This is a genomic window from Flavobacterium akiainvivens, from assembly GCF_001278115.1.
Lineage (GTDB): Bacteria > Bacteroidota > Bacteroidia > Flavobacteriales > Flavobacteriaceae > Flavobacterium > Flavobacterium akiainvivens.
In genome coordinates this window covers 3,193,552-3,251,222 of sequence record NZ_LIYD01000005.1, presented here as the reverse complement: position 1 = coordinate 3,251,222, position 57,671 = coordinate 3,193,552, and the positions used below count along the sequence as shown (strand labels likewise).

Genomic DNA, 57,671 nt, shown 5'->3' with positions numbered 1-57,671 from the left:
GGTCGCCAGTGCTTGGACCTGAAATCAGGATACGGTCGCCGGTTTTAAGCTCGCCCTGTTCAATAGTAAACTGGCCTATTTCGGCTTTCGGATAGTAATGTTCACCCTTGCCAATCAACGTTTTACGTATGCGGTTGCGCGCGCCTTTAGGCTTTGGAGCAAAGGCAAGGGCCGTGTCGCTCAGCTCGCCCGATTGCTTAAAGGCCAGGTTATCGCTCTTGCCCTTGCGGAAAATCATGTTACCTTTGTTGATGCCTTTACGCAAATTACGCTGCTCATCTTCAGGAAGTTGAACAATTTCAAAACACTCGGCAGAGCAGGTATTTGCCATACTTGCCTTACACTCATCACACTGAATAAACAGCAGGTGGCAGGCCTCATTGGCACAGTTGGTATGGTTATCGCACGGCTTGCCGCACTGGTGGCACTGGGCCAAAATATCATCGGTAATGCGTTCGCCAAGGCGGGCGTCGAATACAAAGTTTTTGCCAATAAACTTGCTTTCAAGGCCTTCCGCCTTAACCTGGCGGGTATATTCTATAATGCCGCCCTCCAGCTGGTATACGTTTTTAAAGCCCTTGTGCTTAAAAAAGGCACTGGCCTTCTCACAGCGGATGCCGCCCGTGCAGTACATCAGCAGGTTTTTATCTTCCTTATGGTCAGACAGTTGCCCTTCAATAATGGGTAGCGATTCCCTAAAGGTTTCAACATCAGGCGTAATAGCATTGCGGAAGTGCCCAATCTCGCTCTCGTAGTGGTTACGGAAGTCAACCACAATGGTGTTGGGGTCTTCCAACATGGCATTGAAGTCCTTGGCACCCAGGTGTATACCCTTGTTTGTAACGTCAAAAGTGGCATCGTCAAGGCCATCGGCCACAATCTTGTGGCGCACCTTAATGGTAAGCTTCAGGAACGACAGGTCGTCGTGCTCAACGGCCACATTAAGGCGGATATCCTTCAAAAACGGGATTGTATCAAGCTGATCCTTAAAGGCATAGAAGTTATCTGCCGGTAACGACAGCTGGGCGTTAATACCCTCGGTAGCCACATAAATACGGCCCAGGACTTCCAGGCGGTTCCAGGCTACAAAAAGGGTGTCGCGAAAAGCTTTTGGGTCTTCAATGTGTGCGTAGGCATAGAAAGACAGCGTAAGGCGCTGTTTGCCAGACTCCTCTATAAGGGCGGCCCTTTCGTCTGCGCTTAAAGTGTTAAACAGTTGCATGCTATTACAGTTTAAGTGAGAAATTAAAATATGTCAACGGCCCCTATTGGCGGAACCGGCCGCAAAGGTATAAAAAAGGGTTTAATTTTTCACTTTCTGCTCAAAAACAGGTGTTTTGCACTCCATTTTAACACCTACACGATTTTAAACGACCATTCACGACCAAATACACGCTCTTTTTTACAGAAAACACGCCTTTTTGGCTTAATTCTTCACAATTGGAGTTTGAGTTACGCTAAAAAAGCAAAAACCGGCGGGAAAGGGTGTATATGGAGTGAAATATTAACTTTAGTCGAAAGTCAAAAGTCTAAGGTCATAAAGTCGGGTTGGATGTCTAAAGTCCGAAGTTGAAAAAATGGCGGGGTGGGGTTTGCCATCCTAAGCCTGTCGAAGCACAATCAACCGTTAACCCAATCTTCCAGTTCAATATTTTTAATCTGCTTAAAATGTTTGGTGTTGTTTGTAACCATAACAAGATTGTGGGTTACGGAAGTTACACCAATAAGCAGGTCAAAATCATCTATGGGAGTACCCGCGCGTTGCAGCCGTGCTTTTTCGTCGGCAAACAAATCGAGCGAATGAAAAATAGGCAACACCTGTACCCCTGTCAAAAAGTTGTTGAGGGCTTTGCGGTTCTTATCAGGGCTGTCGCTTTTGGCAACGCCAAATTTAAGTTCGGCAAGGGTAATTTCAGAAATGTAGCAATCTTCTGCCGAAAGGGTATCAAACTGTTTGTCAAGGTTGTGTTTGCCCTTCATGTAAAAAATGGCAATATTGGTATCTATCAGGTACTTTTTCAAAAGTCTTCAATTTGGCGGGTAGACACCCTGCTGCTCCTGATTTCCTCAATAATTTCCTCGGCAGATTTATCTGATTCAAAAGCGCCAAAGGCTTTTTTAAACGAACCCTTCTTCTTTTTAAGGTCAGACTTAACCGAATTGGATAGCCTTGAAATAAGATCGAGCTTAGCCGAGGCACTAAGGTTGTCCAGCAGCCCAAGGTAGCCCTCTATAATCCCTGTATTTATTTCTGATGCTTTCATAATGACAAATATAGCAAATGTTTTGATGTGTTTTACAGGTATGAATAAGCATTTCCTTCCCTCGGAGGGGTGCCCGCAGGGCGGGGTGGGTTTTTGTCATGCTGAGCCTGTCGAAGCACAATCAACCGTTAACCCAAAAGGTTATACTTCCCGAAATCATAATTGTCAATAAAGTACAACAGCTTATTTTCATCCCCCTCGGGTTTGTTAACATCGGCACCGGCATCAAGCAACGCTTTAAAAACCCGGCGGGCCTGATGTAGCGTTTGGCTTCCAGTGTCAAAATTAGGGTGGTCTATCATTTGGCGTGCATCAAGAAAAGCCCTTAACAGGCAATTGTTGCCATAACTGTCAACGCCATTTGGGTCGGCACCCTTATTCAGCATGAGCTGCAGGGTGGCAAAGCCCCGCTCAAAAGCAGCGGTATCTTTGCGCATGGTTTGCACCTGAAACAGCACCGCCTTAATACAGTCGTGCAGCACCGGCGTGTTCCAGGCATTTACTGCCGAAACATCCATAAAGTTTACATCGGCACCATGGTGTATCAGGATTTCGGCAATACTAAAATCACCTATTTTAAACGCCACCTGTAGCGGCGACTGCCCATCGTCTTTTTTAGGCGGGGCTTTTGCCGTGGCGTTTACCAGTGCCGGCTGTGCCGCAAGCAGGTTGGTTACGGCTTTGCTATCGTTGTGCCTTATGGCCAAGAAAAGTGTTTTAATGTCTTTTGCTGTCATAACCACTAATATACCAACCCTTGCGCAGTATTGTGCTTTATGATGTGTTAATTTTGAACCTTTACGAGGTATTAAGCGGCATGAGTAAGCATTCCCCTCCCCCGGAGGGGTGCCCGTAGGGCGGGGTGGGTTTTAGGCGCAGTTTGTCATTCCGAATGGAGCTTGCGGAGTTGAGGAATCTCTAAACAATACGCTGTGTCACTCCAAGAATATTGTGCTTTATGATCTATCGATTTGAGGGCACTGTGTCATTCCGAACGAAGCCTGCGGAGTTGAGGAATCTCTAAATACTATCATTCAAAAATTTCCACTCGGGGTTAAACCCCTTAATCAAAGCCTCCTTTTTATCCCTGCGCCATTTCTTCAACTGCGTTTCGCGGTCAATAGCAACATTCACATCATCATAGTGCTCATAATACACCAGGTACTTACACTTGTATTTTGCCGTGAAAGCTTTAGAATGCGGTTCAGGGTTTTGATGGTAATACAACCGTTCCTTAAGGTCGTTGGTTATGCCTATGTACAAAACCGTCTTGGCCTTATTGGTCAGCATATAAACATAGTAATTGTGGGTGCCGAATGTTTTGTACATTTTATTTGAGGATTTAGGGTCTTGTCATGTTGAGCGCAGCTTGCGGAGTCGAAACATCTCTTGTAGATTCTCCTTACTTTTTTAGAGATTCCTCAACTCCGCAAGCTCCGTTCGACCCCGAGGATATAGCCGGACTGGCGAAGCAATGAGAAACGGCACTCTTAAATCTGCGGTCTTGTCATGTTGAGCACAGCGCAGCGGAGTCGAAACATCTCTGGTTAGATTTCCTTTACTTTCTTAGAGATTCCTCAACTCCGCAAGCTCCGTTCGGAATGACAAACAGCACTCTATAACCGGTAATCTGTCATGCTGAGCGGAGCTTGCGGAGTCGAAGTAACTCATTCATTAAGTCTTAAGAGTTTTTAATATCTCACTGTGCAAATAATTATGTTATAATATCAAATAGTTCAGTTTTAATACTGTCATCCAATCCCTCATAATCGTGCTTGTCTACTATAACAATTTCTTGTGGAAACCCTTTAATATTTTTCGCTGCTAATTTTAGATAGTTAAGCTTTTCAAGTTGTTTACTTTTAATATTCAATCTGCCGGATATTGAAATCCCTATCTCTCTACAATAACTTTGTAATCTGCTCGCTAGGTTAATGCTATAACCTATATACTCTTCTTTGTTCGAATTTGAATATGTCAAGCGATAAACACTTCCTGCTGAGACGCCAAAACGTATGTTTTTAGGTAGATCTAAAATAGGAATGTCCTCTGACGCTTCACTCACAATCATTTGAAAATTACTTTTAAGCATCCATAATCTATTAACTAAATGAATTTTTTTAGTTTCAGTGAATTCAGTGTAATCAAATATATACAATCCGCCATCGCCTAAAAACTTAGAATGTATAGGTTTGGCAATTTCCTCCATTTCTACTTGCTTATCTTTACTATTCAAAGCCCAACTTGCCTGACCTCCTAAAAAACATTTTTCAACATTTGAAAGAACAAGATTCAAGAATTTAGGCACATACTCATGTACATCCGGCTGACTAAAAAATTTAGAAAATCCCTCTAAGTCAAATAATACAACTATTGCCTGCTTAGGATAAGATGCTGTTGGCTTAAATAAGCCTATTGTAGTTTTCATAATTGTTCTTCTACTATTGTCCTCCCCAAATTTAACAAAATTCCCCTCACCCCTACATCCTCAATTTAAAATCCACTTAACACACCCTTTTAAAATTCTCCCGACCTTTGCACCCATGAAAAAACTACTCTTATCCTTAAGCCTTAGCCTGTTGCTTAGCGTTACCGCACTGGCGCAATTCAACAAAAACATAGTAATAGCCCACCGCGGCGCGTGGAAAACCACCCACCTGCCCGAAAACTCTATAGCCTCACTAAACCACGCCATAGCCCTGGGCTGCCACGCCACCGAGTTTGACGTACACATGACGGCCGACAGCATACTGGTAGTAAACCACGACCACGAGTTTTACGGCCTCGACATAGAAAAAAGCACCTACGCCCAGCTATTGGAAAAAAAACACCCCAACGGAGAGGCCATCCCCACGCTGGAGGCCTACCTGCGCGAGGGCATGAAACAAAAGAAAACCAAGCTTATTGTAGAGGTAAAAACCAGCCAAATCAGTGAGGCACACGCACTGACGGTAGCTGAAAAAGCCCATGCCATAGTAACGCAGCTCAAGGCCGAAAAGTGGGTAGAGTATATCTGCTTCAGCTGGGAAGTAGGCAAGCGCCTGCACCAGCTGGACAAAAAAGCCAAAATTGCCTACCTGGAGGGCGACAAAACCCCTGCCGAGGCCAAGGCCGCAGGCTACACCGGGCTCGACTACCATTTTAGTGTATATAGCAAAAACCCAACGTGGATTGCAGAGGCGCACAAACTCGGCCTGACCGTTAACGCCTGGACGGTTAATACCCGCGCCGATATGCAAACCCTTATAAACCATGACGTAGAATACATTACCACAAACGAACCCGAACTACTGTTTGAAGTTCTAAAAGAAAAGGAGTAAAGCACTATTGTTTTTTTAAACACAAAGACACCACGAACACAAAGAAAAAACGTTGAGCCCTAAAAATCAGGCAAACTAAACACTTCTAAAAACTTTGTGGCCTCCGTGCCTTTGTGTTTTAAAATAATTCTCCACTAAGCTTTGTGTAAACCTCACAACCCTGAAGGGGTCGCGCACATTAGCCGGGGGCAACGCCCTCGGGTATGGAATTGAGAAATCTCAAACTTAGTGGCCTTAGTGAAAACCTTTGTGTCCTTGGTGTCAAAAAAACTGAACACTTCTAAAAACTTTGTGGCCTCTGTGCCCTTTAGTTTGCAAAGTGGATTGATTAATAGTATTCCGAAGTATATTTATTGTTATTAATCATTCCACAAGAAACAGGGTGAATCAATTTGTGTCAAAGGATTCCGAGGCCTATACGAAGATTACGTACCCTGTTTCTTAGAGAGCAAGATCATAATAGAAATTTAGGTTAACGACCTATTATCAAGGACTTAGATAACACTCTCTTTGTGGAATAAAATATTCAATATGAAACAAAAGTACGTAATTGGAATTGATGTTTCCAAATCTAAACTGGACATTGCCATTTTAAACAATCAGCTGGAATTACTCCAGGAGAGGGTAATTCTAAACAACAGGAAAAGTATTAGAGCTTTTATAAAAGCAGTATTAAATACTTACAGGATAACCAGGGGAGAAGTGTTAGTATGTTGTGAAAACACAGGGATTTACAACAGGCCTTTAGAAGTTGTTTGTTCCGAATTGGATGTGCCCTTATGGGTTGAACATGCCCTTAAAATCAAATGGGCCACAACGGATATGAGAGGGAAAGACGATCGTAAAGATGCGTTGCGGATTGCCCAATATGCCATCCGATATAATGATAAGCTTATTCCTTACCGTGAGGCCACAGAAGTTATTAAACAACTTGGTGTCTTAAACAAAGTACGTGAAGCTATGCTGGGACAAAAAACAGCTTTAGAGAACCGCCTGAAAGAAGCTAAGACGCATGATGCTTTTGAATATCAAATACTCTCCAAATCCTTTAAACAGGTATTAAATGCTTTGGTTAAATCTATAAAACAAACAGAGGAAAAGATAGAACAGTTAATTGCAAATGATCCTGAAATAAGCCAGACCAAGGCACTCATAACCACCATACCGGGTATAGGGCCACAATGTGCTGTGAATTTAATAATTGCAACAAATAACTTCACATCCTTCCAGAGCGCCAGGCATCTTGCCTGTTACGCGGGAGTGGTGCCTTTTAAAAATCAATCCGGTACTATAGTAAAAAAGGAACGAGTATCAAAAATGGCCAATAAGAATATTAAAAAACTACTGCACTTGGCTGCAATGGCATCAATAAGGTTCGATGAAGAAATCAAAGAATACTATCAACGTAAAGTATCAGAAGGAAAAAATAAAATGAGTGTATTAAACGCCGTTCGAAATAAACTTGTTCACAGAATAATGTCGGTAGTAAACAGAAAACAAGCCTACCTGTCAAAAAATGAATACCGCTCTCAAAAAACATTGGACTTTACTTGTTTGATAACATAGAAATCTTGGTGTTTAAAAATAATTCTCCACTAAGCTTTGTGTAAACCTCCCGACCCTGAAGCGGTCGCGCGCATTAGCCAGGGGCAACGCCCTCGGGTATGAGTTGAGAAACCTCAAACTTTGTGGCCTTGGTGAAAACCTTTGTGGACTTAGTGTAAAAAAAACTAAACGTACCCCCGACCCTGAAGGGGTCGCGCGCATTAGCCGGGGGCAACGCCCTCGGATATAATACACATTCGGGTATAATACGCGCAACGTGTACCATGAAAAAGGATATATTGTACCTTTGTTTCGCATACGCTAAAAAAAATACACGCAAAGTTGCTGTATTAGAAAAAAGTCGTATATTTACATCAAAATTTACATATACACATGAGTGGAGAAAAAGAAGCCAAACTAAAGGCACTGCAGCTCACGCTGGATAAACTGGACAAAGCATACGGCAAAGGTACCGTAATGAAAATGGGCGACCAGGCCGTTGAAGAGGTAGAAGCCATACCATCGGGCTCGCTGGGTGTAGACCTTGCACTGGGCGTAAACGGCTACCCGCGCGGCAGGATAATAGAAATATACGGCCCTGAATCGTCTGGTAAAACCACGCTAACCCTGCACGCCATTGCCGAGGCCCAAAAAGCCGGTGGCATTGCAGCCTTTATAGATGCTGAGCACGCTTTTGACCGCCATTATGCCGAAAAACTGGGTGTAGACATAGAAAACCTTATCATATCGCAGCCCGATAACGGCGAGCAGGCCCTTGAAATTGCCGAAAACCTTATCCGCTCAGGCGCTATAGATATTGTGGTGATCGACTCGGTTGCGGCACTTACGCCAAAAAGCGAAATTGAAGGCGAAATGGGCGACTCTAAAATGGGCCTCCACGCACGCCTTATGAGCCAGGCACTGCGTAAACTTACCGCTACCATAAGCAAAACAAATTGTACCGTATTCTTTATCAACCAGCTGCGCGAAAAAATTGGCGTTATGTTTGGTAACCCGGAGACTACAACGGGTGGTAACGCCCTTAAGTTTTATGCATCAGTAAGGCTTGATATACGCAAATCGTCTCAAATTAAAGATGGCGACAATGTAATAGGCAACCGTACCAAGGTTAAGATTGTTAAAAACAAAGTAGCGCCACCGTTTAAAACCGCCGAGTTTGACATTATGTATGGCGAAGGCGTGAGCAAAACAGGCGAAATACTTGACCTTGCCGTAGACTTTGAAATCATCAAGAAATCAGGTTCATGGTTTAGCTATGGCGATACCAAACTGGGCCAGGGCCGCGATGCTGTTAAACAGCTTATTAAAGACAACCCTGAACTGGCCGATGAGCTGGAATTAAAAATAAAAGAAGCAATTAAAGAAAGCAGCAATTAATTAAACCTGCCTATACTTTTTTTGATTGAATCTGAAAAGTGTAAATAACAGCTAAAAACCTACAAGCCCGAATGTTTCGGGCTTTTTTTGTACCTTAAACGCAACCTTTGCCATAGTTTTGCATCTAATTCACAAGGAAATAATGAGAAAGATTTTACCATACACGGTTTTTATGAAGAAAATAATAGTTATGGCGGCCGCTTTTGTTGCGTTGGTTTCATGCTCAGCAGATAACGATGTGCATGAGTTTCAACTTGATTTTGTGCCTGTTGTGGCAGTAGAAGCGCCCGAATTTGTTACGCCAGGGCTTACATCTGAGTTTAAATTATACTACAAGCGCCCTAACGACTGCTACTACATTAACGGTTTTGACTATGAGGCAGCAGGCAATGTGCGCACCGTTGCAGTACAGGCCATTGTGCTTCAGGATTCTGACTGCGTGTCGATGGAAACAGCTGCAGCCGAAAGCATTATAATGCCGTTTCAGTGTCCGCCAAACTACAGCCAGGAAAGCTATGTCTTTAGGTTTTATGGTAACCCTGACGGCACTATGAACGGCGCGCCAAACGGCGAATCGTCTTACATACAGATAGAAGTGCCTGTAGCACAGTAATAATACCTAAATGAAAACCGTTGGGGTTAGATCAGCTCATAAAGGATTGTCAGCAAAACAGCATCAAGGCACAGGAACAGCTTTACCGCCTCCTCGCGCCCAAGCTGTTTGCAGTATGCCTTAAATATTCGCGCAACCGCGAAGACGCCGAAGACAACCTGCAAGACGGTTTTTTGCTGTTATTCAGCAAAATAGGCCAGTTTAAGTTTCAGGGTTCGTTTGAAGGCTGGGCCAAGCGCGTTATGGTAAACCATGTGCTGCAAAAATACCGCACAAAAGGTATATTTGAAATTGTGAGCGAAAACATGCCCGAAGAGGCAGAGGTGGAAATAGAAACCGAAGACGTGCCCATGGATTTCCTGGTGCAAATAATACAGGAACTGCCAGACAGGTACCGCATGGTGTTTAGCCTTTATGTAATAGACGGCTATTCGCACAAGGAAATTGCCGATATGATGGGCATTACAGACGGTACCAGCAAAAGCAACCTGGCACGCGCCCGCATGATATTAAAAGAGAAAATAGAAGCCCGCCAGCAGGGCAAAAGCATAAACGCAAAATGAGCGAAAAGAAAAATATAGACCGTCTTTTCCAGGAAAAGTTTAAAGACTTTGAGGCTACCCCGCCGGAGTTTGTGTGGGATAACCTTGAAGAAATCCTGCAGGAAAAGAAAAAACGCCGCGTTATACCACTGTGGTGGCGCGTGGGGGGCATTGCCGCCGCACTGGTAGTGGGCATGCTGTTCCTGTATCCGTTCTTTACCGGCATACAAGGTGATAACGATCCCGGTACAGGTGTGGTATATGACGGCCATCCCAATACCGGCAACACAAACCCAGATGCAGCGCTTCCGCGTGACGGGCAGCTACAGCCCAACCGCAGCGTAAAAAGCCAGGGGCCGGCAGCCGGTCAAAATGCCGTGGCCACAGCGCCAAACAAAGTGGTAAACAGCGAGAATTCTAAATCTCAAATTCCAAATAATAACGGCTCTAAATTCCAAAAATCAAATAGCAAATTACAAACCGCCCAAGGGCGTGAAGAATATGCCAATAGCGTAAAAGGCACCGGTAAAAATGCTAAACAGGGCAATAAAAAACATAACAACCAAAAAGCCGCAACCCACAACACGCAACAGGAGTATGCCGGTAACCGTAATCGTGAATCAGGAAAACAAAACGGTAAAAACGACAATAACAACGCCTTTACACCACAACCTGAGCTGGCTGCCCTAAACAAAAGCCAAAAAACAAATGCTCAGGACAGCCAAAAGCCTGATACAACCCAACAGGTGGCACAATCTAACGGGCGTGAAGGTAACAATGCAAACCGTCAGCCTGTACTTCAAGAAGCACAGCAACAGGGTGTAGTGCAAAATCAAAAAGAGAACCAGGCCACACAGCCTGCAACTAACCCGCAATTGCTAACCACCCCTGAGCAGCCGCTTGCCGACCTGCAACCTTCAACCGAAAATACCAATGACAGCCTTCAGGAGCCCGAAAACGAACTGGAAAAACTTCAGCGCAAGCTTCAGGAAGAAAAAGAAGGACTGGCAGATAACACCAAACCGGGCGACACCAATAAGTGGAATGTAAAGCCGCAAATGGGGCCGCTGTTGTACAGCTCGCTGTCTAACGGTTCGCCAATAGACGGGCAGTTTGCAAACAGCAGCAAAAGCTTTGATAACCAAATGAGCTATGGCGTGGGGGTTAACTATGCCGTTAGTAATAAACTGCGCATACGTTCGGGCGTTAACACCGTTAACCTGAGCTATGCCACACAGGATATACAGTTTTATGCATCGCTAAACCAGGGCACTAACAACGTGGCCCGCACCAGCGCTGCCAATATTGTGGTAGAAAACACCGGCAACAGGCCTATAATACCTACCAATTCACTGGCAAATTCAGATGCCCTGCCCAAAGAAACCTTTAACGGCAGTATGGTACAAAGCACCGGCTATATAGAGGTTCCGGTAGAAATGGAGTATGCCCTGCTCAACAAAAAATTTGGCATTAATGTAATAGGAGGTTTCAGCACCCTGTTCTTAAACGACAACATAGTAAGCGTAGTGAGCGACCAGGGCCTGAGCACTAATGTGGGCGAGGCGCAAAACCTCAACAATGTATCATTCAGTACCAACCTGGGCATAGGGTTTAAATACAGGTTCTTCAAGCAGTTTGAAGCCAGCTTTGAGCCCACCTTTAAATACCAGGTAAACACATATACCCGCGATTCGGGTAACTTCAGGCCTTATTTTATAGGCCTGTACACCGGCATCAGTTTTAGTTTTTAGGCTTTGTTGGTTAAGCCTTAAGTTAAGGTAAAAGCGCTCCTGTAAGGGGCGTTTTTATTTTTTGGGTGCTATTGTTTTGCCAGGAACTGTTCTGCTAAATCCGCGGTTAACCCAAGAGAGCCACTTGTAAGCAGCAGCCTTGCCTTTTGGTTTTCAGGAAGCCCATTAAGGGATTTATCGTCGTCTATAAGTATAAAATCAGGAACCTGTACTGTGTTGTTAAGCCAATGCAGTATTTCTTCTTTCCGGGTTTTCGCATCTTTTAATTGAGGCAATATCTCTATTGATAATGCATTAATGCCCCTGAGTTTAAATATGGCATGCCACTCGTCAATACTATAACTAAACCTGTGAGAGGTTATCAGCATAATACCGGCATTAGTAGTATCTATAATTTTTTGAAGTGCCTCAACAGCTCCCGGCGCAAACACAGGGAAACCATCGTTTAAAAACTCAGGCTGCCTCCATGCTTGTGCAGGTACCATTACGCCGTCTATGTCTAATAAAATTATCATTTTTTATTCGACACCATACTCCTCAAGCTGCCCCAAAATCACCTCCCTTACCTTATCTTTAAGTTCCTTTTTATCATCCTGGGTAAGCCCGGCGGTAGGTATAAAACGGTGCACTTTGGCGCGCATAATACCAGGGCTCCCGCTAAAAAAAGTAAAGCTGAAACGCCTTTTATTATCGGGGAACGTAATGGGCACAATGGGTATCTGGTGGTCTATGGCCAGGCGGAAAGCGCCGTCTTTAAATTCGTCAAGTAAAATAGTCTCGTCTTCAGGTACGCCCCCTTCAGGGAAAATGCACACGCTAAGCCCCAGCTTCAGGCGTTTTTGTGCCTGCTCAAACACCTCAAAGCGGCTGCGCGAGCTACTGCGGTCTACCAGTATAGAGCTTCTTCTGTAAAAAAACCCGAATATGGGAATCTTTGCCAGTTCCTTCTTCCCCACAAATACAAACGGGTTTTTGGTTATGGCCAGCATCAGCATAATGTCGGTCATACTCGTGTGGTTGGCTACCAGCATATAGCTTTTGCCCTTTTGCAGCTCCTGTTCGCGCACTACCCGATAGTAAAAACCCATGCCATAGAGTATGAATTTAGCCCAAAAACGGGCCAGCTTAAAGAATAGCGGATAGGTTTTGTCCCAGCTAAGGGTAAGGATAAGCAGCGGCGAAAGCGCTATAATGGGCACTCCCATTAAAATGTAAAACCAAATGCGCCACAGCGCCCACAAAATGTACTTAAGGGCTTTCATATAATCCAAATGTAGTAATTCGGCACTAATTTTTGGGCAAAACCATTACCTTTACGCAAATTTTGAAAAAGTAACAATGGCAAAAGTACTAACCGGCATACAAAGCACCGGAACCCCACACTTAGGAAACCTATTGGGCGCAATTTTACCCGCCATAGAAATGGCACAAAAACCAGAGAACGAATCGTTTTTGTTTATAGCCGACCTCCACTCTGCCACGCAGATTAAGGATGGGGCTACCCTGCGCCAAAACACCTATAGCGTGGCCGCCACCTGGCTGGCGTGCGGGCTTGATGTTAACAAGGTTATTTTTTACCGCCAGAGCGATGTACCCCAAACGGCTGAGCTGTCGTGGTACCTGAGCTGCTTTTTTCCGTACCAGAGGCTTACCCTGGCACATTCGTTTAAAGATAAGGCCGACACGCTGAGCGATGTTAACGCGGGCCTGTTTACCTACCCCATGCTTATGGCGGCCGATATACTTTTGTATGATGCCGAGTTTGTGCCGGTAGGGAAAGACCAGCTGCAACACCTTGAGTTTACACGCGATGTGGCCGGGCGCTTTAACCACCAGATGGGCGAAACGTTTGTGCTTCCGGAGGCTATTACCAGCGAGGAAACCAAGATTGTTCCGGGCCTTGACGGCGAAAAAATGAGCAAGAGCCGCAACAACACCATAAACCTGTTTGTAGACGATAAAACCCTGCGCAAAACCATAATGGGCATACAAACCGACAGTAAGGCTTTAGAAGACCCTAAAGATCCTGAAACGGATAATGTATTTGCCATATTCAAACTGCTTGCCACACCCGGGCAAACCGAAGAAATGCGTGCCAAATACCTCGCCGGCAACTACGGTTATGGCCATGCCAAACAGGCACTATATGAGCTGGTTGTAGAAAAGTTTGCCGATGTACGCACCAGGTATGCTTACTACATGGAAAACCTGCATGAGGTTGATACCCTGCTTAAAGTAGGCGCCGATAAAGCCGCAACCATAGCCAACAGCACCCTTGCCCGCGTAAGGCAAAAAATGGGCTATGAAGCGCCTTATTCAGTAGGCAGGTAGCAGATGGCAGTGAGCAGTTAAACTGACAATATAGAGAGACGGGTTTTATGCCCGTCTTTTTTTGTGCCGACCCTGAAGGGGTCGCGCACATTAGCCCGGGGCAACGCCCCGGGATATCGGGGATGGTACAACACAATAAAACTATTGTATCTTTGTTAGTATCTTAAAATCCGCCTTATGAAAACACTACTCCTCGCCCTGCTTTTTAATATAGCCTGTTTTGCGCAAAGCAACATTAACGGCACTCTTGTACTTAACGACCCTGCCGACCACGACTTTGTAGTTGCCAATGCATGGGTTATATTACAACAGGACAGCCGTATAGACAGCACGCGGGTAGACAACAACCTGCATTTTGTATTTAAGAATGTAACCCATAAAAAACCAAAATTAAAGATTACGCCAAGGCATTATCCTGTTGATACATCATACGACCTTAATAAACTTAAGGAAGGCGAAAATGAAATGGCCATTAACTACAGCCCTACATGCCCTTTTGGCAAGACAGGCAAAGTGTGCCCCGTATGCCATAAAAGTGATGATGTAATACCCATACGTTACGGACTAATAGCCTCTCTTGAAAAGAAAGGAGATGAGCCTGATAAAACCCCTGCAAAAAGAACATACAAACCCGGCGGCTGTGTGGTGAGCGATTGCCAGCCCGAATGGCATTGCGAACACGATGACAGGGATTTTTAGCTTAGAGGCTAAGTAGCTCAGAAGCTTAGCCGCTTTCTCTACACATGCACCACTTCCTCCTCAATCAGTAACTCCTCGCGCCTAAAGCGAAGCAGCACCTGTGCTACGGCTACCACATCTTTTTCGCAGTAGGTAATAATGCGGTCTATGTCTTTTTCCACATAAAAAACATGGCCCACCTGGCTGCCGTCTATATCGCCTTTGGGCGAGGGTATGCCCAGTATTTTAGTGAGAAGTTTTAATGACGTAAAACTTTTATAATCGCCAAATTTCCATAGCTCCATGGTGTCGAGGTGCGGCACTTCCCACGGCTTTTTGCCAAAAAGGTTTAGCTTGTTGGGTATGGGCAGGTTGTTGATGATCATACGGCGGGCAATAAACGGAAAGTCGAACTCCTTGGCATTGTGCCCGCACATAATGTGCTGCGCCTGGCTAAAATGGTTGTTGAGCAAATTGCTGAAATCCCTGAGCAGGTCTTTCTCCTCCCCAAAAAATGAAGTTACACGAAAGTGGCGGATGTCATTCCTAAACGTAAAATATCCCACCGATATGCACACAATTTTGCCAAACTCTGCCCATATACCGGCACGGTCATAAAATTCCTCAGCAGTAAATTCGTCCTTACGCTGGTACAGGGTCTTGGCGCTGTACAGGTCGCGGGTTTCATCATCCAGCAGGCCAAAATGCTCCTGCTCCGGCACGGTTTCTATATCAAGGAACAATATGTTCTCAAGCCTTATTTTTTCAATCATGAGCCTCTCCCCCTACCCCCTTCTCCAAATGGAGAGGGGCATAGGAGTGTTTAAATTAGTAATCGGTTCTTAATTCCCCCTTTGGGGGTTAGGGGGCCGTCATCTGTAAGCCATTACCCCTACCCTCGGTTGGCGCCATTAGGCCCAGCATTTTATAAGCTTCGTCTACATACACATAAAAGTCGTTGCTGTGCGGGTCGGTAGTGGTTTGCAGGCCCTTGGTGTGGCCCAGGCGCACAATAATCAGCTTATCTTCGGGCACTACAATAACAAACTGACCCAGGTGGCCGCGCATGTAGTACATTTTCTTATTGTTGTAAATGTTTATCCACCAGCCATAGCCATATTGCGGCGATGTGGCAAAACGCGGTGTAACCATTTTTTGCACATCAAGGCTATCCAGTATCTTCGTACCGTTCCACTCGCCGTTGTGCAAAAACAGTTTGCCAAAACGTGCAAAATCGCGGGCGTTACTGCCCAGGCAGCAGTAGGCCTTTTCAAGCCCGTCAGCCTTATCAAGTTGCCAGAGCGCCTCGTGGTCTGCCCCCATAGGCTTCCAGAATTTATCTGATACATAATCACTCAGGGTTTGCCCGGTAGCTTTGGTAAGCACCATGGCCAGCAGCTCTGTAGCACCGCTTACATATTCAAACTTCTGTCCGGGTTCATATACAATAGGCACATCCAGCACGGTTTGCGCCAGGTTATCGCCAAAGTAAGCACGGGTGGTAACGCTAAAGGCGCTGCTGTACTGCTCGCCCCAGTCCATACCGGTAGCCATGCTGCTCAGGTCGCCCACGGTAAGGCGTGCGCCAAAGCCGGTTTTGTATTCGGGGTAAAAATCACTCACCTTTTGGTCAAGGCTTTTAATCTTACCCTCCTCAATAGCCTTAAACAACGCTGCCGAAACCACGCTCTTGGCCATACTAAACGAGTTCGATTTACTATCGGGGCCATAGCCGTCATAATAGCTTTCGTGCCAAATGCTGTCGTTCTTTATAATCAGGTAGGCCACCGTGCCCAGCTCTTTGTGCACGCTTTCCAGCCTTTGGGTGCCGTCTACCGTATTATAATCCTTAGCCTGCGGCCAGGGCTGTGCAGGGCCGTTTTTAACGGTACGGTTTTCAAAATGGGTATAATCGTCAAGGTAGGCCGTGGTTTTGCCGTGCAGGTACACCACACGCACCGCCTTTATAAGGTAGTCTACATCAAAAATATACAGCAGCGCTACAATAACGGCTATAATGCCCACAAGCCACAGCAGGAACTTTTTCATTTGGTAACGGTTTAGTTGCCTTACGAATGTACGCAAAAAAATCTATGGTTAACCAATGGCACAGGTTACGGAATTATTTAAACACATTGGCTATAATTATCCCGAGGGCGTTGCCCCCGGCTAATGCGCGCGACCCCTTCAGGGTCGGTGGAATGCAATCCCCCATCCCTAAAAACAAAAACGCCCGCAGCAGTGCTACGGGCGTTGCGTTGTATATATAAAACCCTTACTTAACAATCCAGCTGCTTGGGTTTAGATAAGACGTGTTTTGCAGGATACAGAACTTTAACACACTCTCCTTAGTTACCGGGTTGGTAGCCACCGTACCTATGCTTTGCATGGCGCTTACCTCCTGGCCCGGCGATACATTTACCGATTCCATATTGTAATACACCGTAAAGTAATCTCCATGGCGAATGTACACGATTTTCTTCTTGGTATCAGGGGTCATTTGTATCTGGCTCACCTCGCCGCCAAAAACGGCGCGCACGGCCTCGCCCGGGTTTGTGGTAATTTCCACCCCGCTGTTGTGCTGCGTGTAGCCCTTAACAAACGGGTGCGGGGTATCGCCATACGGCAATGATATATAGCCGTGTGCCACCGGATAAGACAGCTTGCCTTTATTAGCCTTAAAATTATCTGATATTAGCTTGCCCTCTTTGGTAAGCACAATTTTGTTAGGCGATGCCGTAGAAGCCGCTGCTGTGGTGGTTTTGCTCTCGGTAGTGCTTTTGGCCGTTTTCTTGTTGGCCGCAGCAATAGCCTCGCGAATGGCAGCATCTATTTTTTGCTGTACCTCGCGGCTTTCCTTTTGCTTTTTAACCACTTCGGCGTTAAGCTTTTTCCTGTCTTTTTGTATGGTTTTTACAAGGGATTGTTGCTCTTTCTTGTCTTTTTCAAGAGCATCCTTATCTTTTTCGCTTTGTGCAACCAGCTTTACTTTTTCCTTTTTTTGCCCCTCAAGGGTAGCAATGGTTTTCTCAAGTTCGGCCATCTTGGTGCGAATTTCATCGCCCTGTATTTTGCGGAAACTGGCATACTGCTTCATGTACTGTATGCGCCTGTAAGCCTCCAGGAAGTTTTTAGACGACAGGATAAACATAATACGGCTTTGCTCATTGCGGCTCTTATAAGCCTTTACAAGCGTTTTGCTGTAGTCTTCCTTAAGCACCACAAGCTCGCGTTTCAGCTTGTTTATTTTAAGCTGGTTAAGGTATATCTCATCGGTAAGCAGGCGGGTTTGCCTGTTGGTGGTGCTTATCAGTTTTTCGCTCAGCTTTATTTTGGCCTCGCTTTCAGATATCTGGCTCAGGGCCGATTTTTCTTTCTTGTCTTCTTTATTGATAAGGCTGTTAAGGTCTTTGATTTCCTTTAAAATCTGGGCCTTGCGCTGCTCCAGCTTTTTCTGCTCTGCGGTTTGTGCCATCAGGAGGGCACCCGTTAGCATAAAAAGAATAGTAAGGAGTAGTTTTTTCATTGTGTCAGCGTTATTGTTTGCTATTTGCTATGTCTTAATCTTTTTCTATAAATACCTGTGTAAAGCCGTCGGGCACCTCAAACGGAAAAGTTATTTTCTCATCAAACTTAACCGATTTATACTCCAGGTCAAGGCTTACCCTGTCCTGCTGTTCGGCTTCAATTTTAATTTGTGCAGGCAGCGTGCGGCCGTCAAAATTGCCGTGTGCCGGATAGTTTATTTCAATACTGCGCGGCTGTTGCCCACCCTGTGTAAACGCCTGTTTTTTAATAAGGAAGTTAGCCCCTTCAAACAAAAACTCCTTAACGGTGTTGCCTTCCTTGCCCTGCAGCCTGTACAGCCCATCATGCACCGATGCTTTGTAAGTACCCTTTTTAAGGTTGTCCATAGCCTCGCCCAGCAGCATGTTTTGCACCTTTGTATAATCAAGGTCGGTGCCCAGCCAGCGGCTCAGCATGCGGTAATCGCCGCTAAAATAGGTTTTGCCCAGCTGCTCATAATATACCACCTCTGTTGGGGTAATAAGCCCCTTAGCCATGGTCATGCCAAAGTAGCGCACCATTACAAGTATCTTTTCGTCTTTTTTAATGCGCACCTCTGCGGTAAAGCCCTGGTTTTCGTGGCTGTCTTTATAGCGTGCATCGGCCCGTATAACAAGGGTGTTAAAATCAACCTGTTTGCTGTAGTGCCCATCAATAATTTCGGTAGCGGCCTTGTCTCCGCTTGCAGCGCTTTCGGCTATTACAGCCTGCTTGCTTTTGCATGATACCAGCAAACCCATAGCCGCAATGGCCACATATACTTTCTTCATTTAGCTTTTACTTTTTAAGGCCTTTTCGGCTTTCGCCTGATATTCCTGTTTCTTTTTGGCATCGCCCATGCCGCCATAAGCCTCACCCAGCTGGTAGTTTATAGAGGCTTCCAGATCAGGGTCTTCCACCACAAAATCAAGCCCCATTTCCAGGTATGATTTTGCCGAAGAAAACTGCTTTGTTTTATTGGCGCCCAACCCGGCATAATAATACAGGCGTGCCTGCGTGGGGTAAAGGGCAATATATTCCGGTGCCTTTTCGGCAATCCTGCCATACTGGCCCGATTCTGCAAAGGTATACAGCAGCAGCTCAATACCCTCTATATCGTCGGCCTTTTGCTGAAGCCCCACCTCAAAATACTGTGCCGCCTCGTTAAACTTCCTTTTGTTGAAGAAAAACTTGCCAATTTCCTTTGGTACATTAACCTGCTTATCGTCTTCAAAATAGGTTACGGCCTTAGCCAGGTCTGGCATAAACGCGGGGTTGTTATTGGCAAAAATAAGAAACTCGTTTAGCACGCGGTGCTTAATCTTGCCGTCTACCTTGCGGCTGCCCAGCACCTTAAACATACTCTGGCTGGCCTTAGCCCCATCGTTATTATTTAGGTGAAATTTAAACAGGCTTACCTGTGCATAATCACTTTCCGGAATGTTCTTCTCCAGCCTTCGGGCCACGTCTTCGGCCTTAGCCTCTTCGCCGGCCTGGCTGTACAGGTAAATCAGGTCTATGTAATTGTCTTCGTTCTTAGGGTCTTTTTTAATGGCTGCCTCAAGTGCATCTTTTTGCCCCTTGCTGTCTTTGCTGGTGCTTAAAATTTCGAGCTTGTACATTTCGCGCTTATTGCTCATACCCACGGTTTGCTCCATCTCGTTAATAAGCGCCAGGGCCTTGTCGTGCTGCTGCGTGTACATATACAAAGACACCAGGTCTTCCTGGTAGTACTCCCTGCGCCATTCGGTTAGCTTTTGCACCACCGGTATGCTCTTGTTGTAGTCTTTGGTTTCATAATACACATCATACAGCCCCTGCCAGTACCAGCGGTTAGTGGGCTCAAGGTCGCGCGCCTTCAGGTAAGCCTGCTCTGCCTCGGCATACATTTTTAGCGCAAGGTAGTTTTTACCCAGCTCGCCGTATACCACTGGGTTTTTGGCATCTTTTACCAGGCAGCGCTGCAGGGCAACAATGGCCTTATCATAGTTTTCAATACCCTTTTGCTTGAGCGCTTCATAAAAATTTTCTTCAAATTCATTTTTTGCCAGCGTGAGCGAATCAGGCTCCACCTGCTGGGCGTGCGCTGCCCCGGGCGAGAGTAATACCGCGCCAAAGGCCATGCAAATAAGGGTTGATAACTTCATTCTTACTTATTCTATTACGCTGTAGTCTCCCAGGCTAATGCTGCTAAACTTTCCGTTAAAGGAAGCGTGGTTGCCTATCATGCCATTATCTAATATGGCGTTTTTAATAACCGCGCTGGTTTGCACCAGGCTGTTTTTTATAATGCTGTTTTCTACAAAAGTATTGGCCCCAAGCGATACATAAGGCCCTACTGTGGCATTGCGCAGCGTTACCCCGTTGCCTATAAAGCACGGCGGAATAATGGTGGCGTTTTCTAAAACCACATTTTCGTGCACCAGGTTTTCATTACCATCGGCGTGGATAAAGCCCAGCATGCGGCTGTTGGTTTCTACGGTTACGTTCTTGTTGCCGCAGTCCATCCACTCATCTACTTTTCCGGGAACAAATTTCATGCCCTTTTGCTTCATGTTCTCCAGGGCATCGGTAAGCTGGTATTCGCCACCCTTTGTAATATCGTTATCCAGCAGGTATTGCAGCTCTTCGCGCAGCGTTTCCCCACTTTTAAAATAGTAGATGCCAATGATGGCAAGGTCGCTTACAAAATCTTTTGGCTTTTCAACAAAATCAGTAATCTCGTTGTGGGCGTTAAGCTTAACCACACCAAAGGCGCTTGGGTCTTCTACCTGTTTTACCCAGATAACGCTGTCTGCCGATGTATCTAACGTAAAATCAGCACGGAATAGTGTATCGGCATAGGCCACCACCACCGGGCCGCTCATGCTTTCCTTGGCGCTCATAATGGCGTGGGCAGTGCCCAGGGGCTTATCCTGGTAGTAAATGCTGCCCTTTGCGCCCAGCCTTTCGGCAATGGCTACAAGGTCCTGCTCTACAACCGGGCCAAAATCACGGGCTACTATAAAGGCAATCTCGTCTATTTCTTTGTTAAGCACACCGGCTATGTCTTCTACAAGGCGGTGCACAATGGGTTTGCCCGCAATGGGTATAAGCGGTTTAGGAACCGTTAGCGTGTGTGGGCGCAGGCGCGAACCCCTGCCTGCCATAGGTACAATAATCTTCATTGTATATTAAAGTCTATTCAGTTTTTATTCCGTTGTTTGTGGCAGCTGTTTCAAAAATATCCAGCTTGCCCTGTGCCTCAAGGTCTTTATAATAGCTCACCAGCTGTGATTTTGCGTCATCTGCATAAGGCGACTCTGCATCTGTATACAGCAGGTAGGCCTTAATCATATAGTCTACCCCTTTTTCATAATTTTTGGCCTGGTAATAGTTAAGCCCGGCGCCATAATACCCTTCCGGATTTTCAGGCTGGGCCGCAACCAGTTTTTCATAAGCCGCAGAAGCCCCTGCATAATCGCCCATTAACTGGTAGGCCACACCCATATTTTGCATGGGGAACGTGCCTGTGGGGTCTAACTCCAGCGATTTTTCATAGCACTTAATGGCCTCTTTATAATTTTCCATCCTGCGGTAGTTAAGCCCCAGGTAGTTCCATGCGGTTATAAATTTAGGGTCGCGCTTTACTGCCTTTGTGTAGGCCACCACAGCCATATCATACATTTTCTGGTCGCTGTACTGCCGTGCTTCGTCATAAAAAGCCATCGCCTTCTTGTCTGTCGACATGGCCTCCGGTTTTATAACATCGCCCGCCATTAATCCCTGCACCGCAGCGCAGTTTTTATTGAGGTAGGCCTGTACAGCCTTATCGGGCCCGGTACTAAAGCTAAGGTTGTATTCCTTTTTATCCTTACCGTCTTTCTTGTCTTTATCGGCCTCGCTTTGCACCTGTTGCAGGTCATACATAAGCGTGCGGCTGGTTATGCAGCTGTTTATGGCTTCAATAACCTTGTCTTTGGGCTGTGTGCCGTCTATTTCTTCGGCGCACTGGCAGGCCAGCGTGGCAATGCCCTTAACGCGCTCTTCCTGGGCAAAAAGGCCTGTTGCACACAGCAGGGCAGGCAGTAGTAATACCTTTTTCATGCCTAATCCATATTTATGCCGTTATTTTCGGCAACTTTCTTAAACACATCCAGTTTGCCTGCTTTTTCCATTTCCTGATAGTAAAACCTCAGGTTTTGCAGGGCATCGTTTAAATAAGGCGACTGTACTTCCTGATACAGCCTGTATGCCTTAAACATATTATCTGTTGCCTTCTCAAAATCGCCCGATGCATACCACATCCTTCCGGCACCAAAATAGCCTTCGGGGTTTTTAGCATCGCGCTGTATAATTTTTTCAAAGCATTCTATTGCCTTGTCATACTGTTTTAAATACTCATAGGCCACCGGCAGGTTTTGCAATGGCATGCTGCCGTCGGGGTCTATTTCGAGCGATTTTTCATAACATTTTACCGCCTCCTGGTAGTTGCCGCGCCTGCGGTAGCAAATGCCCAGGTTATCCCACGCAAAGGCAAACTTTTTATCCCGCTTTACAGCCTTGTTAAAGCTTACAATGGCAAGGTCATATTTTTCGGCGGTCATATAATCATTGCCTTCATAATAATACTCCAGCGCCTTTTTGTCTTTAGACATTGAGTATTTGCCCTTAACATCGTTACTGTTTAACAGGCTCCTTACCTGTTCGCAGTTAGTGGACATGTAAGCCTGAATTTCGTCAAAATCCTGGTCAATATAAATTTTTATGCTGGTATTCTCGCCCACTACGGTATCGCCTTTGGCTTCCAGCGCCACTTTTGCCATCTCATCAATAGCGCCCATTTGTGAAGACACTATACTTGCCGTTATACACGAATTTATTTTGGCAACAATACTGTCTTTAACCGCATTTGTACTTATTTCATATGTACAAATGCACGCTTCGCCCGCTATTTTTTCAATCTTCTTTTTGTGTGCCTTTTCGTCTTCTTTGGCATCCTGCGCTATGGCAGTACACGTTACTAAAAGCGCCAGGGCGCACACAGTGTTTTGGAGGAAATTTTTCATTTATAGTAGGTTGTTGGTTACTTTGTACCCGTACTGCCAAAGCCGCCTGCGCCGCGGTCGGTCTCAGTAAGCACCTCTGCCGTTACCCATTCGGCACGCTCGTGCTTTGCTATAATAAGCTGTGCAATGCGCTCGCCGTTTTCTACGGTAAAAGGCTCATCGGATAAATTTACTAAAATTACGCCAATCTCACCCCTGTAATCGGCATCAATCGTTCCGGGGCTGTTCAGTACAGTTATGCCTTTTTTTGCCGCAAGGCCGCTGCGTGGGCGCACCTGGGCCTCATAGCCTATGGGCAGCTCTATAAAAAGCCCGGTTTTAACTATGGCCCTGCCCAGCGGTTTAAGGGTGATGGGCTCCGGCAGTTCGGCGCGGAGGTCCATACCGGCGCTGCTTAGGGTTTCATAGTTTGGCAATGCGTGCGATGATGTATTGATAACTTTAATGGTAACTGACATATTATTTCTTTATGAATTTTAAGAGTGTTTCTTTTTCGAGCCTGAAGATAATCCAGATGTAGCCTGCAAAGGCCAGTATGCCAAAGGCATAGGTATGGCGTAAAAACGGCACATAAAACGATATGCCCCCCAGCACCATGGCAAGGGCGGGATAAAATATCATTTTGCGGATGTTATAGGGTATGGGGTAGTATTTTGCACCCAGCTTGTAAGACACCACCATCATGGTGCCATAAGCCGCCACCGTGGCAATGGCCGAACCTACATAGCCCCACAGGGGTATAAGTGCAAAGTTGAATGCCAGGGTTACCCCCGCGCCCACAAGCGATATATAGGCCCCCATTTTGGTTTTGTCGCTCAGCTTGTACCACACCGACAGGTTGGTGTAAATACCCAGGAAGAAGTTGGCCAGGATAATAACCGGCACCACATCCATAGCCTCCCAAAAGGCTTTATCGCGCAACAGGACCCATTTTAAGAGGTCGGCGAAGACAATTACCCCTAAAAGGATAACCGAGCCCATAATAACGAAATACTGCGTTATGGCGGCATAGGTTTTTGTGGCGTTTTCGCTCTTGGCGTGGCTAAAGAAAAACGGCTCTATACCCAGGCGGAACGCCGTGGTAAAGAGCGTCATGAATATGGCAAGCCTGTAGCACGCCGAATAAACGCCTATTTCGGCCTCGGGTACTTTCATAAATTTAAGCAGCGGGCGGTCAAACGTTTCGTTTATGGCAAAGGCAACACCTGCCACCATTACGGGCAGGGCATAGCGCATCATGCGTTTCCAGAGTTCGGTATTAAAGTGCCATGATATTTTAAAGTAATGCGGCAGCAGCACAATCAGGGTAGCAAGGCTGGCCATAACATTAGCCACAAACACGTAGCCCACCTGAAAATGCGGTATATATAGCGTTGCCATAAAACCGTCAGGGCTGTCAAGCGCCATTTGTGGCAGCCACAGCAAAAAGAAAAGGTTGAGCAGCAGGGTAAGCACCACATTGCCTATTTTAACAGCAGCAAAAAATATGGGGCGGCCTTCGGCACGCAGGCGGCTAAAGGGCACTATGGCCAGTGCATCGAGCACCAGCACCCAAATGGTATAGGTTACATACTGGGTTTCTATGCCCAGGGCTGCGGCCAGGTATTGCCTGCCCAGCAGTGCCACGGCAAGAAATATAAGCGACGACCCCACCAGCGACATGGTGCCGGTGCTCATTACCTGTTTTTTATCGTCAGAATTATAAAAGCGGAAAAAAGCGGTTTCCATGCCATAGGCCAGCACCACGTTAAAAAACACCAGCCACGCAAAAATAATAGACACCTCGCCATACTTAGCCCTGTCCATAACGCCGGGAGTGGTATACAGCGGCGTGAGCAAAAAGCTGAACATGCGCGGCACAACAGTGGCTATGCCGTATATGGCGGTTTGCTGAAATAGTTTTTTATACAGGCTCAAGTCTTGTTTCGCTTATTTAAAGAAAACAAAAATAAGGATATAATTTGAGGGAGGGAAAATAAGTGGCAATAACGCTACCGTTTTAGGATTCTTAGATTTTAGATTCATCAATTTTAATCCAGTTTTCTGTATTGTAGATATATCCTTCCCATGCAAAGCCCTCTTCATATCCAAATATCAACAGGAAATTTTCTGATTTAGAAATATCATGGCTCTGCCTTGAACCTTTAATTATTTCACGCAAATATTTAAGCATCTCATCTATTCCTCCATTTGGATATGTTACCAACACACGCAGTTCACAATTAGTTATAAGCAGGTGTGATACTTCCTGATACAACGCTCTGTTAAAATTGTTTTCATGTTCAAATGCAATCCTGATATTTCTCAGCCAACACCAGCCCTCAGTAATATCCGGAACCAAATCTTCTTCCTTGTAAAGAACAACATCAAGAGAATAGTACTCATTATAGTATAAGAGCCCGAAGCTACCTGCAATTTCTTTTATGATAGAATCATCATTTCCTTTTACATGAGATGTAAAAACTGCATGTTTTCTCCAATCGTTACTGAGCATATCTTTTCTGCTTCCAACGATTTTTTTCCAAACAGAGAAGAAGTTTCTTGAATTTATTTCGCTTGTCATAATGAGGATGTTCAATAATACAATATTAAACAAAAAAAGCCCTCCGTTTCCGGAAGGCTCTCTCACTATGTTTGTTTGTTATTAACCGTTTAGGGCTTCGGCTCCACCTACAATTTCAAGGATTTCGCCGGTAATGGCAGCCTGGCGGGCCTTGTTGTATGTTAGCTTCAGCTGGTTGCGCATGGCGGTGGCGTTGTCGGTAGCTTTGTGCATAGCCGTCATACGGGCGCCGTGCTCGCTGGCAAAAGAATCGCGTATGGCCTTGTAAAGCTGTGTTTTAAGCGACAGCGGTATAAGGCTAAGGATAATTTCTTCTTTTGACGGCTCAAAGATATAGTCTACCGCAGCGTTGCTATCGGCAGTATTATCTTTAGGCACAAGCGGAAGGAACTGCTCTGTAAGCACCTGTTGCGTAGCGGCATTTTTAAAGTGGTTGTACACCAGCTCTATCTTGTCATATTCGCCGGCCACAAATTTATCCATAAGGTTTTGTGCTACTTCTGCCACGTTTTCAAACGTAAGCCTGTCATACAGCGCACTTTCGTTTGCTATAATGTTGCAGGTGCGCTTAAGGGCATCATCGCCTTTTTTACCAATGGCCAAAACATCTACCTGCTTGCCTGCATAAGCGGCCTCAAGGTTTTTGATTTGCTTTATAACGTTGGCATTAAATGCACCGCACAAGCCCCTGTTAGAGGTTATGGCTACAATAAGGACCTTGTTTACCGGGCGCTGCTCGGCAAATGCACCTCCTGTATCACCCTCAAGCGTAGCGCTAAGGTTTTGCAATAGCTCGGTTAGCTTGTTGCTGTAAGGCCTCATTGCTGTAATAGCGTCCTGGGCCTTTTTAAGCTTGGCAGCCGAAACCATTTTCATCGCGCTTGTAATTTGCATGGTCGATGAAACGGAAGCGATCCTGTTACGTATTTCCTTTAAGTTTGCCATTTTATAATTTGAAAATGTATCAATTGACCAATGTAACACTATTGCTACATTGATCAATTGCTAAATTAAATCATTAGTACTTAGCTGAAATTTCAGCAGCGGCTTTTTCAAGCACGTCGGTAATCTCATCTGTAAATTTACCGGCCTTAAGCGCATCAAGGGTGCTCCTGTGTGTAGCGTTAAGGTAAGCAATAAAGTCTTTTTCAAACTCTTTTACCTTGTTAACCGGCACGTTTTTAAGCAGGTTTTTAGAACCGGCATAAATAATAGCCACCTGGTCTTCTACAGTATAAGGGTCGTTAACTGATTGCTTAAGTATTTCTACGTTACGCTTACCTTTCTCGATTACGTTAAGGGTAGCAGCATCAAGGTCTGAACCAAACTTAGCGAAAGCTTCAAGCTCGCGGTACTGAGCCTGGTCAAGCTTAAGTGTACCGGCTACTTTTTTCATTGATTTGATCTGGGCGTTACCACCTACACGCGATACCGAGATACCTACGTTAATTGCAGGGCGCACACCAGAGTTAAACAGGTCAGACTCCAAGAATATCTGTCCGTCAGTAATTGAAATTACGTTAGTTGGGATATACGCAGAAACGTCTCCCGCCTGGGTTTCAATAATAGGAAGTGCAGTAAGTGAACCACCACCTTTAACAATTGGCTTAAGCGACTCCGGAAGGTCGTTCATGTCTTTAGCAATGCTGTCATCGGCAATAACCTTAGCAGCACGCTCAAGAAGCCTTGAGTGAAGGTAGAATACGTCACCAGGGTAAGCCTCACGTCCCGGTGGACGGCGAAGAAGTAGCGATACTTCACGGTAAGCAACAGCCTGCTTAGAAAGGTCATCATAAATGATAAGCGCAGGACGGCCCGTATCACGGAAGTACTCGCCAATTGCAGCACCTGCCATTGGGGCATATACCTGCATAGGAGCAGGGTCTGACGCGTTAGCGGCAACAATTGTAGTATAAGCAAGAGCGCCTTTTTCTTCAAGGGTCTTGGCTATACCTGCAACAGTAGAAGCCTTTTGGCCTACCGCTACATATATACAGTATACCGGTTTGCCGGCATCATAAAATTCTTTCTGGTTAAGGATGGTGTCAATACACACGGTAGTTTTACCGGTTTGACGGTCGCCAATAACAAGCTCACGCTGGCCACGGCCTACCGGTATCATGGCATCTACCGCCTTAATACCTGTTTGTAGCGGCTCAGTTACCGGCTGACGGAAAATAACACCCGGAGCCTTACGCTCAAGTGGCATTTCATAAAGGGTACCTTCAATAGGGCCTTTACCGTCTATAGGGTTACCAAGTGTATCTACCACACGGCCTACAATGCCTTCGCCCACTTTAAGCGATGCAATGCGGTTTTGCCTTTTTACGGTAGAACCTTCTTTAATACCTACAGAAGAGCCAAGCAATACTATACCCACATTGTCTTCTTCAAGGTTTAGTACAATACCTTCTAACCCGTTTTCAAACTCTACAAGCTCGCCATACTGCGCGTTGCTAAGTCCGTAAGCACGGGCAATACCGTCACCTACCTGAAGAACGGTTCCTACCTCTTCAAGAGTAGCACCCGATTCAAAACCGGACAATTGTTTCTTTAATATTGCTGAAATTTCAGCAGCTTTAATTTCTGCCATGTGTATAATTAGATTTAATTATCTTGTTTTATGTTGCTCCCGTTTAGGGGATAATCTTAATTGCTCAATTCACGTTTAAGCGCCAGCAGCCTGTTTGCCACAGAGGCGTTGTACTGCTTATCGCCCACCCTTAGTATAAATCCGCCAATGATGGCCGGGTCTACAATGTTTTTAAGGGTAATTTTTTTGTCCGAAAACTCTTTTACCTTGGCAAGCACCTTAGCTTCAAGCTCTGCATCTATAGGCACAGCGGTTGTAACCGTTGCCACCTCTATGCCGTTTGCCACATCATACTGCGCTTTGTACTGAGCCGCAATGGCAGGCAGTATATCAAAACGCTGGTTTTCGTGCAGCAGGTGGAAAAGGCCCTGTGTAAGGGGCTGTGTGCTTGCAAAAATTTCTTTAAGGGCTACCTCTTTTTTATCGGCCTTCACTTCGGGGCTGCTAATAAAGTTTTGTAGCTCTTTGTGTCCGTTAACGGTTTCGGTTATAAGGGCCATGTCTTCGGCAACCTGTGCGGCAGTGCCTGCGCCCTGTGCCGTTTCCAGTATTGCCTTAGCATATCGTTTTGCTGCTTTGCTCATACCGGTTGTATTAGTTTAGTTTAACATCGTCAAGCATTTTCTCAACAAGGTTGTTTTGCGCCTCCTTGTTAGAAAGTTCTGATTTTAGAAGCTTCTCGGCAATTTCTACCGATAGCGCACTAACCTGGCCTTTAAGCTCAGCCATGGCAGCGTTCTTTTCGCTAATAATAGTAGCTTTAGCCTGGGCTATAATCTTATCGCCTTCAGCCTGTGCAGTAGCAGTAGCATCAGCAATCAGTTTTTCTTTAATTTCGCGGGCTTCTTTCATCATGGCATCCCTTTCGGCACGTGCCTCAGCCAGGATACGCTGGTTATCTGCCTGTAGTGCAGCCATTTCTTTGCGTGCGTTTTCGGCAGCGGCAATAGCATCGGCAATACCCTGCTCCCTTGCATCAAGAGAGGCAAGAATAGGCTTCCATGCAAATTTAGCCAGTAGTAAAATAAGTATTACAAGGATAATAGCCTGCCAGAAGAACAAACCATACGAAAAATCATTTATTAACTTATCCATTATGTTAGGTGTATCTTAAATTAGTTTAATTTTTTAAAACAATAGTAAAACAACACCTGCAACCAACCGTTGCAGGTATTGCTTTTGTAAATTAAGCACCCAGGATTAGGGCACCGAATGCAAGACCTTCAAGAAGTGCACCGATGATGATCATCGCAGTTTGGATTTTACCGGCTGCTTCTGGCTGACGGGCAATAGCGTCCATTGCAGATCCACCAATTTTACCTAAACCAACACCAGCACCGATAACGATAAGACCAGCACCTACTAAATTTGGAATTGTCATGATATATAAATAATTAAATTAATTGTTCTTGTTTAAAAATTAGATTACCGGGATTTCAGGGTCTTCTACACTGTGGTCGTCATGGCCGTGCGCGTGGTCATGGTCATGATGGTGCTCATGCTCCTGAACCGCCATACCTATAAATAGTGACGAAAGCATGGTAAAGATAAACGCCTGCAGGAATGCTACCAGTAATTCTATTATTGAGATGAACAGCGTTAGCGCAAGCGATGTACCAATGGCACCACCTGTTGTTAATTGCTGCTTAGCTACATATATAAGTGCTATAAGGCCCATTACTACTGTGTGGCCCGCCGTGATGTTTGCAAAAAGACGGATTAGCAGTGAGAACGGTTTTGTAAACATACCCAGCACCTCTATTGGAGCAAGTACAATTTTCATTGGCACAGGCACGCCCGGCATCCAGAAAATGTGGCCCCAGTATTCTTTATTGGCACTAAATTGGGTAATGAAGAATGTAAACAATGCAAGACATACTGTAACGGCAATGTTACCGGTTACGTTAATACCCAGCGGCGTAAGGCCCAAAAGGTTCAGTATCCAGATAAGGAAAAATACCGTAAGCAGGTAAGGCATAAACTTTTTGTATTTTGCCTCGCCAATGTTTGGCCTTGCAATTTCGTCCCTTACATATAGTACAAGCGGCTCAAGCACACGGTTAAAACCGGTAGGCAGGCTGTTAGCGCCTTTCTTTTTATAACCTTTAGCCAGGCTTGTAAACAATAAGAATATTATTAGCGATGTAAGCAATAACGATACTACGTTTTTAGTAATCGAAATGTCAAGCGGTTTTTCGTTTGTTGGGTGGTGATGCTCATCAAGGGTAAGTGTACCGGCAGCATCAGTCTTATAAATTTTACCGTGAAACAGCTTGTAGTAGTTACCGTCTACATTAGCAACGGTTTCGCCGTGGTTAAATTCAGAAGCAGAAAACACTTTAAGGCCGTTATCTACAAGGATTACCGGCAAAGAGAAACCATAGTGCTCGCCTGACTCTTCATCTGAAAAGAATACAAACTCGTGCGCATCCTGTAAGTGGTGGCTTATGTGCTCGTTAATTTTTGCTTTCGGGCTTGCTGCTTCGGCAGTGTCGTGCAGCTCACCGTGCGTTTCTAATGCAGGTGCATGGCCATTATCATGCTGGTGCACAGCATCGTGGTTGGGGTTTGCATTAGAAATAAGGGGAAGAACCAGCAGCATGGCTGCAATTGAGTTCTTAAGTGATTGTCCGAAAAACACCATCTTGTTAGATATCTTAATTTTACAGTCCTAAAATTTTGCGCAAAGGTACAGTTTAAATTAATATATCAAGAGTGTATATGGACTTTTTTCAAAAATAATCAGGGGCATTAACGTTTTACTGTTTTTTGTTTAAGAGCTTAGCCGTAAAATAGACCTCAATTAACAAAAAAAGCACGAAAACGAGAAAAAAGTTGATTTTCTCGGCAGATGCATCAATCGTTTTCGATATAATGGGCCTGGCAACAAAATAAGCGCCGACCGCTTTTAGGGTGGTTAAACCAAGAAAAACATACCCTATTTGTGAGGCGCTGTTTTTTTGAACCATCTGTAGCGAAAAAAGTATGATAAGGCTAAAGCCATAATACAGCACATAAAGTACCGGAAGCGAATATACAAAACCGGCATAATGCGCTCCAAGCGCCGTGAAATGGTATAACAGTAAATTAACAATTAAAAAAAGCCCCGCCACAAGGCCTGCCTTAAGGGCACCGGCCAAAAAGTCTTTGTGCATTATATTATTTATTGAGTTGGTTTACCTGCCGTATTACATTGTAAAGCGCTATGCCCACACCCAGCATGGTAAAAATAATGAAGTACAGCCTGTTTTCGTTAGGGTATTTTTCGTCGAGCCAGCCGCCCAGCCACGAAAACCCCACGATTATTATACCCATCTGGAACGGGATATTAATAAGCGCCAGCCACTTGTTGGGCTTTCTTTTATCGTTATCCTGCGGCTTGTTGCTGTTCATTTACGGGTGCAATGGGCTTAACGTTATTTTTCATGGTGCAGGCAGCGGTAAACTCGGCACCCGGCTCTACAGCCAGCTTGCCTGTTATTACCTCGCCGGTAATGCTTGCCTTGGCCTTAACAGTCAGCAGCTCTTCTACCTCTATGCGGCCACTGTAGCTGCCCTCTATATCGGCATTAAGGCATTTAATATCTCCGGTAACACTGCCTGTGGGGCCTATTACTATTTTTCCGGCCGATGTAAAGTTGCCCACCAGCTTGCCGTCTAACCTAAAATCTGCCTGCGATACAATATCGCCGGTTATAGTGGTGCCGTCTACAATACGGTTTGTGCGGGCAAACGGGTCGTTTATTACTTTTTGCGATTTTTCAAACACGCGTTATTCTATTTTATAGGTTGATAAATACTGGTTAAAGTTTTTCCTTATCATAACCACCTTGTAATCTTCGGTAGAGATTATGGTTGGCGTTTCGCCTATTTTATACTCCTTATAATCGGTAAGCACGGTGGCGGCGTCTTCGGCAGCCAGCTTGCTAATAAAGCCGTGCACCACAATAAAGTCTTCGTTTGTGGTATAAATATCGGTAGTAAGTTTTATGTAATTGTTTACCCCTTCTTTAATAAACTTTTCAAGTTTTGCGGTAAGCGGGGCTATGCGCGGGTCGCCGGGTGCAAATTTAAACACCAGCTTGTAGCTAAGGGCTTCCTGGCCAAAGTTTATTTTTTCCAGCAGCGGTATTTGTGTTTTAAGCCACTCTTCGGCACGCTTGCCTTCCTCACTGTTAGGGTAGGTTAGCGCCACATAGTTAAGCTGCTTTTTATATTCTTCAATACCCTGGAGCCTGCCGGTAAGCTGTGCCTTTAGCAGTTCAAACTTAGAGTTGATTTCCTCGCCGGTATAGGTATCTATATATACGTCTGTCTGGGCAGCGGCCTCACGTATTTTGCCGTCTTCATACATTTTGTACACACCGGCATATACGGCCTCGGGGCTGCCTTTATAAATGTCTTCGCTTTGCGGGTTGCGAATCATCTGGGCATAGCGGCTGTCAGGGTACTCATTAAGCACCTGGTTTTTATATTTCTCTGCATTGGCGGCATCGCCAAGAATTTCATATACCTTGTACAGGTTATACTTTGCAGGCAGTATAAGGCGCTCCTCAGGGTTGTTTACCAGCAGCCTTTCCAGCTTATCTACAGATCGCCTGTATTCTTTAAACTTCTCCTTATATATAATACCCAGCTGGTAGTAGGCAAAGTTGCGTTCTTTTGCAAGGCTGTCTAAAATTACCTGCTCTGTAGGCAATTGTGTTATGTAAAAATTAGGGTCGTACCTTGGGTCCAGCACTTCGTCTTTAGAATTGCCCAGGCTGTCGGCATCGGCAATGGCATCGTCATTATCCTGTGCCGCACCACGCAGCTCTGAAGACCAGCGCCAGTTGTCTACCAGCGCCCTGCCACCCCAGCGCTTTTTAAACTCCATTTGCCCATAGGCAACGGCAGATGTGTTATAAAACTGGAAGTTGCTTACCCCACCCCCTGCGCCGGCATCGGTACCGGTGGTTGTGGTAGTACTGCTACCCGGCTGTGTAACGCCGCGCGCTCCTGGCATATTAGACTTAACAGCTGGCATTGCCCCGGTGGTTTGCAAGCCACCTTTAAGGCCTCCTTCCAGGCCCAGGGCATCATTACCCCCCATTACGTTGTTTTGGTTAGCCGCTATATTAGCCTGCTTTTGGGCTTCGGCCTCAGCACGCTTGCGCTTAAGTTCGTCCTGTACCTTTAGTTTTTTAATATAGTCTTCATAATAAGCCAGCCTGCCCTGCTCGTTAAGCGATGTTATGTGCAGTATACTGTCGTTAACCTGGGCTATGGCTTCATACTTAATAACGTCGGCCAGGTTATCGCGTTTTTTCTTGATGGCTTTATACTCGCGGGTGCGGTCGTCAAGGTGCACCAGGGTACTGTCATAATACTTGCCTGCGGCTACATACTGTGCATTTTCAAAGTTAATTTCGCCTATGCTGCGGTAGTTTGTAGCGTTAAGGTAGCGGTCTTTTGGCTTGGCGCGAAGCGATTTGTTGTAATACACCACGGCAGTACTGTCAAGATCCTGCTTATCATAAAACACAGCCACCTGATAGTTTAGCCAGTCCAGGTAGGGGCGGTTTTCGCGATCCTTAAGCAGCTTGCGGTATTTTTCCATAAAGGCAAGGGTATCGCCTTTTTTATAGTCAAACTGGGCGGCCTGGCGGGCGTGTGCCTGTATTATGTAAATGCGCGGAGACTGGCGCTTCATATCTATTACCTTCTGAAAATAAGCAAAAGCGCTGTCAGGCTCTTTCAATTTTTCATGCAGCTGGCCCACAATAAAGCGGTAGCGTGCCTTTTTTTCTTTGTCTTTTGTATAAATAACCGCTTTTTTAAGCAGGTAGGCGGCGCTGTCTATTTTTTCTTCCTTAATATACGCCTGGGCCAGCATGGCATTGGCATCGCTAAAAATTTGCGGCTCCATGGCCTCGCCCTTTTCCTTAATAAGCTTATTGAGGTTTTTTATGGCTACACCGTCGTTATCTATACGGATGTTTACTTTTTCGCGCCACACCTTTGCCTCGTCTATCTGGCTGCTGTTTGGGTATTTAAGCAGTATGTAGTTAAGGGCCTCAAGCGCCGGTATGTAGCGGTTGTCATAATAACGGGCTTTGCCCAGCAACAGGTGCGCCTCATCCATTTGTGGGTTGCGCTCGCTGTTGCCTATATTCATAGAGTGCTTTTGTATGGCCTTAACCGCCTTTTCTTCAGCACGCTGAAAATTGGCATTGGGCTTATCTGTAGGCTGCTGCTGCTCCAGGGTGGGCTGCATACGCTCTACACTAAGCACATCCCAATAATTGTCTACATAAGAGGTTTTAAGGTCTTCAATGCCCGCAGTAAGCGCTAAGTTACCGTTGTAGAGCACATTATATTCGGTATTAACCGCATGGAAGTTGCGGTTAATAAATGTATCTTTTTTAGTAGAGCAGGCCAATATTAAACCTGCCGCACCAATAAGAAGAAAATATTTACAGGTACTGGTTTTCAATGCGAAACAATTTTTATCCTAAACTATTAAAAGATGATTTTAGTATTAGGGATGGGTAAAAATACGCTTCTTTTTGTAATGGGGAATATTTTTAAGACAAAAAAAGATGCCGTTAAGCATCTTTCAATATTTAAATCTTTTTAATTTTTCAATCAAAGCCTATACGTCGTCAAAATCTACATACAGCTCGCCCGATGTGGGGTGTGCCTGGCAGGTAAGGATAAGGCCTTCGGCAATTTCGCCATCGGTTAGTATGGCGTTCTTTTTCATCTGGGCGCTGCCGTTGCTTATGCGGGCCATGCAGCTGCTGCAAATACCGCCCTGGCACGAGTATGGCGCATCTACACCCTGCTTAAGCGCGGCATCAAGAATGGTCATGTCTTTAGGCATCATAAAGGTAACTTCCTCCTCGTCTACCAGTACGGTAACCTTGGTTTGCCCCTCAAGGCTGGCCTCGATTTTCTTTTCGGCTATAGGGGTAGAAAACAGCTCAAACTTAATGTCTTTCTCGGCAACATTGCTTTCACGCAGCACACCGTTAACCATGTGTATCATTTCTTCGGGCCCGCACAGGTAGAATTTGGCAAACTCCTTTTCCTTGTGCTTGTTCTTGATAATGAAGTTTACGGTAGAGCGTTCTATACGGCCAAAGATAGCCTCTTCGGCATGCGCCTTACTGAATACAAACTGCACAAAAAAGCGGCCCAGGTACTGCTCTTCAAGTTCCTTCAAAAAGTCGTGGAAAATGGTTTCCTCGGGTGTTTTGTTGCCATAAGTAAGTACAAACGTGCTTTCAGGCTCGCTTTCCAAAACCGAAAGAATGATAGAAAGTATAGGCGTAATGCCACTGCCTGCTGCAAAGGCGGCATAGTTACGCTGCCTGTCGGGCTTTGGCTCAAAGGTAAATTTACCTTCAGGTATGCCCACCTCCATGGTGTCGCCGGGTTTTAGCTGCTCATTGGCAAAAACCGAAAAACCGCCGTGCTTAACCGCCTTTATGGCCACACGAAGCTCTCCGCTGCCGGGAGCCGAACAAATAGAGTAGGCCTTGCGCACCTCTTTACCCTCAAACTGGGTCTTGATGTTTATATACTGCCCGGCCAAAAAGGTGTATTGCTGGCTAAGGCTTTCAGGAATGGCAAATGCTATAGAAACCGCATGTGGGGTTTCTTTCCTTATGTCTTTTATTATTAGTGGGTAAAACGATGACATTTCTATAAATTTCCTGCAAAAATACATATTCCAATTGCGGAAATGAAATTAGCCAACATAAAATAATACCTAAGAATATTATACATAAGAAATTTATGTATATTTGTGGAAGAAGAATTTGCATCATGAAAAACTCGCAACTCTATAAAGGGAGCCTTAATACCATAATAATGAAGCTGCTGGAAGAAAACGGCCGCATGTATGGTTATGAAATTACCCAAAAGGTAAAATTGATTACCAAAGGCGAACTGAATATTACTGAAGGTGCTTTATACCCCGCGCTGCACAAGCTGGAGGCAGACGGCCACCTTGATGTTGAGGTAGAGCGTGTAGACAACCGCATGCGCAAGTACTACAAACTTACCGAAACCGGCGAGAAAGAAACCGTAAACCGCCTGGCCGAACTCGAGGAATTCATAAAAAATATGCAAAGCCTGGTGAGTGGCGCACCCAAAACCGATTTACAATTTTAAACGATATAATTATGGCTGCAATTACTAAACATGAGGTACAGTTTATAGACAATTATCTTAAAAATTCGGGGATAGTGTATGAGGACATCCGTTATGAAATGGCCGACCACATAGCTTCTGCCCTCGAGGGTATGGAGGGCGATTTTATAGAAAACTTTACCACTTACATGGTAAAACACAAGGCAGAATTGCTGCAAAACAACAAAGCGTTTGCCATTAATGCCAGGACCAGGGCATGGAATACACTGGGCAAAAACCTTATCAAACCCGTATTCTTTATTCTCTTTGCGCTTATTACCTGGGGCTTTATAAGCCTTACAGACACAGCAGGGCCAAAAGTGGGGCAACGTATTATTTACTATGCTTCGGGCATTATAATTATAGGGGTATTTATACACGGTTTCCTTAGCTATGTTGGTATCGGAAAAAACCGCTACTCTGTGCCGGACAAGCTTTTAACATCGGTTTGTATTGTTTTTTACTTCATTACGGTAATGCTTAAACCCGACAGGCTTATAGAGAACAATATTGCCCTGTGCGCTTATTATGCACTGATACTAACAGTATTAAGCGCGGTTTATTATACTTATTTATCACTTACTAAAAAGTATAAAATGCAGTTTATAAAATAAAACTGTAACTTTCGGGGGCAAACGGCTACCTATTAGCCAATAAAACCACCACACATTATGTTTTTACAATTTATCCGCCTGGAGTGGAAAGCCTTTGTACGTTCGCAGGCTTTTGGCACAAACCTGGGCATTAAAATTTTCCTGGGCTTAGTTGCCGTTATTTACAGCCTTATGTTTTTGGCGGGCAGCGCCACCGGTTATTATATAATACAGAAAGAACTGCACCAGGACCCGCTTGTAGTAGTTAGCAAGTACCTTATTTATTACTTTCTTGTAGACCTGGTTATCAAGTCGCTGCTGCAAAAGCTGCCGGTTATAAACATAAGGCCTTTGCTAACCCTGCCCATAAAGCGCAGTACTATTGTAAACTTTGCACTGGGCAAGTCGCTTATATCATTCTTTAATATTATCCACGTGTTTTCTATAGTGCCTTTTAGCGTTGTATTGCTAAAAGAAGGCTATGACCCTGCCGGCGTATTGCTATGGTGGGCAGGCATGTGGCTGCTGGTATATGTAAACAATATGCTCAACGTGCTTATGAGCGATAACGACTTTGTGTTTGTTATCTTCCTGGGCATACTGGGGCTGTTTGGCGGTTTACAGTACTACAGCTATTTTGATGTTACCCTGGTAACGGGCGTGTTCTTCCATGGCATATACACCACTTATTACCTGGTATTAGTGCCCGTTGTACTGTTTGCCGCGCTGTGGTGGTTTGCCCACAAGTTCTTCAGCAAAAAAATGTACCTCGATACCGGCCTTAAAGGCAAGCACCAGCAGGCTCAAACACAGGATTTTGCATGGCTTAACCGCTTTGGCACCATGAGCCCGTTCCTTAAAAACGACCTGAAGCTTATACTGCGCAACAAGCGCTCTAAAACCACTGTGGTAATGAGTGTTATCTTTATCTTTTACGGTATGCTGTTTTACACCGGTATGCTTGAGGTATATGAAGGTGCAGGCTGGCAGGTATTTGCCTCAATATTTGTAAGCGGCGGTTTCCTGTTTACCTTCGGGCAGTTTGTACCCAGCTGGGACAGTGCTTATTACCCACTTATGATGAGCCAGAACATAACCTACCGCGATTACCTGGCCTCTAAATGGTGGCTTATGGTTATAGCCACGGCGGTTAGTGCCGTTATATGTTCGTTTTACCTGTATTTCGGGTGGCATGTATACCTTATGATACTTTCCGGGGCGGTGTTTAATATAGGTGTAAACTCACTTCTGGTGCTGTTTGGCGGCGCGTTTGTAAAAACCCCTATAGACCTTACCAGTGGCAAGCAGGCATTTGGCAACAAGCAGGCGTTTAATATAAAAACCATGCTGTTGTCGCTACCAAAAATGCTGGGGCCTATAGCCTTATACCTTTTGGGCGCAACCTTTATAAACGAAACTGCCGGATACCTGTTTGTAACGGCGGCAGGCCTGCTGGGGCTGGCGTTCCGCAATGTGGCGTTCAGGGCTATAGAACGCATTTATAAGGCCGAAAAATACAGTACCATAGCGGCTTACAAACAAAAAGGCTAATTATCTAACAACTAAGACATTCCACATAAAAAACCATGATAGAAATCAATTCCCTCCGCAAAACATATAACGGTGTAACCGTACTTAATATAAACCACCTTGAAATAAAACAGGGCGAAAGCTTTGGCCTTGTGGGCAACAACGGCGCCGGTAAAACCACGCTGTTCAGCCTGTTGCTGGACCTTATAGAGCCCAGCAACGGTTCTGTAAAGCTAAAAGGCGTTCAGGTAAACATCAGCGAAGACTGGAAACCCTTTACCGCCGCTTTTCTGGATGAAACCTTTTTAATAGGCTACCTTACGGCAGAAGAGTATTTTTACTTTATAGGCGAGCTGCGCGGGCAGAACAAAGCCACAGTAGATGCATTGGTCTCAAGATATTCTGACTTTTTTAACGACGAAATCCTGGGCAAGAAAAAGTACCTGCGCGACCTGAGCAAGGGCAACCAGAAGAAGGTAGGCATTATAGCTACCCTTATAGGCAACCCAGAGCTGATCATCCTTGATGAGCCCTTTGCCAACCTTGACCCTACAACGCAATTCCGCCTTAAGAAAATTATACGCGAACTGGCTGATGACAAAAACGTTACCATACTGGTATCAAGCCACGACCTGGCCCATACTACCGAAGTTAGCGACCGCATAGTGGCCATGCACAAGGGCGAAGTGGTTAAAGACATCTACACATCGGCAGAAACCCTTAAAGAGCTTGAGGAGTTCTTTGCGGTGTAGTTTTTTTTAATTATTTAGATTGTTCAACAATCCGGTTTTTATAATACAGTAAGGCAGTATAACATTTGTTTGCTGCCTTTATTTTTGCACACAGCTATACTAAAAGCCTTTTTGTATTGTTTGCATTAAAAATATCCGGGCTAATAATTAAAACCATCATGTTTACTTCGTTAAAATACCCGGATTTTTAAACCGCCTGCGGGTTGGTTAAATTTACAGTTGCTTTACCGGGTGCAACACCTTTGTAAGGCAATGATTGCTATATTTGTCAATTAAACGGTACTTTATGTGTGCTAAACGGCTCAAAAAGCAAATTATCAGAAAAAAGCTGTTCAACAAAAACCGCCTGGTAATTCTTAACGAAGATACATTTGAGGAGATTTTTTCGCTGCGCCTCAACCTTATGAACGTGTTTGTATGGCTTACCAGCATTAGTATTGTAATGATAGCCCTTACAACATATATTATTGCCTTTACGCCCCTGCGCGAATACATACCCGGCTATGCCAGCACAGGGCTTAAAAAACAGGCTACGCTAAACGCTATTAAGTCAGACTCGCTGGTTAAGGTGCTGGAGGAAAACAAGGCTTATATGGCTAATATAAACAAGGTGCTTACGGGCAACCTTGAGCATACCAAACTGAGCCGCGACTCTATTGTGGCCGGTGAGCAGGCAACCCTTACCGATGCCGAAATGAAACCCAGCAGCGCCGATGCAAAACTGCGTGAGCAGGTGGCTAAGGAAGACAAGTACAACCTGTTTGAAAAGGCACAGCCCCGTGTAAACCAGGTGCTTTTTGCCCCGGTAAACGGGCATATAACCAAGGCTTATAATGCCAATAAGCGCGAGTATGCCATTGAGGTTGCCATTGCAAAAGACACCCCCGTTAAGGCCATTGCCGCCGGAACGGTGCTTATGGCAGAGTGGACGCCCGCTAACGGCAACGTGGTTATGGTGCGCCATAATGATGGTATTATATCAGTATATAAAAAGGTAGATTCGGTTAATAAGCAGCAGGGCGACATAGTGCGCTCCGGCGAGGTACTGGGGCTGGCAGATGCCCAGGTGCTGTTTGAGCTGTGGAAAGACGGCTACCCCATTAACCCAACCCAGTTTATTGATTTTGAATAAGTAATAGTATGGACGAATTTGTATTGCACATAATGGCCCCTTCTTTATTATGCGGAATTATCTTTATGATAGCAGGCGTTATCATGTATTTGTACCCGCCTAAAAAAATCAATTACCTGTACGGTTACCGCACGGGCAGTTCTATGAAATCGCAGGAACGGTGGGATTTTGCACAAAAGTTCTCTACCGTGCTCATGTTAAGGGCAGCGGTGGTAATGGTAGTTATATCGCTGCTTGCGGCCTTAATTCCCGGACAGGAAGAAACAAAAATGATTGGCGGCCTTGTGCTGGCATTATTATGCGGCATATACCTGTTTGTTGGCACAGAAAAAGCCCTTAAAAATAAATTCAGTAACTAATACCCAAACCAATGTCGTTAAAAACATTCGGAGCCAAAATATTCGCATCTGTAATTCATTCCAAAACCCAAAAATGGGCTACTAACCCTGTTGAAACCCAGCAAAAGGTTTTCAGGGAACTGTTGGAAAAAGCTAAGGGCACACAGTTTGGCAAAGACCATGGTTTTAACGGTATACAGTCTTATGATGATTTTGCCGCAAAAGTACCCGTGCGCGATTATGAAGCCCTGCGCCCCTATGTAGACCGTGTGGTTAAGGGCGAAGAAGATATTTTATGGCCGGGCAAGCCATTGTATTTTGCCAAAACATCGGGCACAACAAGTGGTGCCAAGTACATCCCGCTTACTAAAGAAAGCATGCCGTTTCACATTCAGGCAGCGCGCAACGCCATACTGTCTTACATTCATGAAACCGGCAAGGCTGATTTTGTAGACGGCAAAATGATTTTCCTGCAGGGAAGCCCTGAGCTAACCGAAAAGAACGGGGTTAAGCTGGGCCGCCTAAGTGGTATTGTAGCCCACTACGTGCCCGCCTACCTTCAAAAAAACCGTATGCCCAGCTGGGAAACCAATACCATAAACGACTGGGAAACCAAGGTAGATGCCATTGTAGCTGAAACAGTTAACGAAGATATGGCCGTAATATCGGGCATACCCAGCTGGGTGCAAATGTATTTTGAAAAGCTGCAACAGCGCCAAGGCAAGCCCGTGGGCGATATCTTTAAAAACTTTAACCTGTTTATATACGGCGGCGTAAATTATGAACCCTACCGAGCCAAATTTGAAAACCTTATAGGCCGCAGGGTAGACAGTATAGAGCTTTTCCCGGCCAGCGAGGGCTTTTTTGCTTACCAGGACAGCCAAACCGAAAAAGGTATGCTGCTGCTGCTTAATTCGGGCATTTTTTATGAATTTATAAAAGCTGACGAGTTCTTTACCGAAAACCCACGCCGCTATACGATAGGCCAGGTTGAGCTGGGTGTAAACTACGTGCTTATCATATCTACCAACGCCGGGCTCTGGGCCTATAATATTGGCGATACCGTGGCATTTACATCGCTTGCGCCCTATCGTGTGGTGGTAACCGGCAGGATAAAACATTACATATCTGCCTTTGGCGAGCACGTTATAGGCAAAGAGGTAGAAAGCGCCCTTAACGAGGCCATGCAGGGCACAAACATAACCGTTAATGAGTTTACCGTGGCGCCGCAAATTACGCCCGCCACAGGGCTGCCCTACCACGAGTGGTTTATAGAATTTGGCGAGGAACCTGAAAATCTCGAAACCTTTGCCCTTTTTCTTGACAATGCCATGCGCAAACAAAATGTATATTATGACGACCTGATTGCCGGTAATGTGTTGCGCACTATAGTAATTACTAAAGTGACCAAAAACGGCTTCCAGGACTATATGAAAAGTATTGGCAAGCTGGGCGGGCAAAACAAACTGCCCCGCCTGAGTAACGACCGGAAGATTGCTGATTTTTTTAGTTAACATATAAAAATCCTCAACCAATGAAACACCTCTGCGCCTTACTCCTTCTCTTTTCGCTATCGCTTACCGCGCAGGTAGCTGTAGATACCACTACGCTTGATAATGTAGAAGTTACTACCCTAAAGCAAAGCAAAAAAATAACTATAGGAAACGGAACCCGTAAAAAAGCAGCACTGAGCCCATTTACAACAGACTGGTCTATGCTGGGCAAACTGTTTCCGTATAAGGAAAGCTATACCGCAACCCCCTTTTTAAAAAATGTGGAACTATTTACCCGCAATAAATCTAACGCAACCGCGCAGTTCAGGTTGCATCTATACAAAATGGGTAAAGACAGCCTGCCTGCCGAAGAACTGGTTGCCGGCGGTATTATGGCCTCTGCAAAACGCGGCAAAAAAGAAACAGTGGTAGATGTTACGGCATACAACCTCAGCATGCCTGCAGAAGGCCTTATAGTAGCCTACGAGTGGCTAAAGTTCGACAGCAACCTGTACCCCTATGAGGCCACCGGTAAAATTGTAGATACCGAGATTGTAATAGCTAAAAAAACAGAACGTGTCCTTGTGCATGGGCCGGATATTTACAGCAATGATATGCCACAGCCCATAAGCTATTATTTTAAAGGCTATTGGCACAAATTCCAAATGAATCAGTGGTCACGCCACAACGGCAACTGGATGGTGCCCGCCATAAACGTTACACTAAGCAACTAAAATAAAAACCATACATTTGCGCTAAACTATAATTATGCAGGGTATTAAAAACATAACGCGTTCGCGCGCGCAGGAGTCTTCTGCCGCCATAGAACGCCTGTACATAACCATGCGCCACCTGTTTAACAGGGGGTTTTATAAACCTATGGGTGTTAGTGGTGATTCGCTAAGGGAAGCATTACTACAGCTTCGCCCCGAAATTTACGGCTCTATTGCCGATGAAAAAGCAGAGCTTAACGGCCTGCTGTATGTTATAGAACGCCTGCCGGTGGGTATAGAGCAATGCCGCTTTGTAAACCTTACCAGCGATGAAGGCTATGGCAAAAGCCATTTTAAGGCCATTGTGCCCCCCAAGCGCAAGCGCAACTGCTACCGTATAGACGATGAGCAGATGAATGTAGAAATAACCCGCGGGCGCAGCGATATTTATGATATCCTTACACACCTTACGTTTATTTATATAGAATCTGACAAGATAAAAAACCGCGTACTGATTGATGACAATGGCGAAATGGCCCGCGACTGGATTAAACTGGAACAGGTTATTGCTAATGAAGAACCGCTATCGCTTGAAGAGCGCGAAAAAGCCGTAAGCCACGTGAGCAACATACTGGGCCGCACCTTTGCCGAACTGACCGATATTTATGACGGCTTTGGCACTGCTGCCGACCCTGACCGTTTCCTGCGTGTAATATACTGGCTGGGCAAACTGGCTATTGAAGAGGCTATGGGCGGGCAAAAACGCACCATTACCTTTAGCCCTATTCTTCGTGAAAGGCTGGGCCACCACATACACGGCGAAATATGGGCAAACAATATTAAGGCCGTACTTAAGCAAAATGGCCTGCTACAGCGCCCCATACACATTATTAGCGCCAATATGCACAGCGTTATGAACTCGGTTTTTGCACCGCCGCTGCTTAAGGGTAAGTTTAAAGACAAGGAAGACTTTTTTATATATGAAGAGCTTAGCAAAACCGGCAACGGCCCGCTAAGGGCTAAGGTTGAAGAGGCTGCCCTTAAAAACGGCATGATTTATATGCCCGATACATCGGGCACAAACATAGATGTGCAGATTTTTGATACAGAGAAGATTGACTTTAGCAAAACGGCTTTCCCCACTGCAAACCCGCAGGGCGAAATGCCGGTTATTATAGTCATGGATTATGCCTTTGGCGAACAGGCCTATGAAACTATAGATGAGCTTCTGAAACCTTATAAAGAAGGTGAAACCCGTACGCTGCTTAATGTAGAGTCGGTTTCTATAATGGGCAAAGCCGGTATACTTGAGGGCAATAAGGGCGATATCATGATACCTTCGGCACACATAAACGAGGGCACCGGAGATAACTACCCTTTTGTAAACGAACTTACGCACGAAATGCTTGCCGGCCAGGGTATACCCGTTTACAGCGGGCCTATGGTAACGGTGCTGGGCACATCGCTTCAAAACAGAGACCTTCTTACCTTCTTTAACCAAAGCACATGGGGTGTTATAGGCCTTGAAATGGAAGGCGCCTATTACCAAAAAGCCATACAGAGCGCCAGTAAAATACGCAAGAGTATAAACCCTGATGTTAAGGTACGTTATGCCTACTATGCCAGCGACAATCCGCTTGAAACCGGTAGCACACTGGCCAGTGGTGGCCTGGGCACTACAGGTGTAAAGCCCACTTACCTTATTACCATAAAAATATTAGAACAATTATTTAACATACAGTAACTAATGGCAAACCAAGACCCAGAAAACAGTAAAGAAATAGACCTTACACAACTGTCTAAGCACATGAAAAGGTATTACATGCGTGCAGGTGACTCTTTTTTTAATGCTATTCTTTTTACCAAACGCAATATAATTGCAATTGGCATCCTGCTTGTTGCCGGCGGTGCCCTGGGCTATTATTTAGATCAGGAATCCCATAGTTTTGAAAACAAAATTTTAGTAACACCAAACTTTGGCAGTTCTGATTACCTTTATGAACAGGTAGACCTGCTTAATAAAAAAATATTAGCCGGAGACACTGCTTTTTTAGAAAGTATTGGTGTTAAAAATACGGCTTCTTTTACTAAAATAAAAGTTGAGCCCGTAGCAGACCTTTTTAACTTTATAAACAAAAATGAAAACCTGTTTGATGATAAAACAGATTTTAAATATGAAATTTTTAACACCATGGCTAACAAAGGCAGCCTTGACAATCTTGTTAAAGACCCTTTAATGGGTAAAAATTTCAGGTACCAGCTTATAACCTTTAACACTGTGGGCGAATGCGATAAAAATGATATTGCCGAGCCCGTACTGAAATACCTTAACAGTAGCCCGTATTTTAAAGAGGTGCAAAAGGAATATATTGAATCGCTTGATAAAAAAATGGCTGTAAATGATTCTACCATTTCGCAAATTAGCCATATACTGAATAATTTTTCTGACAGCACCAGGGGCAGCAGCGTATTTTATGAAGAAAGCACTGACTTACACGAAGTTATCCGTTCTAAAACAGTGTTATTAAAAGAACAGGAGCAAAATAAGGTAGACAAAGTAAACTACAGCAGCATTATAAAAGATAACGGTACTTTTCTTAATATAAAGAAACTAAACGCTGCTTCAGGCAGGATGAAAATAATAATACCTGTATTTTTTGTATTAGTATTTATACTTTTAGTAAGGTTTAAGAATTTTTACAAAAAACATTCTCTTAAAAGGGCAGCCGGTACAGTACAATAATAATCCGGGGTAGTAAATATGCAAAAAAACCGCGTGTTATGATTAATGTTGTATGCAAAAAGCTACTTTCCGCAGCCCGCAGCCCATTTATAATACAAAGCTTTAAAACGTTAGGGCTTCGTGTATTAGGTGTGGCCGTGCTGTTTGGCTTTACGTTTTTTTTAACCAACAACTACCCCGCCGAACTTGTAGGCCAGTATGATTTTGTACGTTCTTACCTGCTTACTTTAGGCACTTTTTGCCTGTTGGGCACAGAGCAAAGCATACTGTATTTTTCGGGCAGGCTAAAAACCAGCAATACACAACACGAGCTGCGCCATATATATTATAAAATGGTAACCATAGTGTTTTTTATGAGCCTTTTGGCCCTAATGCTGGTGTGGGCCGCAGGAAGCACCGCCATTAATAATTTTTATAACGACCAAAACATATATGCCCTTATTTTTAAAGCGTCGGCCATGCTGTTTTTTAATGGCATTACCGTTTTAAATACTGAGCTTTTCAGGGCTTTGGGGCATAATAATATTTCTGAACTTTTCAGGAATACCCTTAAATATATACCGGTTATGGCCGCGGCAATACTGCTGCTGGTTATAGAGCAGCAAAAGTATCTTACTGATTGTTATTTGTTTGGTTTTATACTGCTTGCGGCTGTTACAACAGCAATGGCTTTTTACTATTTATCTAAAATTGAGGCTGGTAGTGTAAAAACAATTTCTACACGGCAAATTATAAAAACGTCTTACCCCATATCTATTAGCGGCATGGCGCTTTTTTTACTTATGAGCATAGATGTAATGCTGCTTAAAAAATATATGGGCAACCAGTATGTGGCTTATTATGCACAGGCCGTAAAAATAATGACGTTGCTTTCCATCATAATACTAACGGTAAATATTACGGTTTCTACACGCCTTTCAGAGCTTTATGCTGCCGGGCGTATAGACGAGCTTAAAAAAACCGTAAGTAATGCCTCAAGGCTCACCATACTGCTGGCTACACCCGCGGCAATACTGGTGCTTTTATTGCCCAAAACCCTGCTTGGCTTTTTTGGGCCCGAATATGTACAGGCAGCAGGCGCATTATCTATCATGATAGCCGGCCAGTGGGTATGCTGTTATTTTGGCGTAGTGCCCATGTATTTAAACATGACGCAAAAACAACACTATTTTCAATATATATTAATTGCAGCCGTAGCCCTTAACTTTGCACTAAACCGTTGGCTTATACCACAATATGGCATGACAGGGGGGGCCATGGCCTATGTATGCAGTGCACTGTTCTGGAATATAGCATCGGCAATGGTAATATACATAAAAGATAACCTGAAACCCTTTTGGAGCTAATGAAGGTATTGCACATTATAAATGATTTAAGGACAGGCGGTGCCGAAAAGCTGGTTACTGAAATTGTGCCCATGTTTAATGCAAAAGGCATAACTGCTGATGTTTTGCTTTTAAACGGAAGCCAGACCCCGTTTTACAAACAGCTTGAAGATGCCGGGTGCACAATATTTAGCCTTACAAATGGTTCTACTTACAATATGCTGCTTTCGTTTAAAATTATACCCTATTTAAAAAAGTATGATGTAGTGCATGTACACCTCTTCCCTTCTCAATACTGGGTAGCAGTAGCAAAAATGGTGTCGTTTTCTACAACAAAACTGGTGTATACAGAGCACAGCACTTCAAGCCGCAGAACACGCAAACCCATATTCAGGTTATTAGACTCTTTGTTTTATAAACCTTACAAAAAAATTGTTTGTATTTCTGAAACTGTTGTACGCAGCGTGAAAAATCACATTACACTGCCAGAGCACAAATTTGCGCTGGTTAGCAACGGGGTAGACATAAAAAAATATGCACAGGCAGATGGTTTAAACCCAAAACAGTTTTTTGAAGATGCCGATAGTAATACAAAAATACTCATACAGGTGGCTTCTTTTGTTCCGGTTAAAGACCAGCCTACCGTTATAAGGGCATTAACATTGCTGCCTGATAATGTAAAGCTGCTACTGGCAGGAGATGGTTTATGTAAACAGGATTGCATTGCCTTAGTAAAAGAGCTTGGCCTTGAAAACCGGGTTAAATTTTTAGGGATAAGGATGGATGTACCTCAACTTCTTAAAACAGCTCATATACTGGTAATGTCTACACAATATGAAGGGTTTTCGCTTGCCAGTGTAGAGGGTATGGCAGCGCACCTTCCTGTAATAGCTTCTAATGTACCGCCGCTTGAAACCATAGTAGGCGGGGCAGGGTTATTATTTCCATATAAAGACCACAAAGCACTTGCCGCGCAGGTTGAAATACTTTTAAACAATGAGGCGCTTTACGCCCAAACGGCCCAAAATTGTGCTGCCCGTGCAACACAGTATGGCATAGATGTTATGATAGATAAACATATAGAATTATATAAAACCCTTATGTAATGGCCTATACGGTAAAAAAGAACCATCTTATATTTTTGCTGCTCGCCATATTTGGCTGGTTGCTTAGCATTGCCCTGCAATTTGTTATGCCAGACCGTTTTTTGGGCGATGCCAATACTATTACAACCGGTATAGTTGAAGAAGGCCTTGTAGGGGGATATGAAATTTCAACCCTCATTTACAGGATAACCTTATTGGGCAAACTGCCATATCCTATAGTTGCCCTTATACAGTTTCCTGTATATATGTACATACTTTACAAAATAGGCATTCCGGATGACTTTCATATGCTTAACGTAAAAAATGTTATTGTTTACCTGGCAGTTATAATCATTGCTGTATTTATTGCAATGCCATCAAAAGAATTTATAACCTATGTTTTTATTGCCATTGTAATTTACATTTTTAAAAATAGCAGAATATCCTATATGTGGTCTATAATTTTATCCAGCCTGCTTTTAGCCGTATTTGCTGTATTCCGCATTTACTTTTGTTTAATACCGGTATTGGCCATGTGCATGTATGCCGTTACATTTGTTAAGCTAAAAAACAAAACACTGGCAACCTACACCTATGGCTTATTGATAATAATATTTATGTCTTTAAGCTACGGTATACTTAAAGGAGAATTTTTAACCGAGAGTACACGGGGTTTTGTAAACTCTGACAGGTCTAATGCACTGGCATCTAACTCTATAATTGTTTCACCCCTGCCCCTGGGCACATGGTATGGCGAAATTGTAAGCATTTTGCATGGTTTCTTTTCTGTAAACCTTCCTGTAAATGGCCTAAAACATATATTATCGCCACAAATTTTAGCCTTTATAATATGGCAGGTACTGCTGTTTTATATTTTGCTGGTACGTTTTTCATGGGCATTAAAAAACAGGTTTAAATATCGTTATGAAATATGGGCTTTGCTGCTGCTCTTCTCTTATTTTATTGTGCAGGGAGTATTTGAGCCTGATTTAGGTTCGGCCGTTAAGCACAAAGTGGGGTTATTTCCTTTAATTTACTACTGTTTGTATTATGAAAATTCAAGAACCGGCATTTCATAAAATTTACACCATTTTCGTTGCACTAATAGCCTCTTCAATTGTGTTGAGGATGCCCTGCACAATACTGCTTATTTGTTTCCTGGTTTTTAATCTGGTTTATGTAAAACGGTTGCAGTTTTCAAAACCGGCTGTTGTTTTAATAGCTGTTGTTGCACTGCCTTTCCTGCTTGAGGTTTTATTTTTCTGGAATAACAGCAGTGTTTCCAAAGGTTTAAAAGCAGCCGAAAAAACGGTGTCTATGCTTTTCCTGCCTGTTTTTATAATAGGTAATTACCGCTACATCAACCTAAAAAAAATACTGTTCTATTTTAGCCGCACTATAGTTATATTACTCCTGCTGCTTGTTGTGCGTTTTGTTGTAGTATATCCTGATTATGTAACCAAGTACCTAAACGGTATAGACCTTTTTGAAGTGGGTTACTTTTTTTCAGATACTTTTAAGTCGCATGCACCGGCATTAAACATGCACCTTGCATTTGCCGGTATTATAAACTTTTATTTTACGCTCAATTCGTTTACAGAAAAAAAGAATGTGCTATCTAAGCTTACGGGCTTTTTTTTCCTCGCAGCAAATATAGGTGTAGTGTTTTTAGTGGGTACCCGTGTGGCACTGCTTAATATGCTGGCCGGTTTTGCAATAATAAGCCTGGGCGATTTTATAAAATCAAAAAACAAGGCGCGGCTGTTAAAAATGGGGCTTGCAACAACCGTAGTTTTTACAATACTTTCTGCCCTATATATAAAATACAATCCGTATGTAATTTATAAATACAAAACAGAGCTTTTTATGAATATGGATAAGGTGGGCAGGCTCGATGAACTTGAACACCCCGAATATGAAGCTTATGGCGGCCTGGTTACCCGTTTAAGCATTTGGAAATCTGCCCTTAATGTAGCCTCAGAAAACCTGCCGTTTGGCACAGGCTCTTCAGATGGCAAACCAAAACTCATGGAATACTATCTTAAAACCGGGCAATACTTTTTGCATGAATACCACATGCCGGTGCATAACCAGTACCTTGATTTTTTTATGCGGTTTGGCATTATAGGGGCAATAGCGGTATTAGCACACATATTACTACCGGGCTTTATAGGCTTTAAGCTAAAGCACCCTGTAATAATATGCTTTTTTATGCTGTTTTTTATATCAAACCTTACAGATGATTTCCTTATCCGGTTTGACGGTATAGTGTTTAGCGCCGTGTGGTGCAGTATTTTTAGTGCATACTGGCTGCAACAAAAGCTGCTTACTGCAAATAAAGCTCCAGTAAGCCCTTAAAATTTTCATTGGTATCAAACACCTCTTTACAGCGTTTAAACCCTTCACGGCCCATTTCTAAGCGTACCTGCTTATCTTTTAGCACTTCAAAAAAAGCATCAAGCTCGGCAATATCTGCAAATAAAAAGCCGGTTTTGCCGTGCACAACAATATCTTTATTGCCTATTACATTAGTGGCTATTACCGGTTTTTGAAGGGTCATGGCCTCGAGCACCGCAAACGGAAGCCCTTCCCACAACGAGGTTTGCATATAAATATCAAGCCCTGCCAAATGTTTCATAACCTCATTATGGTTAAAAAGCCAGCCTGTAACGGCAATATTAGGCGCAGTAAGCTCATGCCTCAATTCTCCGTCGCCTATCCACACAAACTGTATATCAGGAAACCGTAACGCAATTTTATTAAACAGCATAGGAGACCGCGCATACGTAAGCCGGCTAACAATGCCCACAGTAAGTTTATGGTTGTTTGGCTGCGCCTCAACAGGTGTTTGGCTATCAAACAAAAGCCCGTTGCGCATCAGTGCAGCCCTGCCAAAGCCCTTTGCAATTTCATATTCGGTATCGCCACAGGCAATGGTGGTGCCTCCTAAAAAAAACTGGGCATACTTTTCTATAAGCCTAAAAACCCTGCGGCTTGTATTGCCCACATCCTGCCTTAAAAACGCATAGCCGTGGGGGGTGTAAAACAGCTTTTTCTTTTTGCGGTAAAAAATAGAGGCCATCCGGCCCAGTATACCCGCCTTGCTGGAATGCAGGTGTATAACATCGGGCTTAATTTTTTGTATTTCCCTGTATATTTTTACTGTCGATGCCAGGTCTTTTAACGGAGAAATGCTATTGGCCATAGGCACCTCTATAAGCGTAGCCTTACCCATAAACAGCTGCTCTGCAACCGCTTTGTCAAACTCCTCCCGTTGCCCGCTATATATAATGTATACTTGGGCATGGGGCGCATGGGTGCTTAAGAATGTAGAAAGGTTTCTTAAATAAGCCTGTACACCGCTTACAAGGGTTTCAGAAATATGGACTATTTTCAAGAGTAAAATTATGATATATAGGGTGGTAAAAATACTAAATTAAGCGCAATTATTGTGTAATTATGGCGTTAGCTGTATTTTTGACCGGCATAGCCCATTAAAAACTTTTAATGCAAAATAATTACAATGCGCCCATATCTGTACTCCTGAGGCGGATAGGGATTACCCCCGGTAAAAAATCGCTGGTGTTTTTTATATCACTGGTGGCGGTAACAGTACCGGCAGCCCACGTTTATAACAGTTTTGCAGTTATATGTTTTGTACTGTTTTCTGTACTCTCTGCTTCGCGAAACAACATGAAGCCAGCCGGTGCGCTTTTAATTCCCATAGCATTATATGGCCTTATGGCACTGTCTTTATTATGGAGCCCAAACACTAAAATAACTGCCGCAGCGCTGGGCAAAGAAGCCGCGCTGCTGTTTATACCCCTTGCCTTTATTTTAAACCGCCCGCTGCCACCCCGCAGCATTAACGCCGTGCTTAAAAACTTTAGCCTGGCCATGTGCGTTTTTGCCATTTTTCTTATAGGGCGTGCATTTGTAAGGTATGTTATAGAAGGCAACCCCGCCGTGTTTTTTAATAATGAACTGGCCTCGCAAAGCATATCCGTTTACCTGGCTACGTTTTTTTCGCTGGCATTGTTTGTGTTTCTGGTAAAAGAAAGGCAAACCTACTGGGGCTATGCTGCCACTGCTTTTTTGCTTGTTATGGTTATGCTGCTTTCAAGGCGCGTTATTATTATAACCGATTTGTTTATTATAGCCGCCTACTACATTATAACCCCCGGGTTTATGGTAAAAAAACGAATAATGCTCATTTCGGGCTTCTTTGTATTAGGGGCCGCATTTATAGCCTTTGGCAATCTTTCGGGCCAAACATTCCCTACAAATAAAAACCTGCAGGGCAGCAACCAGCACACCGTTAGCATTAGCGAAGCCTGGAACAAAGACACCTTTAGCCCGCACGACGGCTTTACCGGCCCGGCTTTCAGGGCATACCGCGCAAGGATGCTTGTGCAAATGTCTCAGGAAAAAGGATTTATACTAACCGGTGCCGGATTAAATGCATCGGGCGCAAAAGTGCAGCAAATTGCACAGCAGGACAACACCACACATACCGGCTGGGACAACACCCCATACAGCAAGCTTAATTTTCATAACCAGTACATGGAAATATATGCCGACCTGGGTATTTTTGGCCTCATACTGGTGCTTGTACTGGTTGTATACAACTTTGTAAAGGCTGTTAAAAATAAATATTTTATACACATTGCTTTTTCAATTCTTATGATAAGCTTATTTTTGACCGAATCATTTTTATGGCGTCAGAAAGGTGTGGTTTTCTTTACCCTGTTTTACTGCTTATTTAATGATTACAAGCCGTTAAGGCAACTAAAAAAAACGCAATGAAAAGAATTTTAATAACCGGTGCAGCAGGCTTTCTGGGCTCTCACCTGTGCGAGAGGTTCCTTAAGGAAGGATATTATGTTATAGGCATGGATAACCTTATAACCGGCGACCTTAAAAACATACAGCACCTTTTTAAAGATAAAAATTTTGAGTTTTACCACCACGATGTGTCTAAGTTTGTACACGTGCCGGGCGAACTTGATTATATACTGCACTTTGCCTCTCCGGCAAGCCCTATAGACTACCTTAAAATACCCATACAAACCCTTAAGGTGGGCTCGCTGGGCACGCACAACCTGCTGGGACTGGCCCGTGTAAAAAAGGCACGTATACTTATAGCATCTACATCTGAAGTATACGGAGACCCGCTGGTGCACCCGCAAACCGAAGATTATTATGGCAATGTAAACACCATAGGACCAAGGGGTGTTTATGATGAGGCTAAGCGCTTTCAGGAGTCTATAACCATGGCATACCACACGTTTCACGGTGTAGACATACGCATTGTGCGCATATTTAATACCTACGGCCCCCGCATGAGGCTAAACGACGGCCGTGTTATACCTGCATTTATAGGCCAGGCGCTGCGTGGCGAAGACCTTACCGTTTTTGGCGATGGTATGCAAACCCGTTCATTTTGCTTTGTAGATGACCAGGTAGAGGGCATTTTCCGCCTGCTGCACAGTGATTATGTACACCCTGTAAACATTGGCAACCCTGATGAGATAACCATTAAAGATTTTGCCGAAGAAATTATAAAGCTTACCGGCACCACCCAAAAGGTTATATACAAGCCCCTGCCGGTAAACGACCCGCTACAGCGCCAGCCCGATATTACACTGGCTAAAAAGCTGTTGGGCTGGGAGCCAAAAGTAAGCCGCAGCGAAGGCATGAAAATTACTTACGACTACTTTAAGTCGCTCAGCAAAGAAGAGCTTTTAAAAGAAGAGCACAAAGATTTTTCTGAATACATACGTTAAACCGTGCAGGCAGGCAAGATTGTTACTTATATAAAACCGCTTAATGTACTGCTTGATATTGCAGCCATTACCCTACTTGGAAATTATTTTTTTAGTTCCCTTGTGCATAATGATGTGCACTTTTGGTGCTACCAGGTTATTTTTTGGTGTGCAATAGCCTACTTTTCAAAGTATTATGAGGCCTATCGCTTTACAAATGCCCTGCAGCATTTTTACAAAGTAGCCATACAGCTGTCTTTATATCTTGTGGCAATAACCGGTTTTTTTGTTTTTTCGCGCCCAGCCATTTACAACGTTACAGCAGTAACGGGTTACATTACAATGCTTTTAGCCGTTTCTGCGGTATTAAAAATCAGCGCCTACGTGTTGTACTGCGCCATGCCTGTGTACCATCCTGAAAATGCCATTATTGTGGGCGATGAACTTTTATTGCCTTCCGGCGAAAGGAGCAGGCTTTTAAAGGCATTTTTGCCCGGCGCCATACCCGAAACCACCACACAAACCGTATTAGCGCAGGCCATGGCCTTTGCAAAATCAGGCAATGTGCAAACCATTTACTGCTCAATGGCGCAAACCACGCCGTCTCAGGCATACGCATTAAAGCAGTTTAGCCAGAAAGAGGGCATAGCACTGCGCTTTGTGCCAGATAACATTACTTCGCCCCTTAAAAGCCTTACAATAGACTACTTTGAAGCCTTTCCGGTATTTATAGCACAAAAAACACCACTACACAACCCGGCACTGAAAATCTTTAAGCGCATTTTTGATATCATCTTTTCATCGCTGGTTATCATCTTTGTGCTGTCGTGGCTTACACCCATTATAGCGCTTATTATTAAGCTTGAAACCAAAGGGCCTGTGTTTTTTAAGCAGGGCCGCCCGGGTATAGATGAAACCGAGTTTATATGCTACAAGTTCCGCTCAATGGGGGTTAACCGTAACAGCGAGGCCATGGCCGTTAAAAACGATGCCCGCGTTACAAAATCGGGCAAGTTTTTGCGCAAAACCAGCCTTGATGAGCTACCGCAGTTCTTTAATGTGTTTCTTGGCGATATGTCGGTAGTAGGGCCACGCCCGCAGCTGTGGTATCATAATAACGAATATAAAGGCCATATACACAAGTTTAGCGACCGCCTTCTGGTAAAGCCCGGCATTACCGGCCTGGCGCAGGTAAGCGGCTACAGGGGCGAAATAAACAGCGATGCCGAAATGCAAAACCGTATTCGGTATGATGTGTTTTATATAGAAAACTGGTCTATACTACTCGATATCAGGATTATAATTCAAACTGTGGTAAATATTTTTATGGGTGAGGAAAAAGCCTATTAATATTTACCTTTGCACAAACAACAATACAACATGAATATTTTACTACTTGGTTCAGGCGGCCGCGAGCATGCCCTTGCCTGGAAAATGCTTCAAAGCCCGCTGTGCACTAACCTTTTTGTAGCCCCCGGTAATGCCGGTACTGCTGCCATAGCACAAAACATAAACATAAGCGCTACTGATTTTGCAGCTGTTAAGCAAACTGCGCTCGATAAGGCTATTGATATGGTGGTGGTAGGCCCCGAAGACCCTTTGGTTAAAGGTATTTACGACTTTTTTAAGGCCGATGCCCAGCTAAGCCACATTCCGGTAATAGGGCCGTCTCAATATGGCGCCCAGCTGGAAGGCAGCAAGGAGTTTGCCAAGAAGTTCCTGATAAAGAATAACATACCCACAGCTGCTTACGACAGCTTTACAAAAGATACGGTTGAAGAAGGATGTAAATTCCTTGAAACCCTAAAAGCCCCTTATGTGCTTAAGGCAGATGGCCTTGCAGCAGGTAAAGGTGTGCTTATACTTAACAGCCTTGAAGAAGCCCAGCAAGAGCTGCGCAACATGCTTGTAGATGCCAAGTTTGGCGATGCAAGCTCTAAAGTGGTTATTGAGGAGTTTTTAGACGGTATAGAGCTGAGCTGCTTTGTATTGACCGATGGCAAGAGCTACAAAGTACTACCAATGGCTAAAGACTACAAGCGCATAGGCGAAGGCGATACAGGCCTTAACACAGGCGGTATGGGTGCCGTGAGCCCGGTTCCGTTTGCTGATGCCGAGTTTATAGCTAAAATTGAAGAACGCATTGTGAAGCCTACCGTGCAGGGCCTTCAAAATGAGAACATTGACTACAAAGGTTTTGTGTTTATCGGCCTTATAAAAGTGGGTAACGATCCGTTTGTAATAGAGTACAACGTGCGCATGGGCGACCCTGAAACCGAAGTGGTTATACCGCGCCTTAAGAGCGACCTGGTTGAGATTTTTGTTGCCATGAGCAACCAAACCCTTGAAAACGTGGCGTTTGAAATAGACGAACGCAGCGCTACAACCGTTATGGTGGTAAGCGGTGGCTACCCTGAAGATTATGAGAAGGGTTGTGTTATTACCGGCCTTGAAAATGTAGAGGGTTCAATAGCGTTCCATGCGGGTACAGCCCTTAAAGATGGCCAGGTAGTAACCGCAGGCGGGCGTGTAATTGCAGTAACAAGCTATGATTCAGACTTTAAGGTAGCCATAAAAAAATCTTACCAAAATATAGAAAAACTACATTTTGATAAGATGTACTATAGAAAAGATATCGGCTTTGACTTATGATAAGAAAGAGTGAGCCGTAGTATCCTGATCGTCGTCGTTATTTTCTTTAAAGATTTGTAACTGCTTCATCCAGTATACAAAAGCGCCACAACAAATGATAATGAATATCCAGGTCATGGTGTTGGCAAGCCACCAGTTTTCCAGCTCAAGCCTGCGCAAAAAGTCAAGCGGAATGAAAAGGAAATCAGTAAAAAGGGAACCAAGGGCTTCAAAAAATCCAGTCATTTTTTACAAGTATTATATTTACAGTAGCAAAAGTATAAAATTATAGCATGTTAGCAAGCTTTTTCAAAAAATCAAGGCCTATAAATTATGCGATTATTGGCGCAGCCCTGCTTTTGTTCTATGTATTATACCTAATCAGGGAGGGCGAGTGGCTGCAAAACCCCATTATGATGGCCCGTAAAGCCGGACTGCTGGTGCTTTTGGCGGCATCGTTGTTTTTAACGGGTTTTGTAACCGTTAAGAATACACTTACAAAAAACAACACCTATGCCCTGCTGCTGTTCATGCTGTTCCTGGTGTTGTTTCCTACCACCATGAGTAATGACAACATTATTATTGCAAACTTTTTCCTGCTTTTGGCGCTAAGGAGGCTTATTTCATTACAATCGCTCATTACCCCGAAAGAAAAAATATTTGACGCCTCGTTCTGGATATTCGCGGCGTCAATTTTTCACTTTTGGAGTTTGAGTTACATTGTTTTGGTGTTTATTTCCATAATTTTTCACGTGGCGAGCGATTACCGCAACTGGATTATACCCATAATTGCATTTTGCACCGTGGGCATTTTATATTTTATGGCCGGCCTTATTTTGGGCCACGGATTTTTTGAGCACGTGCAGGAGCAGCTTAGCATAAGTTTTGACTTTACCTATTTTGAAAACGTATACCAAAACATAGCCCTGGCCATTTTTGCCAGTATAGCGCTTTTGTTTACCGTGCCTTACATACCCTCTATAAGCAGCAAGCCGCTCAATTTGCAGTCGTCGCACAAAAAAATACTGGCCTCATTTTTACTGGGCGCAGGTATTTATGCACTATCTAATAATAAGAATAACAGTTATTTAGCCTTTACCTTTGCACCGCTTGCCATTATGGGGGCTAACTACATACAGGCCCACCCCAACAAGTGGGTGCGCGAAGCCATAGTTATGGGCATAGCGGTTGTAGCTATTGC

The 57,671-nt window shown here is 44.3% G+C and carries 58 protein-coding genes and 1 pseudogene (2 of these 59 only partly in view); 27 read left to right on the top strand and 32 right to left on the bottom strand.

The window, feature by feature from the left end:
- The 6 genes from trhO to AM279_RS14650 all read right to left on the bottom strand — a co-directional run.
- Positions 1 to 1,222, bottom strand: the 5' portion of a protein-coding gene (gene trhO / locus AM279_RS14680; RefSeq protein ID WP_054408785.1) for an oxygen-dependent tRNA uridine(34) hydroxylase TrhO. 131 nt of this gene lie to the left of the window's left edge; the window shows 1,222 of its 1,353 coding nt (coding positions 1-1,222); the start codon lies at positions 1,220 to 1,222; the stop codon falls past the left edge of the window.
- Positions 1,223 to 1,620: 398 nt separating this feature from the next.
- Positions 1,621 to 2,022, bottom strand: a complete 402-nt coding sequence (locus AM279_RS14670; protein ID WP_074961686.1) for a type II toxin-antitoxin system VapC family toxin — start codon at positions 2,020 to 2,022, stop codon at positions 1,621 to 1,623.
- Positions 2,019 to 2,264: a hypothetical protein gene (locus AM279_RS14665; protein WP_054408783.1), complete on the bottom strand. Its 246-nt coding sequence runs from the start codon at positions 2,262 to 2,264 to the stop codon at positions 2,019 to 2,021. Before AM279_RS14665 ends, AM279_RS14670 begins: the two co-directional genes overlap by 4 nt.
- 128 nt (positions 2,265 to 2,392) lie before the next feature.
- Complete coding sequence (locus AM279_RS14660) at positions 2,393 to 3,001, bottom strand: ankyrin repeat domain-containing protein (RefSeq protein WP_054408782.1); 609 nt, start codon at positions 2,999 to 3,001, stop codon at positions 2,393 to 2,395.
- Between the two features lie 283 nt (positions 3,002 to 3,284).
- On the bottom strand, positions 3,285 to 3,593 hold the full coding sequence (locus tag AM279_RS14655) for a GIY-YIG nuclease family protein (protein ID WP_054408781.1): 309 nt from the start codon (positions 3,591 to 3,593) through the stop codon (positions 3,285 to 3,287).
- A 385-nt stretch (positions 3,594 to 3,978) separates the two neighbouring features.
- A complete protein-coding gene (locus AM279_RS14650) occupies positions 3,979 to 4,692 on the bottom strand; it encodes a hypothetical protein (protein WP_054408780.1) in 714 nt (237 codons plus the stop codon).
- Between the two features lie 115 nt (positions 4,693 to 4,807).
- Here AM279_RS14650 and AM279_RS14645 point away from each other — a divergent pair, with 115 nt between their 5' ends.
- The 6 genes from AM279_RS14645 to AM279_RS14620 all read left to right on the top strand — a co-directional run bounded on the left by AM279_RS14645 (position 4,808) and on the right by AM279_RS14620 (position 11,433).
- Positions 4,808 to 5,584: a glycerophosphodiester phosphodiesterase gene (locus AM279_RS14645; RefSeq protein WP_054408779.1), complete on the top strand. Its 777-nt coding sequence runs from the start codon at positions 4,808 to 4,810 to the stop codon at positions 5,582 to 5,584.
- 531 nt (positions 5,585 to 6,115) lie between these two features.
- Positions 6,116 to 7,150, top strand: coding sequence for an IS110 family RNA-guided transposase (locus AM279_RS14640; protein ID WP_054408778.1), 1,035 nt, complete (start codon positions 6,116 to 6,118; stop codon positions 7,148 to 7,150).
- Positions 7,151 to 7,522: 372 nt separating this feature from the next.
- Positions 7,523 to 8,527, top strand: coding sequence for a recombinase RecA (recA, locus tag AM279_RS14635; protein WP_054408777.1), 1,005 nt, complete (start codon positions 7,523 to 7,525; stop codon positions 8,525 to 8,527).
- Between the two features lie 172 nt (positions 8,528 to 8,699).
- Positions 8,700 to 9,140, top strand: a complete 441-nt coding sequence (locus AM279_RS14630; RefSeq protein WP_054408776.1) for a hypothetical protein — start codon at positions 8,700 to 8,702, stop codon at positions 9,138 to 9,140.
- A 20-nt stretch (positions 9,141 to 9,160) separates the two neighbouring features.
- Positions 9,161 to 9,703 carry an RNA polymerase sigma factor gene (locus AM279_RS14625; protein ID WP_054408775.1) on the top strand — a complete coding sequence of 181 codons (543 nt, stop codon included), beginning with the start codon at positions 9,161 to 9,163 and terminating at the stop codon, positions 9,701 to 9,703.
- Positions 9,700 to 11,433, top strand: a complete 1,734-nt coding sequence (locus AM279_RS14620) for a relaxase family protein (protein WP_054408774.1) — start codon at positions 9,700 to 9,702, stop codon at positions 11,431 to 11,433. Before AM279_RS14625 ends, AM279_RS14620 begins: the two co-directional genes overlap by 4 nt.
- Before the next feature lie 68 nt (positions 11,434 to 11,501).
- Here AM279_RS14620 and AM279_RS14615 read toward each other — a convergent pair whose 3' ends face one another.
- Together AM279_RS14615 and AM279_RS14610 are read right to left on the bottom strand one after the other, a co-directional pair.
- Positions 11,502 to 11,948 (bottom strand): HAD domain-containing protein, encoded by a 447-nt coding sequence (locus AM279_RS14615; protein ID WP_054408773.1) that lies wholly within the window; start codon positions 11,946 to 11,948, stop codon positions 11,502 to 11,504.
- A gap of 3 nt (positions 11,949 to 11,951) precedes the next feature.
- Positions 11,952 to 12,695, bottom strand: a complete 744-nt coding sequence (locus AM279_RS14610) for a lysophospholipid acyltransferase family protein (RefSeq protein WP_054408772.1) — start codon at positions 12,693 to 12,695, stop codon at positions 11,952 to 11,954.
- A gap of 76 nt (positions 12,696 to 12,771) precedes the next feature.
- Here AM279_RS14610 and trpS point away from each other — a divergent pair, with 76 nt between their 5' ends.
- Both trpS and AM279_RS14600 read left to right on the top strand, forming a co-directional pair.
- A complete protein-coding gene (gene trpS / locus AM279_RS14605) occupies positions 12,772 to 13,764 on the top strand; it encodes a tryptophan--tRNA ligase (RefSeq protein WP_054408771.1) in 993 nt (330 codons plus the stop codon).
- A 177-nt stretch (positions 13,765 to 13,941) separates the two neighbouring features.
- Positions 13,942 to 14,463 (top strand): hypothetical protein, encoded by a 522-nt coding sequence (locus tag AM279_RS14600; RefSeq protein WP_054408770.1) that lies wholly within the window; start codon positions 13,942 to 13,944, stop codon positions 14,461 to 14,463.
- A gap of 38 nt (positions 14,464 to 14,501) precedes the next feature.
- On the opposite strand, the gene AM279_RS14595 is transcribed toward AM279_RS14600, so the two are convergent.
- The 22 genes from AM279_RS14595 to AM279_RS14490 form a co-directional block, all read right to left on the bottom strand.
- Positions 14,502 to 15,215, bottom strand: coding sequence for a 3'-5' exonuclease (locus AM279_RS14595; RefSeq protein WP_054408769.1), 714 nt, complete (start codon positions 15,213 to 15,215; stop codon positions 14,502 to 14,504).
- Between the two features lie 88 nt (positions 15,216 to 15,303).
- The gene (locus AM279_RS14590; RefSeq protein WP_054408768.1) at positions 15,304 to 16,491 is read right to left on the bottom strand and encodes a serine hydrolase domain-containing protein; all 1,188 of its coding nucleotides are present in this window, start codon (positions 16,489 to 16,491) and stop codon (positions 15,304 to 15,306) included.
- A 226-nt stretch (positions 16,492 to 16,717) separates the two neighbouring features.
- Positions 16,718 to 17,968: a murein hydrolase activator EnvC family protein gene (locus AM279_RS14585; protein WP_054408767.1), complete on the bottom strand. Its 1,251-nt coding sequence runs from the start codon at positions 17,966 to 17,968 to the stop codon at positions 16,718 to 16,720.
- A gap of 34 nt (positions 17,969 to 18,002) precedes the next feature.
- Positions 18,003 to 18,779 (bottom strand): DUF4292 domain-containing protein, encoded by a 777-nt coding sequence (locus AM279_RS14580; protein ID WP_054408766.1) that lies wholly within the window; start codon positions 18,777 to 18,779, stop codon positions 18,003 to 18,005.
- On the bottom strand, positions 18,780 to 20,135 hold the full coding sequence (locus tag AM279_RS14575) for a tetratricopeptide repeat protein (RefSeq protein ID WP_054408765.1): 1,356 nt from the start codon (positions 20,133 to 20,135) through the stop codon (positions 18,780 to 18,782).
- Positions 20,136 to 20,141: 6 nt separating this feature from the next.
- A complete protein-coding gene (locus tag AM279_RS14570; protein ID WP_054408764.1) occupies positions 20,142 to 21,155 on the bottom strand; it encodes a sugar phosphate nucleotidyltransferase in 1,014 nt (337 codons plus the stop codon).
- A 13-nt stretch (positions 21,156 to 21,168) separates the two neighbouring features.
- Positions 21,169 to 22,074, bottom strand: coding sequence for a tetratricopeptide repeat protein (locus tag AM279_RS14565; protein ID WP_054408763.1), 906 nt, complete (start codon positions 22,072 to 22,074; stop codon positions 21,169 to 21,171).
- 2 nt (positions 22,075 to 22,076) lie between these two features.
- Positions 22,077 to 23,036 (bottom strand): tetratricopeptide repeat protein, encoded by a 960-nt coding sequence (locus AM279_RS14560; protein WP_054408762.1) that lies wholly within the window; start codon positions 23,034 to 23,036, stop codon positions 22,077 to 22,079.
- A 17-nt stretch (positions 23,037 to 23,053) separates the two neighbouring features.
- Positions 23,054 to 23,494 carry a dUTP diphosphatase gene (dut, locus tag AM279_RS14555; RefSeq protein WP_054408761.1) on the bottom strand — a complete coding sequence of 147 codons (441 nt, stop codon included), beginning with the start codon at positions 23,492 to 23,494 and terminating at the stop codon, positions 23,054 to 23,056.
- Between the two features lies 1 nt (position 23,495).
- Positions 23,496 to 24,953, bottom strand: a complete 1,458-nt coding sequence (locus AM279_RS14550; RefSeq protein ID WP_054408760.1) for a lipopolysaccharide biosynthesis protein — start codon at positions 24,951 to 24,953, stop codon at positions 23,496 to 23,498.
- Between the two features lie 91 nt (positions 24,954 to 25,044).
- A complete protein-coding gene (locus AM279_RS14545) occupies positions 25,045 to 25,599 on the bottom strand; it encodes a hypothetical protein (RefSeq protein WP_054408759.1) in 555 nt (184 codons plus the stop codon).
- 81 nt (positions 25,600 to 25,680) lie between these two features.
- Entirely contained in the window at positions 25,681 to 26,544 is an 864-nt protein-coding gene (gene atpG / locus AM279_RS14540) for an ATP synthase F1 subunit gamma (protein WP_054408758.1), read from the bottom strand.
- A gap of 73 nt (positions 26,545 to 26,617) precedes the next feature.
- Positions 26,618 to 28,192 (bottom strand): F0F1 ATP synthase subunit alpha, encoded by a 1,575-nt coding sequence (gene atpA / locus AM279_RS14535; RefSeq protein ID WP_054408757.1) that lies wholly within the window; start codon positions 28,190 to 28,192, stop codon positions 26,618 to 26,620.
- Positions 28,193 to 28,248: 56 nt separating this feature from the next.
- Positions 28,249 to 28,776, bottom strand: a complete 528-nt coding sequence (gene atpH / locus AM279_RS14530) for an ATP synthase F1 subunit delta (RefSeq protein ID WP_054408756.1) — start codon at positions 28,774 to 28,776, stop codon at positions 28,249 to 28,251.
- Between the two features lie 10 nt (positions 28,777 to 28,786).
- Positions 28,787 to 29,287, bottom strand: a complete 501-nt coding sequence (locus AM279_RS14525) for a F0F1 ATP synthase subunit B (RefSeq protein ID WP_054408755.1) — start codon at positions 29,285 to 29,287, stop codon at positions 28,787 to 28,789.
- A gap of 91 nt (positions 29,288 to 29,378) precedes the next feature.
- Positions 29,379 to 29,573 (bottom strand): ATP synthase F0 subunit C, encoded by a 195-nt coding sequence (locus AM279_RS14520; RefSeq protein ID WP_054408754.1) that lies wholly within the window; start codon positions 29,571 to 29,573, stop codon positions 29,379 to 29,381.
- A gap of 39 nt (positions 29,574 to 29,612) precedes the next feature.
- Positions 29,613 to 30,836: a F0F1 ATP synthase subunit A gene (gene atpB, locus AM279_RS14515; RefSeq protein ID WP_054408753.1), complete on the bottom strand. Its 1,224-nt coding sequence runs from the start codon at positions 30,834 to 30,836 to the stop codon at positions 29,613 to 29,615.
- A 115-nt stretch (positions 30,837 to 30,951) separates the two neighbouring features.
- A complete protein-coding gene (locus AM279_RS14510) occupies positions 30,952 to 31,347 on the bottom strand; it encodes a DUF6168 family protein (RefSeq protein ID WP_054408752.1) in 396 nt (131 codons plus the stop codon).
- Between the two features lie 4 nt (positions 31,348 to 31,351).
- Positions 31,352 to 31,585, bottom strand: coding sequence for an AtpZ/AtpI family protein (locus AM279_RS14505; protein WP_054408751.1), 234 nt, complete (start codon positions 31,583 to 31,585; stop codon positions 31,352 to 31,354).
- A complete protein-coding gene (locus AM279_RS14500; RefSeq protein WP_054408750.1) occupies positions 31,560 to 31,961 on the bottom strand; it encodes a bactofilin family protein in 402 nt (133 codons plus the stop codon). Before AM279_RS14500 ends, AM279_RS14505 begins: the two co-directional genes overlap by 26 nt.
- Positions 31,962 to 31,964: 3 nt before the next feature.
- Positions 31,965 to 34,667, bottom strand: coding sequence for a type IX secretion system periplasmic lipoprotein PorW/SprE (gene porW, locus AM279_RS14495; RefSeq protein WP_054408749.1), 2,703 nt, complete (start codon positions 34,665 to 34,667; stop codon positions 31,965 to 31,967).
- Between the two features lie 159 nt (positions 34,668 to 34,826).
- On the bottom strand, positions 34,827 to 35,879 hold the full coding sequence (locus AM279_RS14490; protein WP_054408748.1) for a ferredoxin--NADP reductase: 1,053 nt from the start codon (positions 35,877 to 35,879) through the stop codon (positions 34,827 to 34,829).
- 125 nt (positions 35,880 to 36,004) lie between these two features.
- On the opposite strand from AM279_RS14490, the gene AM279_RS14485 reads away from it, so the two are divergent.
- The 14 genes from AM279_RS14485 to AM279_RS14420 all read left to right on the top strand — a co-directional run bounded on the left by AM279_RS14485 (position 36,005) and on the right by AM279_RS14420 (position 50,432).
- On the top strand, positions 36,005 to 36,352 hold the full coding sequence (locus AM279_RS14485; RefSeq protein WP_173571681.1) for a PadR family transcriptional regulator: 348 nt from the start codon (positions 36,005 to 36,007) through the stop codon (positions 36,350 to 36,352).
- 11 nt (positions 36,353 to 36,363) lie between these two features.
- Positions 36,364 to 36,984, top strand: a complete 621-nt coding sequence (locus AM279_RS14480; RefSeq protein WP_054408747.1) for a hypothetical protein — start codon at positions 36,364 to 36,366, stop codon at positions 36,982 to 36,984.
- 57 nt (positions 36,985 to 37,041) lie between these two features.
- The gene (locus AM279_RS14475) at positions 37,042 to 38,514 is read left to right on the top strand and encodes a DUF5687 family protein (RefSeq protein ID WP_054408746.1); all 1,473 of its coding nucleotides are present in this window, start codon (positions 37,042 to 37,044) and stop codon (positions 38,512 to 38,514) included.
- 35 nt (positions 38,515 to 38,549) lie between these two features.
- Positions 38,550 to 39,245 (top strand): ABC transporter ATP-binding protein, encoded by a 696-nt coding sequence (locus AM279_RS14470; protein ID WP_054408745.1) that lies wholly within the window; start codon positions 38,550 to 38,552, stop codon positions 39,243 to 39,245.
- A gap of 286 nt (positions 39,246 to 39,531) precedes the next feature.
- Complete coding sequence (locus AM279_RS14465; protein ID WP_054408744.1) at positions 39,532 to 40,377, top strand: M23 family metallopeptidase; 846 nt, start codon at positions 39,532 to 39,534, stop codon at positions 40,375 to 40,377.
- A gap of 8 nt (positions 40,378 to 40,385) precedes the next feature.
- Positions 40,386 to 40,736, top strand: a complete 351-nt coding sequence (locus tag AM279_RS14460; RefSeq protein WP_054408743.1) for an SdpI family protein — start codon at positions 40,386 to 40,388, stop codon at positions 40,734 to 40,736.
- Positions 40,737 to 40,747: 11 nt separating this feature from the next.
- Positions 40,748 to 42,229, top strand: coding sequence for a GH3 auxin-responsive promoter family protein (locus tag AM279_RS14455; protein WP_054408742.1), 1,482 nt, complete (start codon positions 40,748 to 40,750; stop codon positions 42,227 to 42,229).
- 20 nt (positions 42,230 to 42,249) lie between these two features.
- Positions 42,250 to 42,942 (top strand): hypothetical protein, encoded by a 693-nt coding sequence (locus AM279_RS14450; RefSeq protein ID WP_054408741.1) that lies wholly within the window; start codon positions 42,250 to 42,252, stop codon positions 42,940 to 42,942.
- 34 nt (positions 42,943 to 42,976) lie between these two features.
- Positions 42,977 to 44,665 (top strand): DUF6909 family protein, encoded by a 1,689-nt coding sequence (locus AM279_RS14445; RefSeq protein ID WP_054408740.1) that lies wholly within the window; start codon positions 42,977 to 42,979, stop codon positions 44,663 to 44,665.
- Positions 44,666 to 44,668: 3 nt separating this feature from the next.
- Positions 44,669 to 45,664: a hypothetical protein gene (locus AM279_RS14440; RefSeq protein ID WP_054408739.1), complete on the top strand. Its 996-nt coding sequence runs from the start codon at positions 44,669 to 44,671 to the stop codon at positions 45,662 to 45,664.
- 38 nt (positions 45,665 to 45,702) lie between these two features.
- The gene (locus tag AM279_RS14435) at positions 45,703 to 47,010 is read left to right on the top strand and encodes an MATE family efflux transporter (protein ID WP_054408738.1); all 1,308 of its coding nucleotides are present in this window, start codon (positions 45,703 to 45,705) and stop codon (positions 47,008 to 47,010) included.
- Positions 47,010 to 48,095 carry a glycosyltransferase gene (locus tag AM279_RS14430; RefSeq protein WP_054408737.1) on the top strand — a complete coding sequence of 362 codons (1,086 nt, stop codon included), beginning with the start codon at positions 47,010 to 47,012 and terminating at the stop codon, positions 48,093 to 48,095. Before AM279_RS14435 ends, AM279_RS14430 begins: the two co-directional genes overlap by 1 nt.
- Positions 48,095 to 49,153: a hypothetical protein gene (locus tag AM279_RS14425; protein ID WP_054408736.1), complete on the top strand. Its 1,059-nt coding sequence runs from the start codon at positions 48,095 to 48,097 to the stop codon at positions 49,151 to 49,153. Before AM279_RS14430 ends, AM279_RS14425 begins: the two co-directional genes overlap by 1 nt.
- Positions 49,125 to 50,432: an O-antigen ligase family protein gene (locus tag AM279_RS14420; RefSeq protein WP_054408735.1), complete on the top strand. Its 1,308-nt coding sequence runs from the start codon at positions 49,125 to 49,127 to the stop codon at positions 50,430 to 50,432. The genes AM279_RS14425 and AM279_RS14420 overlap by 29 nt, the downstream gene beginning before the upstream one ends.
- Here AM279_RS14420 and AM279_RS14415 read toward each other — a convergent pair.
- A complete protein-coding gene (locus AM279_RS14415; RefSeq protein WP_054408734.1) occupies positions 50,401 to 51,471 on the bottom strand; it encodes a glycosyltransferase in 1,071 nt (356 codons plus the stop codon). The two genes, AM279_RS14420 and AM279_RS14415, sit on opposite strands and share 32 nt — an antisense overlap.
- Before the next feature lie 110 nt (positions 51,472 to 51,581).
- Here AM279_RS14415 and AM279_RS14410 point away from each other — a divergent pair.
- The 4 genes and pseudogenes from AM279_RS14410 to purD all read left to right on the top strand — a co-directional run.
- Positions 51,582 to 52,673, top strand: a pseudogene (locus tag AM279_RS14410) (O-antigen ligase family protein); the annotation flags it as partial.
- A 203-nt stretch (positions 52,674 to 52,876) separates the two neighbouring features.
- A complete protein-coding gene (locus AM279_RS14405; RefSeq protein WP_054408732.1) occupies positions 52,877 to 53,860 on the top strand; it encodes a UDP-glucuronic acid decarboxylase family protein in 984 nt (327 codons plus the stop codon).
- Positions 53,861 to 53,863: 3 nt separating this feature from the next.
- Positions 53,864 to 55,189 (top strand): exopolysaccharide biosynthesis polyprenyl glycosylphosphotransferase, encoded by a 1,326-nt coding sequence (locus AM279_RS14400; protein WP_054408731.1) that lies wholly within the window; start codon positions 53,864 to 53,866, stop codon positions 55,187 to 55,189.
- A gap of 30 nt (positions 55,190 to 55,219) precedes the next feature.
- A complete protein-coding gene (purD, locus tag AM279_RS14395; RefSeq protein ID WP_054408730.1) occupies positions 55,220 to 56,491 on the top strand; it encodes a phosphoribosylamine--glycine ligase in 1,272 nt (423 codons plus the stop codon).
- Here purD and AM279_RS14390 read toward each other — a convergent pair.
- A complete protein-coding gene (locus AM279_RS14390; protein WP_054408729.1) occupies positions 56,486 to 56,716 on the bottom strand; it encodes a DUF6341 family protein in 231 nt (76 codons plus the stop codon). The genes purD and AM279_RS14390 overlap by 6 nt on opposite strands.
- 47 nt (positions 56,717 to 56,763) lie before the next feature.
- Between AM279_RS14390 and AM279_RS14385 the strand changes: the two genes are divergently transcribed.
- A protein-coding gene (locus tag AM279_RS14385) for a DUF6427 family protein (protein WP_054408728.1) crosses the window boundary here: on the top strand, positions 56,764 to 57,671 show its 5' portion. The gene runs 22 nt beyond the window's last position; only the first 908 of its 930 coding nucleotides appear in the window; it begins with the start codon at positions 56,764 to 56,766; its stop codon lies beyond the right edge, outside the window.

What these genes read in the sequence shown, in the direction of transcription:
- AM279_RS14665 (WP_054408783.1), bottom strand. Translation starts at nt 2,264, where the DNA reads ATGAAAGCATCAGAAATAAATACAGGGATTATAGAGGGCTACCTTGGG.
- AM279_RS14660 (WP_054408782.1), bottom strand. Translation starts at nt 3,001, where the DNA reads ATGACAGCAAAAGACATTAAAACACTTTTCTTGGCCATAAGGCACAAC.
- AM279_RS14655 (WP_054408781.1), bottom strand. Translation starts at nt 3,593, where the DNA reads ATGTACAAAACATTCGGCACCCACAATTACTATGTTTATATGCTGACC.
- AM279_RS14650 (WP_054408780.1), bottom strand. Translation starts at nt 4,692, where the DNA reads ATGAAAACTACAATAGGCTTATTTAAGCCAACAGCATCTTATCCTAAG.
- AM279_RS14645 (WP_054408779.1), top strand. Translation starts at nt 4,808, where the DNA reads ATGAAAAAACTACTCTTATCCTTAAGCCTTAGCCTGTTGCTTAGCGTT.
- AM279_RS14640 (WP_054408778.1), top strand. Translation starts at nt 6,116, where the DNA reads ATGAAACAAAAGTACGTAATTGGAATTGATGTTTCCAAATCTAAACTG.
- recA (WP_054408777.1), top strand. Translation starts at nt 7,523, where the DNA reads ATGAGTGGAGAAAAAGAAGCCAAACTAAAGGCACTGCAGCTCACGCTG.
- AM279_RS14630 (WP_054408776.1), top strand. Translation starts at nt 8,700, where the DNA reads ATGAAGAAAATAATAGTTATGGCGGCCGCTTTTGTTGCGTTGGTTTCA.
- AM279_RS14620 (WP_054408774.1), top strand. Translation starts at nt 9,700, where the DNA reads ATGAGCGAAAAGAAAAATATAGACCGTCTTTTCCAGGAAAAGTTTAAA.
- AM279_RS14615 (WP_054408773.1), bottom strand. Translation starts at nt 11,948, where the DNA reads ATGATAATTTTATTAGACATAGACGGCGTAATGGTACCTGCACAAGCA.
- AM279_RS14610 (WP_054408772.1), bottom strand. Translation starts at nt 12,695, where the DNA reads ATGAAAGCCCTTAAGTACATTTTGTGGGCGCTGTGGCGCATTTGGTTT.
- trpS (WP_054408771.1), top strand. Translation starts at nt 12,772, where the DNA reads ATGGCAAAAGTACTAACCGGCATACAAAGCACCGGAACCCCACACTTA.
- AM279_RS14600 (WP_054408770.1), top strand. Translation starts at nt 13,942, where the DNA reads ATGAAAACACTACTCCTCGCCCTGCTTTTTAATATAGCCTGTTTTGCG.
- AM279_RS14595 (WP_054408769.1), bottom strand. Translation starts at nt 15,215, where the DNA reads ATGATTGAAAAAATAAGGCTTGAGAACATATTGTTCCTTGATATAGAA.
- AM279_RS14590 (WP_054408768.1), bottom strand. Translation starts at nt 16,491, where the DNA reads ATGAAAAAGTTCCTGCTGTGGCTTGTGGGCATTATAGCCGTTATTGTA.
- AM279_RS14585 (WP_054408767.1), bottom strand. Translation starts at nt 17,968, where the DNA reads ATGAAAAAACTACTCCTTACTATTCTTTTTATGCTAACGGGTGCCCTC.
- AM279_RS14580 (WP_054408766.1), bottom strand. Translation starts at nt 18,779, where the DNA reads ATGAAGAAAGTATATGTGGCCATTGCGGCTATGGGTTTGCTGGTATCA.
- AM279_RS14575 (WP_054408765.1), bottom strand. Translation starts at nt 20,135, where the DNA reads ATGAAGTTATCAACCCTTATTTGCATGGCCTTTGGCGCGGTATTACTC.
- AM279_RS14570 (WP_054408764.1), bottom strand. Translation starts at nt 21,155, where the DNA reads ATGAAGATTATTGTACCTATGGCAGGCAGGGGTTCGCGCCTGCGCCCA.
- AM279_RS14565 (WP_054408763.1), bottom strand. Translation starts at nt 22,074, where the DNA reads ATGAAAAAGGTATTACTACTGCCTGCCCTGCTGTGTGCAACAGGCCTT.
- AM279_RS14560 (WP_054408762.1), bottom strand. Translation starts at nt 23,036, where the DNA reads ATGAAAAATTTCCTCCAAAACACTGTGTGCGCCCTGGCGCTTTTAGTA.
- dut (WP_054408761.1), bottom strand. Translation starts at nt 23,494, where the DNA reads ATGTCAGTTACCATTAAAGTTATCAATACATCATCGCACGCATTGCCA.
- AM279_RS14545 (WP_054408759.1), bottom strand. Translation starts at nt 25,599, where the DNA reads ATGACAAGCGAAATAAATTCAAGAAACTTCTTCTCTGTTTGGAAAAAA.
- atpG (WP_054408758.1), bottom strand. Translation starts at nt 26,544, where the DNA reads ATGGCAAACTTAAAGGAAATACGTAACAGGATCGCTTCCGTTTCATCG.
- atpA (WP_054408757.1), bottom strand. Translation starts at nt 28,192, where the DNA reads ATGGCAGAAATTAAAGCTGCTGAAATTTCAGCAATATTAAAGAAACAA.
- atpH (WP_054408756.1), bottom strand. Translation starts at nt 28,776, where the DNA reads ATGAGCAAAGCAGCAAAACGATATGCTAAGGCAATACTGGAAACGGCA.
- AM279_RS14525 (WP_054408755.1), bottom strand. Translation starts at nt 29,287, where the DNA reads ATGGATAAGTTAATAAATGATTTTTCGTATGGTTTGTTCTTCTGGCAG.
- AM279_RS14520 (WP_054408754.1), bottom strand. Translation starts at nt 29,573, where the DNA reads ATGACAATTCCAAATTTAGTAGGTGCTGGTCTTATCGTTATCGGTGCT.
- atpB (WP_054408753.1), bottom strand. Translation starts at nt 30,836, where the DNA reads ATGGTGTTTTTCGGACAATCACTTAAGAACTCAATTGCAGCCATGCTG.
- AM279_RS14510 (WP_054408752.1), bottom strand. Translation starts at nt 31,347, where the DNA reads ATGCACAAAGACTTTTTGGCCGGTGCCCTTAAGGCAGGCCTTGTGGCG.
- AM279_RS14505 (WP_054408751.1), bottom strand. Translation starts at nt 31,585, where the DNA reads ATGAACAGCAACAAGCCGCAGGATAACGATAAAAGAAAGCCCAACAAG.
- AM279_RS14490 (WP_054408748.1), bottom strand. Translation starts at nt 35,879, where the DNA reads ATGTCATCGTTTTACCCACTAATAATAAAAGACATAAGGAAAGAAACC.
- AM279_RS14485 (WP_173571681.1), top strand. Translation starts at nt 36,005, where the DNA reads ATGAAAAACTCGCAACTCTATAAAGGGAGCCTTAATACCATAATAATG.
- AM279_RS14480 (WP_054408747.1), top strand. Translation starts at nt 36,364, where the DNA reads ATGGCTGCAATTACTAAACATGAGGTACAGTTTATAGACAATTATCTT.
- AM279_RS14475 (WP_054408746.1), top strand. Translation starts at nt 37,042, where the DNA reads ATGTTTTTACAATTTATCCGCCTGGAGTGGAAAGCCTTTGTACGTTCG.
- AM279_RS14470 (WP_054408745.1), top strand. Translation starts at nt 38,550, where the DNA reads ATGATAGAAATCAATTCCCTCCGCAAAACATATAACGGTGTAACCGTA.
- AM279_RS14465 (WP_054408744.1), top strand. Translation starts at nt 39,532, where the DNA reads ATGTGTGCTAAACGGCTCAAAAAGCAAATTATCAGAAAAAAGCTGTTC.
- AM279_RS14460 (WP_054408743.1), top strand. Translation starts at nt 40,386, where the DNA reads ATGGACGAATTTGTATTGCACATAATGGCCCCTTCTTTATTATGCGGA.
- AM279_RS14455 (WP_054408742.1), top strand. Translation starts at nt 40,748, where the DNA reads ATGTCGTTAAAAACATTCGGAGCCAAAATATTCGCATCTGTAATTCAT.
- AM279_RS14450 (WP_054408741.1), top strand. Translation starts at nt 42,250, where the DNA reads ATGAAACACCTCTGCGCCTTACTCCTTCTCTTTTCGCTATCGCTTACC.
- AM279_RS14445 (WP_054408740.1), top strand. Translation starts at nt 42,977, where the DNA reads ATGCAGGGTATTAAAAACATAACGCGTTCGCGCGCGCAGGAGTCTTCT.
- AM279_RS14440 (WP_054408739.1), top strand. Translation starts at nt 44,669, where the DNA reads ATGGCAAACCAAGACCCAGAAAACAGTAAAGAAATAGACCTTACACAA.
- AM279_RS14435 (WP_054408738.1), top strand. Translation starts at nt 45,703, where the DNA reads ATGATTAATGTTGTATGCAAAAAGCTACTTTCCGCAGCCCGCAGCCCA.
- AM279_RS14430 (WP_054408737.1), top strand. Translation starts at nt 47,010, where the DNA reads ATGAAGGTATTGCACATTATAAATGATTTAAGGACAGGCGGTGCCGAA.
- AM279_RS14425 (WP_054408736.1), top strand. Translation starts at nt 48,095, where the DNA reads ATGGCCTATACGGTAAAAAAGAACCATCTTATATTTTTGCTGCTCGCC.
- AM279_RS14420 (WP_054408735.1), top strand. Translation starts at nt 49,125, where the DNA reads ATGAAAATTCAAGAACCGGCATTTCATAAAATTTACACCATTTTCGTT.
- AM279_RS14405 (WP_054408732.1), top strand. Translation starts at nt 52,877, where the DNA reads ATGAAAAGAATTTTAATAACCGGTGCAGCAGGCTTTCTGGGCTCTCAC.
- purD (WP_054408730.1), top strand. Translation starts at nt 55,220, where the DNA reads ATGAATATTTTACTACTTGGTTCAGGCGGCCGCGAGCATGCCCTTGCC.
- AM279_RS14390 (WP_054408729.1), bottom strand. Translation starts at nt 56,716, where the DNA reads ATGACTGGATTTTTTGAAGCCCTTGGTTCCCTTTTTACTGATTTCCTT.